Source organism: Enterobacter cloacae complex sp. 402C9 (assembly GCF_050030745.1).
Lineage (GTDB): Bacteria > Pseudomonadota > Gammaproteobacteria > Enterobacterales > Enterobacteriaceae > Enterobacter > Enterobacter intestinihominis.
Genome location: NZ_JBLGUW010000002.1, coordinates 338,716 through 394,371, shown reverse-complemented (window position 1 = coordinate 394,371; position 55,656 = coordinate 338,716). Strand labels below are relative to the sequence as shown.

At 59.1% G+C, this 55,656-nt stretch carries 58 protein-coding genes (1 of these 58 only partly in view); 34 read left to right on the top strand and 24 right to left on the bottom strand.

Annotated elements, in window-relative coordinates; all coding sequences use genetic code 11:
* Together ACQG1K_RS24660 and ACQG1K_RS24655 are read left to right on the top strand one after the other, a co-directional pair.
* Positions 1-973: the 3' portion of a PDDEXK nuclease domain-containing protein gene (locus ACQG1K_RS24660; RefSeq protein WP_004883035.1), read on the top strand. The gene continues 95 nt to the left of window position 1, outside the view; 973 of the gene's 1,068 nt are visible here — the last part of the coding sequence; its start codon lies beyond the left edge, outside the window; the stop codon is at positions 971-973.
* Between the two features lie 360 nt (positions 974-1,333).
* Positions 1,334-2,031 (top strand): IS1-like element IS1B family transposase gene (locus ACQG1K_RS24655; protein WP_095033700.1). Its coding sequence is split into 2 segments (ribosomal slippage): positions 1,334-1,583 and positions 1,583-2,031, totalling 699 coding nucleotides; the frame shifts between segments, so codons are not numbered across the junction.
* Here the strand turns inward: ACQG1K_RS24655 and ACQG1K_RS24650 are convergent.
* The 5 genes from ACQG1K_RS24650 to ACQG1K_RS24630 form a co-directional block, all read right to left on the bottom strand.
* Complete coding sequence (locus tag ACQG1K_RS24650) at positions 1,966-3,237, bottom strand: hypothetical protein (protein WP_259409761.1); 1,272 nt, start codon at positions 3,235-3,237, stop codon at positions 1,966-1,968. The two genes, ACQG1K_RS24655 and ACQG1K_RS24650, sit on opposite strands and share 66 nt — an antisense overlap.
* 288 nt (positions 3,238-3,525) lie before the next feature.
* Positions 3,526-5,325, bottom strand: a complete 1,800-nt coding sequence (locus ACQG1K_RS24645; protein ID WP_004883039.1) for a UvrD-helicase domain-containing protein — start codon at positions 5,323-5,325, stop codon at positions 3,526-3,528.
* 2 nt (positions 5,326-5,327) lie between these two features.
* Complete coding sequence (locus tag ACQG1K_RS24640; RefSeq protein WP_004883041.1) at positions 5,328-7,466, bottom strand: AAA family ATPase; 2,139 nt, start codon at positions 7,464-7,466, stop codon at positions 5,328-5,330.
* A 105-nt stretch (positions 7,467-7,571) separates the two neighbouring features.
* Positions 7,572-8,981 (bottom strand): Shedu immune nuclease family protein, encoded by a 1,410-nt coding sequence (locus ACQG1K_RS24635; protein ID WP_004883043.1) that lies wholly within the window; start codon positions 8,979-8,981, stop codon positions 7,572-7,574.
* A 61-nt stretch (positions 8,982-9,042) separates the two neighbouring features.
* Positions 9,043-9,234: a type II toxin-antitoxin system RelB/DinJ family antitoxin gene (locus ACQG1K_RS24630; RefSeq protein ID WP_004883046.1), complete on the bottom strand. Its 192-nt coding sequence runs from the start codon at positions 9,232-9,234 to the stop codon at positions 9,043-9,045.
* Between the two features lie 679 nt (positions 9,235-9,913).
* Between ACQG1K_RS24630 and ACQG1K_RS24625 the strand changes: the two genes are divergently transcribed.
* The 4 genes from ACQG1K_RS24625 (at position 9,914) to ACQG1K_RS24610 (ending at position 14,322) form a co-directional block, all read left to right on the top strand.
* Positions 9,914-10,744, top strand: a complete 831-nt coding sequence (locus ACQG1K_RS24625; RefSeq protein WP_004883049.1) for a DUF932 domain-containing protein — start codon at positions 9,914-9,916, stop codon at positions 10,742-10,744.
* An 80-nt stretch (positions 10,745-10,824) separates the two neighbouring features.
* Positions 10,825-12,891, top strand: a complete 2,067-nt coding sequence (locus ACQG1K_RS24620) for a ParB/RepB/Spo0J family partition protein (RefSeq protein ID WP_004883050.1) — start codon at positions 10,825-10,827, stop codon at positions 12,889-12,891.
* Positions 12,892-13,701: 810 nt separating this feature from the next.
* Positions 13,702-14,016, top strand: coding sequence for a DUF736 domain-containing protein (locus tag ACQG1K_RS24615; RefSeq protein WP_004883051.1), 315 nt, complete (start codon positions 13,702-13,704; stop codon positions 14,014-14,016).
* A 39-nt stretch (positions 14,017-14,055) separates the two neighbouring features.
* Positions 14,056-14,322: a hypothetical protein gene (locus ACQG1K_RS24610; RefSeq protein ID WP_034138236.1), complete on the top strand. Its 267-nt coding sequence runs from the start codon at positions 14,056-14,058 to the stop codon at positions 14,320-14,322.
* On the opposite strand, the gene ACQG1K_RS24605 is transcribed toward ACQG1K_RS24610, so the two are convergent.
* Positions 14,319-14,651, bottom strand: coding sequence for a helix-turn-helix domain-containing protein (locus ACQG1K_RS24605; RefSeq protein WP_004883052.1), 333 nt, complete (start codon positions 14,649-14,651; stop codon positions 14,319-14,321). The genes ACQG1K_RS24610 and ACQG1K_RS24605 overlap by 4 nt on opposite strands.
* A gap of 79 nt (positions 14,652-14,730) precedes the next feature.
* Here ACQG1K_RS24605 and ACQG1K_RS24600 point away from each other — a divergent pair, with 79 nt between their 5' ends.
* From ACQG1K_RS24600 to ACQG1K_RS24555, 10 genes are all read left to right on the top strand, one after another.
* Positions 14,731-15,282 carry a DUF2958 domain-containing protein gene (locus ACQG1K_RS24600; RefSeq protein ID WP_004883053.1) on the top strand — a complete coding sequence of 184 codons (552 nt, stop codon included), beginning with the start codon at positions 14,731-14,733 and terminating at the stop codon, positions 15,280-15,282.
* Between the two features lie 343 nt (positions 15,283-15,625).
* Positions 15,626-16,393, top strand: a complete 768-nt coding sequence (locus ACQG1K_RS24595) for a DUF2285 domain-containing protein (RefSeq protein WP_004883055.1) — start codon at positions 15,626-15,628, stop codon at positions 16,391-16,393.
* A 112-nt stretch (positions 16,394-16,505) separates the two neighbouring features.
* Positions 16,506-16,790 (top strand): helix-turn-helix transcriptional regulator, encoded by a 285-nt coding sequence (locus tag ACQG1K_RS24590; protein ID WP_004883058.1) that lies wholly within the window; start codon positions 16,506-16,508, stop codon positions 16,788-16,790.
* Positions 16,791-16,840: 50 nt separating this feature from the next.
* Positions 16,841-17,659: a replication initiator protein A gene (locus ACQG1K_RS24585; protein WP_425267602.1), complete on the top strand. Its 819-nt coding sequence runs from the start codon at positions 16,841-16,843 to the stop codon at positions 17,657-17,659.
* 265 nt (positions 17,660-17,924) lie between these two features.
* Positions 17,925-18,563, top strand: a complete 639-nt coding sequence (gene parA / locus ACQG1K_RS24580; RefSeq protein WP_004883061.1) for a ParA family partition ATPase — start codon at positions 17,925-17,927, stop codon at positions 18,561-18,563.
* The gene (locus ACQG1K_RS24575) at positions 18,560-18,835 is read left to right on the top strand and encodes a hypothetical protein (RefSeq protein ID WP_004883063.1); all 276 of its coding nucleotides are present in this window, start codon (positions 18,560-18,562) and stop codon (positions 18,833-18,835) included. The genes parA and ACQG1K_RS24575 overlap by 4 nt, the downstream gene beginning before the upstream one ends.
* Positions 18,832-19,377 (top strand): DUF2840 domain-containing protein, encoded by a 546-nt coding sequence (locus ACQG1K_RS24570; protein ID WP_004883064.1) that lies wholly within the window; start codon positions 18,832-18,834, stop codon positions 19,375-19,377. Before ACQG1K_RS24575 ends, ACQG1K_RS24570 begins: the two co-directional genes overlap by 4 nt.
* A complete protein-coding gene (locus ACQG1K_RS24565; protein ID WP_004883067.1) occupies positions 19,374-19,973 on the top strand; it encodes a S26 family signal peptidase in 600 nt (199 codons plus the stop codon). Before ACQG1K_RS24570 ends, ACQG1K_RS24565 begins: the two co-directional genes overlap by 4 nt.
* Entirely contained in the window at positions 19,952-20,413 is a 462-nt protein-coding gene (locus ACQG1K_RS24560; RefSeq protein WP_231622286.1) for a hypothetical protein, read from the top strand. Before ACQG1K_RS24565 ends, ACQG1K_RS24560 begins: the two co-directional genes overlap by 22 nt.
* On the top strand, positions 20,410-22,392 hold the full coding sequence (locus ACQG1K_RS24555) for a relaxase/mobilization nuclease domain-containing protein (RefSeq protein WP_004883068.1): 1,983 nt from the start codon (positions 20,410-20,412) through the stop codon (positions 22,390-22,392). Before ACQG1K_RS24560 ends, ACQG1K_RS24555 begins: the two co-directional genes overlap by 4 nt.
* Here the strand turns inward: ACQG1K_RS24555 and ACQG1K_RS24550 are convergent.
* The 6 genes from ACQG1K_RS24550 to ACQG1K_RS24525 all read right to left on the bottom strand — a co-directional run bounded on the left by ACQG1K_RS24550 (position 22,385) and on the right by ACQG1K_RS24525 (position 30,091).
* Complete coding sequence (locus ACQG1K_RS24550; protein ID WP_004883070.1) at positions 22,385-23,773, bottom strand: patatin-like phospholipase family protein; 1,389 nt, start codon at positions 23,771-23,773, stop codon at positions 22,385-22,387. The two genes, ACQG1K_RS24555 and ACQG1K_RS24550, sit on opposite strands and share 8 nt — an antisense overlap.
* 221 nt (positions 23,774-23,994) lie before the next feature.
* On the bottom strand, positions 23,995-24,612 hold the full coding sequence (locus ACQG1K_RS24545) for a DUF3313 family protein (RefSeq protein ID WP_004883071.1): 618 nt from the start codon (positions 24,610-24,612) through the stop codon (positions 23,995-23,997).
* A gap of 12 nt (positions 24,613-24,624) precedes the next feature.
* Positions 24,625-24,960 (bottom strand): DMT family transporter, encoded by a 336-nt coding sequence (locus ACQG1K_RS24540; protein ID WP_004883073.1) that lies wholly within the window; start codon positions 24,958-24,960, stop codon positions 24,625-24,627.
* Between the two features lie 190 nt (positions 24,961-25,150).
* Positions 25,151-28,267 carry an efflux RND transporter permease subunit gene (locus ACQG1K_RS24535; RefSeq protein ID WP_004883075.1) on the bottom strand — a complete coding sequence of 1,039 codons (3,117 nt, stop codon included), beginning with the start codon at positions 28,265-28,267 and terminating at the stop codon, positions 25,151-25,153.
* A gap of 22 nt (positions 28,268-28,289) precedes the next feature.
* Positions 28,290-29,405, bottom strand: a complete 1,116-nt coding sequence (locus ACQG1K_RS24530) for an efflux RND transporter periplasmic adaptor subunit (protein WP_044256783.1) — start codon at positions 29,403-29,405, stop codon at positions 28,290-28,292.
* A 50-nt stretch (positions 29,406-29,455) separates the two neighbouring features.
* Positions 29,456-30,091, bottom strand: coding sequence for a TetR/AcrR family transcriptional regulator (locus ACQG1K_RS24525; RefSeq protein ID WP_022652140.1), 636 nt, complete (start codon positions 30,089-30,091; stop codon positions 29,456-29,458).
* 266 nt (positions 30,092-30,357) lie between these two features.
* Here ACQG1K_RS24525 and ACQG1K_RS24520 point away from each other — a divergent pair, with 266 nt between their 5' ends.
* The 16 genes from ACQG1K_RS24520 to ACQG1K_RS24445 all read left to right on the top strand — a co-directional run bounded on the left by ACQG1K_RS24520 (position 30,358) and on the right by ACQG1K_RS24445 (position 45,522).
* Complete coding sequence (locus ACQG1K_RS24520) at positions 30,358-31,626, top strand: efflux transporter outer membrane subunit (protein ID WP_426760353.1); 1,269 nt, start codon at positions 30,358-30,360, stop codon at positions 31,624-31,626.
* A 74-nt stretch (positions 31,627-31,700) separates the two neighbouring features.
* Entirely contained in the window at positions 31,701-32,645 is a 945-nt protein-coding gene (locus ACQG1K_RS24515) for a LysR family transcriptional regulator (protein WP_004883081.1), read from the top strand.
* Positions 32,642-32,917, top strand: a complete 276-nt coding sequence (locus tag ACQG1K_RS24510; RefSeq protein WP_004883082.1) for an EexN family lipoprotein — start codon at positions 32,642-32,644, stop codon at positions 32,915-32,917. Before ACQG1K_RS24515 ends, ACQG1K_RS24510 begins: the two co-directional genes overlap by 4 nt.
* 274 nt (positions 32,918-33,191) lie before the next feature.
* Positions 33,192-35,207 (top strand): conjugal transfer protein TraG, encoded by a 2,016-nt coding sequence (locus ACQG1K_RS24505; protein ID WP_004883083.1) that lies wholly within the window; start codon positions 33,192-33,194, stop codon positions 35,205-35,207.
* Complete coding sequence (locus ACQG1K_RS24500) at positions 35,204-35,668, top strand: ribbon-helix-helix protein, CopG family (protein ID WP_004883086.1); 465 nt, start codon at positions 35,204-35,206, stop codon at positions 35,666-35,668. Before ACQG1K_RS24505 ends, ACQG1K_RS24500 begins: the two co-directional genes overlap by 4 nt.
* On the top strand, positions 35,665-36,732 hold the full coding sequence (trbB, locus tag ACQG1K_RS24495; RefSeq protein WP_004883088.1) for a P-type conjugative transfer ATPase TrbB: 1,068 nt from the start codon (positions 35,665-35,667) through the stop codon (positions 36,730-36,732). The genes ACQG1K_RS24500 and trbB overlap by 4 nt, the downstream gene beginning before the upstream one ends.
* Before the next feature lie 5 nt (positions 36,733-36,737).
* Positions 36,738-37,112: a TrbC/VirB2 family protein gene (locus tag ACQG1K_RS24490; RefSeq protein WP_425267603.1), complete on the top strand. Its 375-nt coding sequence runs from the start codon at positions 36,738-36,740 to the stop codon at positions 37,110-37,112.
* Positions 37,109-37,381: a VirB3 family type IV secretion system protein gene (locus ACQG1K_RS24485; RefSeq protein ID WP_004883097.1), complete on the top strand. Its 273-nt coding sequence runs from the start codon at positions 37,109-37,111 to the stop codon at positions 37,379-37,381. Before ACQG1K_RS24490 ends, ACQG1K_RS24485 begins: the two co-directional genes overlap by 4 nt.
* Before the next feature lie 11 nt (positions 37,382-37,392).
* Entirely contained in the window at positions 37,393-39,843 is a 2,451-nt protein-coding gene (gene trbE / locus ACQG1K_RS24480; protein ID WP_004883099.1) for a conjugal transfer protein TrbE, read from the top strand.
* Positions 39,840-40,577 carry a P-type conjugative transfer protein TrbJ gene (gene trbJ, locus ACQG1K_RS24475; protein ID WP_004883101.1) on the top strand — a complete coding sequence of 246 codons (738 nt, stop codon included), beginning with the start codon at positions 39,840-39,842 and terminating at the stop codon, positions 40,575-40,577. Before trbE ends, trbJ begins: the two co-directional genes overlap by 4 nt.
* A gap of 12 nt (positions 40,578-40,589) precedes the next feature.
* Complete coding sequence (locus tag ACQG1K_RS24470; protein ID WP_004883103.1) at positions 40,590-40,916, top strand: hypothetical protein; 327 nt, start codon at positions 40,590-40,592, stop codon at positions 40,914-40,916.
* Positions 40,913-42,277 carry a P-type conjugative transfer protein TrbL gene (gene trbL, locus ACQG1K_RS24465; RefSeq protein WP_004883106.1) on the top strand — a complete coding sequence of 455 codons (1,365 nt, stop codon included), beginning with the start codon at positions 40,913-40,915 and terminating at the stop codon, positions 42,275-42,277. The genes ACQG1K_RS24470 and trbL overlap by 4 nt, the downstream gene beginning before the upstream one ends.
* A 29-nt stretch (positions 42,278-42,306) precedes the next feature.
* The gene (trbF, locus tag ACQG1K_RS24460; RefSeq protein WP_004883108.1) at positions 42,307-43,011 is read left to right on the top strand and encodes a conjugal transfer protein TrbF; all 705 of its coding nucleotides are present in this window, start codon (positions 42,307-42,309) and stop codon (positions 43,009-43,011) included.
* Positions 43,008-44,000 carry a P-type conjugative transfer protein TrbG gene (gene trbG / locus ACQG1K_RS24455; RefSeq protein WP_004883112.1) on the top strand — a complete coding sequence of 331 codons (993 nt, stop codon included), beginning with the start codon at positions 43,008-43,010 and terminating at the stop codon, positions 43,998-44,000. The genes trbF and trbG overlap by 4 nt, the downstream gene beginning before the upstream one ends.
* A 2-nt stretch (positions 44,001-44,002) precedes the next feature.
* Positions 44,003-45,283, top strand: coding sequence for a TrbI/VirB10 family protein (locus ACQG1K_RS24450; RefSeq protein ID WP_004883119.1), 1,281 nt, complete (start codon positions 44,003-44,005; stop codon positions 45,281-45,283).
* Positions 45,280-45,522 carry a DUF2274 domain-containing protein gene (locus ACQG1K_RS24445; protein WP_004883121.1) on the top strand — a complete coding sequence of 81 codons (243 nt, stop codon included), beginning with the start codon at positions 45,280-45,282 and terminating at the stop codon, positions 45,520-45,522. Before ACQG1K_RS24450 ends, ACQG1K_RS24445 begins: the two co-directional genes overlap by 4 nt.
* 292 nt (positions 45,523-45,814) lie before the next feature.
* Here the strand turns inward: ACQG1K_RS24445 and ACQG1K_RS24440 are convergent, their stop codons facing one another.
* The 3 genes from ACQG1K_RS24440 to ACQG1K_RS24430 form a co-directional block, all read right to left on the bottom strand.
* The gene (locus ACQG1K_RS24440; protein WP_223203170.1) at positions 45,815-46,210 is read right to left on the bottom strand and encodes a DNA-binding protein; all 396 of its coding nucleotides are present in this window, start codon (positions 46,208-46,210) and stop codon (positions 45,815-45,817) included.
* Entirely contained in the window at positions 46,200-46,472 is a 273-nt protein-coding gene (locus tag ACQG1K_RS24435; RefSeq protein WP_022652138.1) for a hypothetical protein, read from the bottom strand. The genes ACQG1K_RS24440 and ACQG1K_RS24435 overlap by 11 nt, the downstream gene beginning before the upstream one ends.
* 313 nt (positions 46,473-46,785) lie before the next feature.
* Positions 46,786-47,112: a hypothetical protein gene (locus ACQG1K_RS24430; protein WP_015063087.1), complete on the bottom strand. Its 327-nt coding sequence runs from the start codon at positions 47,110-47,112 to the stop codon at positions 46,786-46,788.
* Positions 47,113-47,300: 188 nt separating this feature from the next.
* Between ACQG1K_RS24430 and ACQG1K_RS24425 the strand changes: the two genes are divergently transcribed.
* The gene (locus ACQG1K_RS24425; RefSeq protein WP_015063086.1) at positions 47,301-47,816 is read left to right on the top strand and encodes a hypothetical protein; all 516 of its coding nucleotides are present in this window, start codon (positions 47,301-47,303) and stop codon (positions 47,814-47,816) included.
* A 587-nt stretch (positions 47,817-48,403) separates the two neighbouring features.
* On the opposite strand, the gene ACQG1K_RS24420 is transcribed toward ACQG1K_RS24425, so the two are convergent.
* The 4 genes from ACQG1K_RS24420 to ACQG1K_RS24405 all read right to left on the bottom strand — a co-directional run bounded on the left by ACQG1K_RS24420 (position 48,404) and on the right by ACQG1K_RS24405 (position 52,303).
* Entirely contained in the window at positions 48,404-49,285 is an 882-nt protein-coding gene (locus ACQG1K_RS24420; RefSeq protein ID WP_015063085.1) for a RepB family plasmid replication initiator protein, read from the bottom strand.
* Between the two features lie 458 nt (positions 49,286-49,743).
* Complete coding sequence (locus ACQG1K_RS24415) at positions 49,744-50,721, bottom strand: Ig-like domain-containing protein (RefSeq protein WP_235845998.1); 978 nt, start codon at positions 50,719-50,721, stop codon at positions 49,744-49,746.
* Between the two features lie 184 nt (positions 50,722-50,905).
* Complete coding sequence (locus ACQG1K_RS24410; protein ID WP_000948429.1) at positions 50,906-52,105, bottom strand: IS91 family transposase; 1,200 nt, start codon at positions 52,103-52,105, stop codon at positions 50,906-50,908.
* Between the two features lie 9 nt (positions 52,106-52,114).
* Positions 52,115-52,303 carry a hypothetical protein gene (locus tag ACQG1K_RS24405; protein ID WP_000957857.1) on the bottom strand — a complete coding sequence of 63 codons (189 nt, stop codon included), beginning with the start codon at positions 52,301-52,303 and terminating at the stop codon, positions 52,115-52,117.
* A gap of 112 nt (positions 52,304-52,415) precedes the next feature.
* On the opposite strand from ACQG1K_RS24405, the gene ACQG1K_RS24400 reads away from it, so the two are divergent.
* Complete coding sequence (locus tag ACQG1K_RS24400) at positions 52,416-52,598, top strand: hypothetical protein (RefSeq protein ID WP_200442493.1); 183 nt, start codon at positions 52,416-52,418, stop codon at positions 52,596-52,598.
* A gap of 519 nt (positions 52,599-53,117) precedes the next feature.
* Here ACQG1K_RS24400 and ACQG1K_RS24395 read toward each other — a convergent pair.
* From ACQG1K_RS24395 to ACQG1K_RS24375, 5 genes are all read right to left on the bottom strand, one after another.
* On the bottom strand, positions 53,118-53,816 hold the full coding sequence (locus ACQG1K_RS24395) for a hypothetical protein (RefSeq protein WP_022652135.1): 699 nt from the start codon (positions 53,814-53,816) through the stop codon (positions 53,118-53,120).
* 84 nt (positions 53,817-53,900) lie between these two features.
* Positions 53,901-54,200, bottom strand: a complete 300-nt coding sequence (locus ACQG1K_RS24390; RefSeq protein WP_032610385.1) for a hypothetical protein — start codon at positions 54,198-54,200, stop codon at positions 53,901-53,903.
* Between the two features lie 35 nt (positions 54,201-54,235).
* Positions 54,236-54,490, bottom strand: a complete 255-nt coding sequence (locus ACQG1K_RS24385; protein ID WP_022652133.1) for a hypothetical protein — start codon at positions 54,488-54,490, stop codon at positions 54,236-54,238.
* A 51-nt stretch (positions 54,491-54,541) separates the two neighbouring features.
* Positions 54,542-54,805, bottom strand: a complete 264-nt coding sequence (locus tag ACQG1K_RS24380; RefSeq protein ID WP_022652132.1) for a hypothetical protein — start codon at positions 54,803-54,805, stop codon at positions 54,542-54,544.
* 100 nt (positions 54,806-54,905) lie between these two features.
* Positions 54,906-55,247 (bottom strand): hypothetical protein, encoded by a 342-nt coding sequence (locus tag ACQG1K_RS24375; RefSeq protein ID WP_032610383.1) that lies wholly within the window; start codon positions 55,245-55,247, stop codon positions 54,906-54,908.
* Positions 55,248-55,656: the final 409 nt, after the last annotated feature.

Here is a 55,656-nt window from a genome sequence, read left to right as displayed (position 1 = left end):
CGCCTCGGCGGTCAATGCCGAGCTGACATTGCTGTTCTGGCGCATTGGCCAGCGCATCCATACGGAAGTGCTTGCCGGGCAGCGGGCCGGGTACGGCGACGAAATCCTGCCGACCCTGGCGGCGCAGCTTGTCCGCGACTACGGACGTAGCTTCGCGGACAAGAACCTGCGCCGGATGGTGCAGTTCGCCGCCACCTTCTCGGACGAGCCAATTGTCGTGACGCTGTCACGACAATTGAGCTGGTCGCATTTCGTGGCGCTGCTGCCGCTAAAAGACCCGCTCCAGCGGGACTACTACGTGCAAATGGCCAGCGCCGAACGCTGGAGCGTGCGGACGCTACGCGAGCGCATCGACTCGATGCTATACGAGCGCACGGCGCTGTCCAAGAAGCCGGACGAGACGATCACGCAAGAGCTGGCGGCGATGCGCGATGCGCAGCGCATGTCGCCGGCGCTGGTCATGCGCGACCCGTACATCCTCGACTTCCTGGGCCTGCGCGATACCTGGCAGGAAGGCGACCTGGAAGCCGCGATCATCCGCGAAATGGAGTCTTTTTTGCTGGAGTTGGGCGCGGGCTTCTCTTTCCTAGCCCGGCAGAAACGCATCCAGATCGACGACGAGGATTTCCACCTGGACCTGCTGTTCTATAACCGCAAGCTGCGGCGGCTGGTGGCGGTGGAGTTGAAGATCGGCGAGTTCAAGGCAGCATACAAGGGGCAGATGGAGCTTTATTTGCGTTGGCTCGACAAGCACGAACGCGAACCGGAGGAAGCCTCGCCGCTGGGCATCATTCTTTGTACCGGCAAGAAGTCAGAGCAGATCGAGTTGCTGGAGCTGGACAAGTCGGGCATCCACGTAGCCGAATACCTGACGACCCTGCCGCCGCGTGCGGTGCTGGGGGAGCGGTTGCAGCAGGCGACCGAACGGGCGCGGTTGCAGATCGAGCAGCGGCAGCCTGGCGAGAAGTCCTGACAGCAGCATCTGTCCAACCGTACACCCAAACCACAGCACGAGCATGTGGCAACGGATCTCTTGCTCTATCGAGGCTCCATGCTAGTGTGGAATCGCCATAGGCCGATAAGGAACTGGCCTGCGGCTCAAGGATGCGCTGGGGCTAGTGGGCGCGAGCGCCCAATCACATGATTATCGCGGGCAGCAGCGCCATGTTCTATGCCGATCGCTGTTTTAATTAAATATCTCAAACTATAAAGTCAGTTAATTTTTTCAAAATATTCACGAATCAAGTCATCATTTTTTAAATACGAATCGAGAACCTGGGTGATGCTGCCAACTTACTGATTTAGTGTATGATGGTGTTTTTGAGGTGCTCCAGTGGCTTCTGTTTCTATCAGCTGTCCCTCCTGTTCAGCTACTGACGGGGTGGTGCGTAACGGCAAAAGCACTGCCGGACATCAGCGCTATCTCTGCTCTCACTGCCGTAAAACATGGCAACTGCAGTTCACTTACACCGCTTCTCAACCCGGTACGCACCAGAAAATCATTGATATGGCCATGAATGGCGTTGGATGCCGGGCAACCGCCCGCATTATGGGCGTTGGCCTCAACACGATTTTCCGCCATTTAAAAAACTCAGGCCGCAGTCGGTAACCTCGCGCATACAGCCGGGCAGTGACGTCATCGTCTGCGCGGAAATGGACGAACAGTGGGGATACGTCGGGGCTAAATCGCGCCAGCGCTGGCTGTTTTACGCGTATGACAGGCTCCGGAAGACGGTTGTTGCGCACGTATTCGGTGAACGCACGATGGCGACGCTGGGGCGTCTTATGAGCCTGCTGTCACCCTTTGACGTGGTGATATGGATGACGGATGGCTGGCCGCTGTATGAATCCCGCCTGAAGGGAAAGCTGCACGTAATCAGCAAGCGATATACGCAGCGAATTGAGCGGCATAACCTGAATCTGAGGCAGCACCTGGCACGGCTGGGACGGAAGTCGCTGTCGTTCTCAAAATCGGTGGAGCTGCATGACAAAGTCATCGGGCATTATCTGAACATAAAACACTATCAATAAGTTGGAGTCATTACCGAGAACCTGAAACAGAAAAAGATCCCCGCTAATATTTATATCAAACGGGATCATTGAGTTATCTATTTTGAATGTCTTTATTTTTCTATGCCCCTTGATGTTGGCATTGCTCAATCTTTCTTGATAGCTATCCAACGTATATACGATAAATTCGTGATCCAAGTGAGTTATAAAAAAATCATCGCCTTTTGAACTGTATTCAAGATGGATGACTTGCGTTACGACGTCGTCGCCTGCCACCTCAAAGTCCTCCATCAATTCTTCAAAAGTCAAACTTAGCTTCTCTGCGTCATGGTGAATCCATAGATTGTTCTCATATTTATCGGTGGAGTAGAACTTTGACAATCTAGGAAGGGAAGATATTTTCAATCGCAACGGAGCGCCAAACTCCATCTCCTCCATTGCAGGGACATAATCGGAGACGTAATCAATCCTGAATGCTATTTCGGACAGCATTCCTTTTTCAATGAGTTCCTCGATAGAGGTAAGCAGCTTCCTCGGAACTTTTATCCAGAAGTGTCGCCCTATGCGTTCATCGCGTATTGTCTGACTATCCTTGTCGTTGAATATCTGAATATTCTCGTTCAGGCTGACAAGACTATATTTAGAGAACTGAGCATCTTCCTTTCTTATGTCAATTCCAATTTTCTCGTACTCACGTTCAACTACCTTGGAATATTTTAGCTCCAGCATCTCAGCCCTCCCCATGATTGATTGGTGCTTGGAATAAAAAATGCAGCCAATGCGATAATTTGCGTAATTTTCTTTTATGTACGAAACACCATCTTCGTCATGGATATGCTTGTAGGAATTGTTGAGAATTTCTAGCGATCCCGGATACTCGTTGAGATAATTATTTAAGTAGTCCATTAAATGCTGGATTGTCTTTATAGCCAATCGCTTGTCCACTAGATCAAGCTGTGGCCCATAAAACTTGGCTGCGTTTGGATGGTCGCGTTTGGCTTCAAATTCTTTCAGAATGGCCGCCTTTTCATTCATGCAGCCCTCCGTATAAGCACGCATTACGTCTGCCTGAAAGCTCTCATTTGCCAGAGAGGTTTGGATGAGGGGAAGCAATTTCTTGACAAAGATCGGGTCTTTATTAAGAAAGACGTAGCAAAATTTCCCAAAGCTGAATAACGCGATTTTTTCCGAAGAAAATTCATTGATTTCTTCAAAGATATTTTTCATATTTTTTACTCAACTCGCCGTAGTCCAAATAGTAAGCGACGGAACCTTGAGCGTCTCCACTTTGTGGATCGCGCTGCTCCACGTTCGCTATTCGCTCATCCCTGACGGGACTGGCATTCGCCAGCCCTCCACGGCCCGACACTGTGATCCGGGCCTGCGCGCTCCGCTTGCATGTTGAGCTGGCGACAGCAGGGCATGCAGAGCGAGCCGCGCGCAGATGATTCAGCCAAACGCTAAACAAAGCTGTAGGGCATCCCATAGAGAGCGCGGTTGCGCTACTCGTGATTTCTATGGAATTTGATCGTATCCAAAACTGCATGAGGCAAGCTTGCGAGTTACTTGATACTCTTCGCCAGAATACTGGCGAACTCGACCTCGTTCCGAAACAAGGTGCAGGTTCTTCCTTGCCCGCGAACCAATGACATACAGCAATTTCATCGCGCTTTCTTGACCGTTCGGATCATTGAAATGCGGCACCATATCTTCTAATAATGCATAAGCGATCACTGCATCGAACTCGGCTCCCTTGACGCCGTGTATCGTCGAGATGGTGATTCCAGTCCTATGCTGAAATACCTTCCTGAATGTCTCAATATCGCCTATAAATTCGCTACCTTCACTCTTCAATCGATTTACCCGGGCTTGCGAACTATCGAAGAAGGCAACGTGATGCTCTTGAAGCAGCGTGAAAAGGCGAAAGTCGATTGCTAAGTTTGCAAACAGACGCTCGAAAAATGCGCTCAAGTAGGTAAGACCATCTGTTTCATCGATCTTAATTGCATTGCACTCCCTCAACAAGGACCTCCGCGTGAGCTTCGACACGCTAGCCCCGGCCGCCTCTAGGTCATTCAGAATCTCCCCGGCCCACCGCAGTCTGCGCACATACATTCCCGGCGATGCCTGAGTAAGTGCAATCTTAGAAAGCCTGTACCAGAAATTCTCTGTGTCCCGTGCAAAGGGAACCATACCGGGGCCATCGAATGAGTACTCCGGCATGCTGGCGACCAAACGACGTGTCATGCTTGCAAGATGCGTCCACTGTGGCGCGAGAATGCACACCTCGTGAGGTGAGATGCCCATAGTCTCAATGTTGAAACGGATGAGCCGGATGAGCTCAGCGTCCAGATCATTTTTGCTCACTGTGTCGTCGAATGAAATAAGGCTTGGGTACGCCTTGTCCTCGGATGCGGCTTCGATGCGTGTGTTGTGAACGTTGTAGTTTCCGAAGTACTCAATGATGCGCTCAGAAGAACGGTAGTTCCGCGACAGTTCGAGTTCGTCCAAATCGATATTGGCCATCGCCTTGAAATCCTCGAAGGCAATCGGATATCCGCCAAGCGATTGATAAATCGCCTGGTTAGGATCTCCGACAATAAAGGCCTTGGTCGCACCTTGACCAGCTTTCAGAATGGCGGTGATGATCGAATACTGAATTCGTTTGGTGTCCTGATACTCGTCGATCAGCACGAAAGAGAACAACTGTGCCAGAAGAGTGCTGATCGCAGGATGACGTGCGATCAGTTGGTACGCATAGTAAAGAATGAGCTCAAAGTCTAGCTGCCGACTTTCGTGCAGAATCTCAAAATACTTGCCCAATATGACGTGAAGACCCGAATGCTTCCAATCTTGTGGGCAGGAGAGCACATATCCAGTTTCGGTGTAATAAAACTCACAATCCCAGAATGTTATTTTTGGCTTCTGGTAAGGCTTGCACAATGCCTCCAGGATTTTCTCGCGCTCATGCTGATCGATCACACGGAAGCCTCGATCCAACGCTTCGTGATAGATGCCGTACGGTTTCAATATCCATTCAAGACAGAACGAATGTATCGTTCCTATCCATAATCGGGATGTATCCACCCCAAGGCTCTCAATGCGCTCGTGGATTTCGTCGGCGGCACGGTGCGTATAAGTGATGGCAACGACAAACTGCTTGTTCGATTTCAGCCTGGACAACTCATAGGCGATTTTGTAGGTGAGCGTGCGCGTTTTCCCGCTGCCCGGGCAAGCGATGAGAAAGACGCTCCCTGGCTTCAGAATGGCTGCTTCCTGCTCGGGATTCAGATCATCTTTGTTCCACATGAACATGATCAGAACACCGCGAGTACATCGTTGATGCGATCATCTGGGAACGTGGCAAGCATCTCGTTTCGGATGCCGACGAAGTCGATGTCTCCATTTCGGAAGGCCAGCAGCTTGGCCCTAAAGTCGTCGAATACGGCAGACGCAGTGAAGATATCTTCTGCATCGATGTAGTTCACGCGGTAGCTCAGCACGTTAAACCAGACTTCCTTAGTGACCACCGGATGCGCAAAAGCGATGGCGTCCAAGATGTACTTCGGAATGGCGGTCTGCGGATCGATCTTCTTTCCCAGCAAGATGGCAAACCATCCCTTGCCGTAGTTGTCCGCCATGGTCAATGCGCGCTGACCGAACAACGCGATGTCCGCTGATTCGAGCTCCGCCTTGGCCGTCGCGATGGTTGGTGCATCCTTGTAGACATCAGGAAGGATGCCGACCACCTTACGCGCATTGCCGGCGGCAATGAAGTCGACCTCGAAGGTATGGGGGGCAAAGAATGGAGAAACCCACCCGTTATCTTTGAAGGTGTCTTCCAATAACGCTTTCCTGGCGACCCCTTTTTCCTGGGATGCCTGATACTTGCCCTTGCGCCGGAGCAGCCCTTCGGAGTCTCCCGCCGCCGGCGTTGTGTCAATGATGGACTTGTCAAGGTCGGTGACGATGCTGCACCGCTTCCGGATTCGGGCATCATCGAAAAGAACCGCGACGTTCTGAAATCCAGTGCTGCGGATATTAATTAAACTGATGCCGAGTTCATCAAGGCTGACGCCTAGCACGTTCTTGATCAGGATCGGAACGAGAATTTCTTCTGCATCGCCCTCCACTAAGAGGACGCTCTTGGCAAACAACAAGTTGCTACGGACAGCATCCAGGTAGCGTTGAATGTTGCCGATCTCTTCTGGGTTTAGGCCAATTGCAGGCTGGTATGCCTCGCAACGATCACCTTCTCTGCCGAGGATGTTCACGTTCTGAACATTGCTGACCTCAGAGATGTGCGTCGAATGGGTCGAATAAATGATCTGTGTGTCGTCGTATTTGAGCTTGTCGAACAGTGTTTTCTGGATATGTGTGTGAATGTGAGCTTCCGGCTCTTCGATAAGCAGAAAGTTGGCGATCGACTGTTTAGCCTTTTGATACTTGAATTCAAGCAGTTTCAACGTGAGGAATATCAGGTTTGCTCCACCAAGGCTCAGCTCGTGGATCGGTCCTTCGTGGCTCTCCCCCGATTCGCCAACGAACAGCTTGAGCGACTGGAACAACTTGTCAGCTTCGTCTGGCAGATCCGACTTGATAGAAAGAGAAGACGGCGAATACGCCTCACCCGCCGCATCCTTGATGGTGTCTCTGATATCCGTCCGGACGACCTGCACGTCTGGCAACGCTTCGATGGAGTCATTCAATGCCTTTACCCCGTCGGTGATAGCCTGGAACGCCACGGGGTCGATATCGCCGCTCTTGCCCTTCAGAAGCGAAAAGAGCGGATTTGTCCGGTTGTTGTGAAATTCGGAGACGACGTCCCGTAGCGCCTGGACGAAAGTGAACGAAATTTCTTTGGAGACGGACAGCACGTTCGGAATCTTCGCGCCGATAACACGAAATTCAACCTCTTCATTGAATCGAACATTCGCGAAGTCGCCGACCACATCCTTATAGAAGGCCTCGTCGTTGAAGTCGGCTTCACTCCGACCTGTGAAAATCGTTTCATAGTCGTCGATGGTGACCGGGTTCAGGATAGCGTCGAGGCCTGCCTGATCACCATCGTTCAATTGAGAAAGTCGCAGCCTGATTTCCTTCTTCGGACGAAAGATCAGGTTGTAAGTGGCCTTGCCGTTCGCCTCTTCCTCAATTACGCCCGTCCCATGTCGGAAGAGCGCCTGCACTGATTCATCCGCAGAGATTTCCTCAAACTCAAGACTGATGATGATCCAATGTCCCTGCCAGCGCCCTAGGCCGCGATGAAAGTCGGTATGCTCCAGCCGGTAGGCAGAGCGAATCATGTTGTCATCAAGCAGCAATCTGATTGCGCGAAAGAGATTGGTTTTGCCAGATCCATTTTCGCCGATGACAGTGTTGATACCCTTCTGGAACAGCAGCTTCGTGTTGGGAAAGTTCCGGTAGTTGACCAGGCTGAGCTTGGATATATGCATTTGATTCAATCTTGTTGTTGAAATCCACATGCCGATCGGCCGATGGATTGGTTGAACACTGCAGCCATTGATCCCAACTACGGAATGGCCAACTGTCAGTTGGTTTTAGAACGGCACCGTGTCTAAGGTAGGAATCGGTTGGAGCGCATTTTTAATCTCGGTTAGCCTTGCAAGTAGTTCATCGAAAGTCACGATCACGATCTCTGCGAACGCATTTCGAACGAGCTCGAATGACTTTCTTTGCTGATGCTCTTGTGGCGTCATGCCAGCGACAACTATGCAGCGAACCGCATAGCTGTGGAGGTCGTATCGGTTCATGTTATTTTTTATGACGGGTAGTTCACTCTGCAATTTGAAACGCTGATCTAGAATTTGAGCAATCGCTCCACCCAATTCTGTCGATGGGCCAAAAACATCATCTCCACGATAGGGAGATTTTCCTAGCAGTTCGGTTTGCGGCTTTTTTATCTCAATGAGGCCAAGATTGCCCGTGGAAGCGGATGCGTATAGAAAATCTGAAAATTTTCCGCCGGACCCGTTAAGTCGCTTGCCACCTGCATAAGCTTGCCCCTGAACCAGCATGGCTGGAACGGCAAATGCAAGACTAAGTATGAAAGGATTTTCCAGAAAGAAGCTTTGCCACTTGCTTTCCGTCAGTCCTTTTCCAAGCATTTCCTGGTATCGCTCAATCAGTTGATTCAGTGTGATGAGCTCAATATCATTCTTTAATGCCAGCAGCGAGCGCGGCTCAGATTCCGCCAGTGCTTCTATATTGTCTTGAACCATGCGAACAGCGGCGCGCCGATCACGCTTGGAAAGCGTCACATGCTGCCGCCCACCATCGGTCATTTCCGTTAGTGCATCAGGTCTTACGCTCTTCTTTAGAGCGGGAAATTGTGCTGAATCGGCAGCATGTAATAAGGTCTGGTAGACATGAAATTGCTTGTCCTTGCGCGCGTCTCTCTGGTGGCGAGAGGCTATGCGATTTAATTCTTTTCTTAATTCATGAAATCTTCTTATTCCGAGAATAAAGAATGGCGAATCAATTTTCGCGTCATTTCCTTTGTGGACAATGAGTATGCTTACGTTTTCTAAGCTGGCGGCTGTTTCGCAAATTTGCCGATATTCCCACAGAAGCCCCAAACCGAATCGAAAATCTTTGGCAAACCCATCCGGCAACTGCTCAAGAAGCCCAACGACATCGTCAGTAGTCTCTGGCAGTATGTAGGGCTCGATAACAGGCCGAGCGACGACGATGCGTTCAAGGGTGCCGTATTTAGGTTGCAGGTAATCGTCGCGATCTTCTCGAATATTAAGAGGCCAAATGGTCAATCTGTCTGGACACACATTGAGCAGTCTCGCTATTGGCGAATCCGGCTTGCGCTCCGCTGCGGGAATATCAGTGAAGAAAACGTTAATGCCTTCCTCTTCCGGTTCGGCTGCTTCAATGACAAGGAAGGGGCCGCCGTCCAAACGCTCACGTTGATTGAATGCTGAAGGTCTGATAGATGCCATGAACTATTCTTGATCCCTACTGTTCAGAGAAACGATTTGCGGGCCTTGCCTCAGCGCAACCTTATGGTGCCTTCCGATCAGAATCGGACGACACACGATTGATGTCAAAGGGGAGTGCCTTATCTGCCGCGATTCGGGTCAGCAGCATCCGAATCGCATCCGAAATTGATAACCCCATTTCAGCCAGAACAACAGTTGCGGCTTCTTTAATCTGCCCGTCAATCCGGGCACGAACGACGTCGTTACTTGCCATTGTTGCGCTCACAATAGATGTAGCTACATTGTGGCTCATAAGTACTATTGCGTCACTTACATTTTGTTGTGAACAGTAGAGCATCCCGGCGTGCCGCCGTCGGGCTCGCGGGCGTTGCCCCGCGCCTCGTGCCGAGTCGCGGCCATGCGGCTTTGATCCCTGATGCCTCCGGCCGTCTCTTCGCTCCTGGCCTGCGCGCGGCGCTTGCCCTCCAGGGGATCGGCTGGACAGCCCATCCCCGCCGCGCCTTGCTTGGCGCCCCTCGCATGCACCGAACAGGTTGCACCTGATCGACCAACAGCCATCCAGCTAGGCGTGCCGCTGGCACGCAGGGGCGCTCGCCGCGCGGCGTTGGTTTCAGCGCACCCCCTGGCCCATTGGCCGCTGTTCGTCTTTCCCCAAGTTCATCGCTTTTTCCCGCGACCGTAGCCCGCGGTGCCTGGCCGTCAAGGCGCGCAGGGCCGAGTCCTCGCTGCGCTGCGGGCCGCACCAACCCTGCGCTTCTCCCTTGACGGCCAGTCCCTCGCTGGCCCGGTTTTTCGCGGGCGATGAACTCAGGAAAGACGGCGGCAAACAGGACCGGCCCAGGTCTCTGCGCCGAACCAACCGAAGCCACAACGGGCTCCGAATCTTGGAATCCGGTCAGCTTTGAAACCACAGCAACTCATTGGAGAAAACCATGCAACTCGCATCTCGATTCGCTTCCCATTCCCCGACGCTGCGCAGTGACTACCCGCTGTCCGACGACCAAATCCGCCGCGTAGCCCCGTCCATCTTCGCGGAGGCCCCGCACGATAGCCGCTCCGAACGGTACGCCTACATTCCCACCGCCGCCGTGCTGGCGGAACTGCGCAAGGAAGGGTTTGAACCCTTCATGGCAGCGCAAACCCGCGTGCGGCACGACGACCGCCGCGACTACACCAAACACATGATTCGCCTGCGCCATGCCAGTCAGATCAACGGCGCGGAAGCCAATGAAATCGTGCTGCTGAACTCGCACGACGGCACCAGCAGCTATCAGATGCTGGCCGGAATGTTCCGGTTCGTTTGCAGCAATGGCCTTGTGTGCGGCGATACCGTGGCCGATGTGCGCGTGCCGCACAAGGGCGACGTGGCCGGTTCTGTCATCGAAGGCGCTTTCGAGGTGTTGAGCGGCTTCGAACGCGTGAAGGAATCCCGCGACCTGATGCGCGCTATCACGCTGGACGAAGGCGAAGCCGAAGTGTTCGCCCGTTCCGCGCTGGCCCTCAAGTACGACCCCACCGATAACAAGCCCGCGCCCATCACGGAAAGCCAAATCCTGATGCCGCGCCGGTTCGACGACCGCCGCCCGGACTTGTGGAGCGTGTTCAACCGCACCCAAGAAAACCTGACCAAAGGCGGATTGCATGGCCGCAGCGCCAACGGACGCCGCCAGCAGACCCGCCCCGTGCAGGGCATTGATTCCGATGTGCGCCTCAATCGCGCCCTCTGGATGTTGGCCGATGGCCTGCGCCAGTTGAAGGCCTGATTCCCCACGCGGCAGGGGCAGGCAGCAGCCCTTGCCGCTTTCTTCGCTGCTGCATCCCTGAACCGATAGGAGTTATCACCATGAACGCCATTACCCAAACCGAAGCCCGCGCCCTCAACACCGCCGCCGCTATCCCGCTGGAAGCCGCCGACCCGACCAAGAACCTGATTTTGGTTCCGCTGTCGCGGCTGGTGTCGCGTCCTGCTGGCCGCAACGTGCGCAAGACCCCGCGCATGTCCATTCCCGAACTCGCCGCGAGCATTCAGCGTGTCGGCCTGCTGCAAAACCTCATCGTCATTGCCGCCGCCGATGGCGAGCATTACGAAGTCGTGGCCGGTGGCCGCAGGCTGGCCGCGTTGAAGCTGCTGGCGAAGAAGCGCCGCATCAGCAAGGAATGGGAAGTGCCTTGCCTGTTGGTGGCCGATGGCACCGCCCGCACGGCCAGCCTCACCGAGAACGTGCAGCGCGAAGCCATGCACCCCGCCGACCAGTTCGAGGCATTCGCCGCGCTGGTGGCCGAAGGCCGACCCATCGAGGACATAGCCGCCGATTTCAGCGTCACGCCGCTGGTGGTGCAGCGCCGCTTGAAGCTGGCGAACGTCTCGCCCCGGCTGCTGGCCGACTACCGCGCCGAAGCCGTGACGCTCGATCAGTTGATGGCCCTTGCCATCACCGACGACCACGCCGCGCAGGAAACCGCGTTCTACGACGCGCCGACGTGGCAGCGCAACCCTTCCCAATTGCGCGACCGCCTCACCGAGCGCGAGATTGACGCATACCGGCATCCGCTGGTGCGTTTCGTGGGGCTGGATACCTACGGAGCCGCAGGCGGTGGTGTGCGCCGTGACCTGTTCGCGGAAGGTGACGCGGGCGTGTATCTGACCGATGCCGCGCTGCTGGAACGGCTGGCGCAAGACAAGCTGGCAGGTATCGCCGCCGAGGTGAAGGACGAAGGCTGGGCGTGGGTGGATGCCACCCCCGCCGTGACCCATGCCGACCTGCACGCCTTCCAGCGTGCGCCGAGGGAGCGCCGCGAACCGAACAAGCGCGAAGCGCAGCGCATCGAGAAGCTGCAAACCAAGATGCACGAACTGGCCGCCGCCGTGGATGACGCGCTTGATACCGAAGACGAGGAAAAGGCCGATGCCTTGCAGGAAGAAGGCGAAGCCGTGGGCGAGCAGTTGCAGGCGCTGGAAGATGGCTTGCAGGACTACGGCACGACCGTGAAGGCCGCAGCCGGTGCCATCGTCACCATCGACCGCAACGGGCAGGCAGTGATTCATCGCGGGTTGATGCGCGAGGCCGAGGCCAAGGCGCTGCGCACACTGGAACGCCTGCGCCAAGGTTTCGGCAGCGAAAGCGAAGCCGGGAACGACGACGAAGGCGAGGACGACGAGCAGCCCAAGACCGCCGCCATGTCCGACAAGCTGGCGCAGCGGTTGAGCGCCCACCGCACCGCCGCGCTGCAAATCGAAGTCGCCCGGCATCCGCAAGTGGCGCTGGCCGCGCTGGTGCATGGCATGGTGCAGACCGTCTTGCAGGGCAGCCACTACGGCCACGACTTGCCGCTGGGCGTGAGCCTGAAAGCGCAAGACCGGCTGGAAGGCATCGCCCCGGATATACCGGATTCGCCCGCCGCCGTGGCGCTGCGCGAGTTGCAGCAGGTAGCAGGCGAAGGCTTGCCGGAGGACAGCGCCGAACTGTTCGCCGTGCTGCTAGCGAAGTCGCAAGATGAACTGGTGCGGCTGCTGGCGATATCCGTGGCCGTCACGGTGGACGTGGTGACACCCCGCGCCACGCCGCAGCAACCGGGCGCGGAACTGGCGCAGGCTGTCGGCTTGGACATGGCCGCATGGTGGAAGCCCACCAATGAGGGTTATTTCCGGCATGTGCCGAAGGCCGCGATTCTGGAAGCCGTGGAGCAGTACGCCCCGGCGCACGTCACCCGGCTGGCGAAGTTGAAGAAGGCCGACATTGCCAGCGAAGCCGAGCGGCTGGCCGATGGCACCGGCTGGATGCCTGCCATCTTCAAGGCCGAAGGCACCGACGACACCACGGCGCAGGATGCGCCGCAGGCGGTGACGAACGACGAGCCGGAAGCCATCGACAACGACGACGAGCAGCAGGCCCACGCACTCGCCGCCTGACCTTCACCACCACCGAGCGCCCCGGTTTCGGCCGGGGCGCTTCGCTGTTCCATCAGCATCGGCCCCAGGCCGTTCCGCCCTGGTGCCGATGGTCAAAAATCCGGGCGCGGCGGTGGCCGCGCCCGGTTTCCAAGCCCAAAGCCAGAACGCCCCTTCGCCGCCTTCGGGCGGACGGCGAAGGGGCGGCGCACAAGTGACCTTGTGCGCGGGAAACCCTCGAAGCCCATAAGTGCGTCGGCGCACAGCGCCGACGACATTCCGAACGCGCCCCACCGCAATGGACGGGCGTGTGGGGCTACGCCCCGGCTTGCTGCCGCAGGTTGCACGAAAGCGTGCCGTCCTCGACGCTGGCGGTTCGTCGCCTGTACGTCACGAAGGACGGTTCACCGACACGCCGCCCGGCCTTGCAATGGAGCTTCCACGCCACGCCTCACGCAAAGGGCCGCAAGCAGCAGTAGGGACGCTTTCACCTTGTCGCTGGGCATTGTCCTTGCCCGTGTCAGGGCGCAGGCCGGTGAAGCCGTCGCGCGGGGATGCCGAGTCGGCCATGCCTCCATTCGGGAGCGGGCGGCCAGTACGTCCTTGTGTTGTTGTGAATCCTGGCGGTGGCTGGGCTTCATGGCCGCAACCTTCCAGCGAAAACAATTCCCCCTGCGCTGCGCGCATTCCTCGCGGGACAAATTCTTTTCGCTTCCAGGTTCTCCACGGTGTTGCGACCGCTGCGCGGTGCGGCCAGCCCATCCCCCGCCGGACGGATCACAACAAGGACGCACTGGCGCGACCTTGTTCAACCCGAAAGGAGAAATCATCATGGCTAACATCGGCACCTTCACCGCAGAGAAAGACGGCTTCACCGGCCAGCTCCGCACCCTGACCCTCAACTTCAAGGTCAAGCTGGTTCCCAACGACAAGGGCGAGAACGAAAGCGCCCCGGACTTCCGCCTGCAAGCGGCCGGCCACGACTTCGGCGCGGCGTGGAAGAAAACCAGCGAGGCCGGGCGGGATTACCTGTCGGTGGCCATCGACGATCCTTCATTCCCGGCGACGGTCTATGCCCGCCTGATCGAAGGCGAGAATGACACGCACGACCTCATCTGGTCGCGCAGCAAGCCCAAGGCGGCCTGACGGCCGCCCACCGCGCCCCGCCCATTGCGGCGGGGCGCGGTGCTGCTGATCGCAGCATCGCACGCACAGGGTTTCGGCAGTTGCCCCATGTCCCGCATGTCCAAGGCCAGCATTGCATTGGTGATGGTCGAATGGCTCGAAGCCCGTGGCAGTAGGAACAGCATGGCGTGTCGGCGCATTGCGCCGCCGGGCTTTCGGGCTGCGCCCCATGCCGCCAATGGCGTCATGTCCATTCGGCTTCAATCCCTCACGCCTTCGCGCCTGGCGGCGCTGCGCGCTCCGCTTGCGGGCATTCAGACGCGCTAGGGCGCGTCGCGCTCTTTCAGCACGGCCTCGAACTCCTGGCGCACCCGCGCCAGCAGTTCGTCGGCCTTGTGCGTGTCGTCGCCGGCGTAGGCCAGCGTCAACAGCGTCAGCGGATGCACTTCCATGACCTCGCACAGCTCGGTCAGCTTGTGCAGGGTCGGACTTTTCAAGTCGCGCTCCAGCGTACTCATATAGGTGCGGCTGGACACGTCGGAGAACGCTTCCTGGCTCAAGCCTCGCGCCTTCCTGACTGTCCGTATTGCCGTTGCCAATGAGTGTTTCGCTGTCACTAACTTGGTTTCCCCATAAAAACCAAGATGACAGCCCATTGCGCCCTATAGGGCTACAATCTATAGTGTTCATTCATGGCTGAAAGGCCCGCTTTCGTGCTTTTACGGAAATCCGCAGATGCGGATTCCGACAGAACCGGGGAATCGCATCCGTGTCTTTCCGGCTTCCGACAATTCCGCTTCGGCGCTTCTGTTCTTCTACGGATGCGATGGCTTGCACATCGGTGCTTCCACACGAATGCACGGATGCGTTTCGGCAGTTCTGCGCTTCGGCACCAAAGCGCATTCGCGCATCGTCGGTTTCGTGGAGAAGCTGCCCATGACCCTGCCGCTTGTCACCGCTGATGAACGCGCCCGGCTGCTGGCCCACGGCGCGGCGCTCGCCGCTGGTCAGCGGCTCGACCCGCTGCCCGTGGTGCGCTTGTTCACCCCGGACGCGCATGTGACCTGGCTGCTGGTGTCGCTCGACCCGGCGGATGGCGACACGGCCTACGGCCTGATCGACCTCGGTATCGGTATGCCTGAGCTCGGGATGGTCAAGCTGTCCGACCTGGCGGGCATCGTCGGGCCGCGCAAGCTGCCGGTGCGGCGGGATCGGTATTTCCAGGCGGTGCGCCCGTTATCGGAGTACGTCCGGCTGGCGCAGGAGAACGGCGCGATCACGGACTGATGAAAACCAGCGCGGCCTAGCCAGCCGGGGCGCATCGTGACTATTTCAATCTTGATCAAGACCGTGCAGGTCTGAATCCGCATTCTTGCACCGAAGTGGTGCGATCCTGTTGAAAACAGTCCTGATCTTGGGCGCGGGCTGCGGCACGGTGTTCGGTGCTGCGCGTCATTTTCCTGAAGGCGTAGCCGTCGCATTCAGACGATTTCCGCAACACGCAGAGCCAAATGGTCTTGACACCGACAGTTACAGCCTAACCAATTTTGATGACGACCTGATGGCATTTCGATAGTTCCCGCATCGCGGAAATCGTGGCGACGCATCCCAAACAGAGGGAGGTTTCGCCATGACTGATCGCAGCGCCGAACACTGGTATCCGACAGCGGCCTATCTCTACGTTCTGCACCTTGACGGCCCTGCGCTGGCGTGGGAATACCTGCGCCGAAATCCCGACTACCGCCGCGACTGGCTGCGCCGCCGCCGCCGGCCGGACACGGCGCAGGCGTGGGGCCTGCGCCTGCTGGAAGACCCAGCCCTGGATGCGCGCGACGCGCATCCGGCCTGGTTTCCCGATCACGATGCCGTCGTGCAGGTTTACCCGGACGATGACCCGCCACCCGAAGCCCATGCCTTCGAGTTCTGGCGCGTCCCTGGCCGCAAGCAACTGATCCACGACGGCAAGCGCCTGGTGCTGGTGTCGCATTGGCCCGGCTGCTGCCTGCGGCTCGCGCTCGCGCCGGGCCTGGAAGACGGCATGGCCTACCTCTACGCCACCCGCGCCTGCGCCACGCCCTGCGCGCGCTATCGCACGCTCGCGTCCGAGCTGGACGCATTGGCCGTGGCCACGGTTGCCACGCCTGCGGCGGCGGCCCGTTCCAGGCCCACGACGGCCGCGGTGCTGGAACTGCACACCTTGCAGACGCTCGACGCGACCCTGGCGGGCGCGTCATTGCGCGAAGTGGCCGAAGGGCTGTTCGGCGCCGATGCCGTCGCCGCCGACTGGCACAAGGACAGCGCCTTACGTGCCCGCGTGCGGCGGCTGGTACGTCGTGGCGATGCGCTGATGCGTGGCGGCTATCGCCGCCTGGCACAGCTTCCGCCGCCGTTGCAGTAGGGGGGGACGTTTCGCGTCCCCCGTAGATCGTCCCTTAGCAAGCAGCCTCGCTTTCTTGAAAGTGCCTCTAACCGGCCGCGTGGTGTGGCCGGGCTTGATGGAGGTACATCCCATGCGACCCGCTCCCTTGCGGCCTGCCGCCGCTGCTGTCGCTGCGCCTGCGCAGCCCCAACGCTACCTGACCAACGACGAAGCCGCCGAGTACCTGCGCCTGTCGCCACGCACGCTGGAGAAACAGCGCGTGATCGGCGGCGGCCCGAAGTTCCGCAAGTTCGGCCGCCGCGTCATGTACGCGGTGTCCGACCTCGATGCCTGGGCCGACCAGCGCAGCTACGAGGCGACTTCCGACCCGGAATATGCCGAACGCCACGCGGGCGATTACCGTGATGGCCGCTGATCGCTGGCGCGTGGGTGGCCGTCGCCATGTCCAGCCCGCCAGGGCAAGCCTTGCAGCGCGAACAGCTCGACCTGTTCCGCGCGCTGCCGGGCGACATGGCACCCCGCGACAGCCAGGACTTGATGGCCTTTCCGTTCTTCTCGCTGGCGAAGTCGCGGCGTACCGCGCCGATCGACTTCCGCGCCGGCGGCATCACCATCCGCGTGGAGGGTACGCAGGAGCACGGCATCGCAACGATATGGGATGCCGACCTGCTGATTTGGGCCGCCTCGCAGATCGTGGAGGCGCGCGACGCGGGCTTGCGCCCGTCGCGCTGGATACGCGCCACTCCCTACGAGATCCTGCGCTTCATCGGGCGCGGCACGTCTCTCAACGACTACCTGCGCCTGAAAGCCGCGCTCGACCGGCTGCAATCGACCACGGTGGCCACGTCCATCCGCGAAACCACGGGAAGGCGATTGCATCGCTTCTCGTGGATCAACGAGTGGAAGGAACTGGCCGATGCCAGCGGCGTGCCGCTGGGCATCGAACTGATCCTGCCGGACTGGTTCTATGCGGGCGTGCTCGATGCCGCCTTGGTGCTGACCATCGACCCAGCCTATTTCCGCTTGAAGGGCGGGATCGAGCGCTGGCTGTACCGCCTGGTGCGCAAGCACGGCGGCAAGCAGCCGGGCGGCTGGCAATTCGACTTCCGGCACCTGCACCGCAAGTCGGGCAGCGCTGCGCGCTTCTCCGACTTCGCTTACGACCTGCGCGTCCTGGTGGCGCGGCAGTCGCTGCCCGGCTACGTCCTGGGCATCGAGCGAATGCCGGACGACGGACAAGAACTGCTGACCTTCCGGCCCGTGCTGCACACGGCACGGGGATAACTCGTGGAAAAGGTGTGGACGGCCTCGTGCTATCAGGAGTACCGGGTATCGTGCTATCGGGAGTACGCCTATCGTGCTATCAGGAGTACGAAAACGCCGGAAAGCCAATAACGGCGCGGGTTTGCGGCCCCTCTAACTTCCCTAACAAGAAATACATAACTTTTAGTAGAAGCGCGCCGTTTCGGTGGACAACCGAGAAACGGCACGGCGAACAGCGTTTTGCACGGCAGGTAAAGCCCGGCTTTCCAGCAGGGAGGGCCGCGCCATGATCCTCGCTCTGCTCAACCAGAAAGGCGGTGTCGGCAAGACCACGCTCGCCACGCACATCGCGGGCGAACTGGCGATGCGCGGCCAGCATGTCGTCCTGCTCGATGCCGACCCGCAGGGTTCATCCCTGGACTGGACGCAGCGCAGAAGCCAGCAAGGCTTGCCACGGCTGTTCAGCGCCGTGGGCCTCGCACGCGAAACGCTGCATCAGGAAGCGCCAGAACTCGCCAGGCGGGCCGATCACGTCATCATCGACGGGCCGCCGCGCATCGCCGCCTTGGCGCGCTCCGCGCTGCTGGCGGCCGAGCGCGTGCTGATCCCGGTGCAGCCCAGCCCCTACGACCTCTGGGCCAGCTCGGAAATGGTTTCGCTGATCCGCGAGGCGCAGGTGTTCCGGCCGCTGCTCCGCGCGGCCTTCGTCATCAACCGGCGCGTCAGCACCACCATCATCGGGCGCGAGGCGCGGCAATCGCTCGCCGAACAGCCGCTGCCCGCGCTGCGCTCGGAGGTGCATCAGCGCATCGTCTTCGCCGACAGCGTGGCCGCTGGCCGGCTCGCACGCGAGACAGCGCCCGACAGTGCCGCCGCCCGCGAAATCACCGCCCTGGTGGACGAACTGCTGCGGTGGCCGACATGACAGCGCAGCAGCCACCCAACAGCAAACGCACGGGCAAGCGCGTCGGCATCGGCGCACGTCCGCCCGCGAATCCGCACGCCGAGGCGTGGATTCGTCAGGGCGATGCCGACGCGCTGGGCAAAGGCGACCTCTACACGGCCCGCCTCACGCTCGACATCACGCCCGCCATGCGGGCGCGCATCAAGGTGTCGGCCTTCACGCAAGGCGTGACCGTGGCCGACCTGCTGCGCGGCCTGCTGGAGCGGGAGTTTCCGCCGGAGAACACACCATGAACGCATTCGCTTGGCCTGCCGCGAACGCGGCACCGGCTGCGCCGCTGCCTGCGCTTTCGGCACTCGCCGGACAGGCCGGCAATGTGCCGCTGACGCGCGTTTCGCTGGCCTACCTCGAACATCGCTTCAAGCTCTACCTGCGCTTCGGCGAACCGGCGCGCACGCTTCAGCTCGACCGCTGGCGGCGCTGCGCGGTGTTCCTGCCGGGCGCGATGCTCTGCCGCATCCGCTGGCAGGCCAACGACTACGGCACGATCCGCTGGCAACTCATGGTGATGCAGGCTTGCACACCGCTGGACGCGGCGCAGCGCATCCCCGGTGTTCAGCCGGGCGCGCGCTTGCTCCTACACACCGAAGGCGATGCCAACGTGCGCGCCGTGCTGGAGCGCATCGACGGCATCGAGGCGCTGGGCATCGCTGCCATCGACGTGTCGCCGGCGTACTGGCGCACGCTGGGCAACCGTCTTGCGGCTCGCCTTGCGCTGCCCGAATACACCACCGAGCGGCATACCGCCTGGCTGGCCGGGAAGGTGCTGCCATGACCGCCCCGACCACCACACCCAACGCGCCCGACGTGGCGCCGCGTCCTCGCTCACGCCTGCGCGCTCGCATCGTGCTGGCGACACTGGCCGCCATCGGCTTCGCTGCGCTGGCCTGGGCGGCTTTCGTGTCGCCGCTGCCGCGTCTGACCTACAACCCGTCCGACAGCGTGGCGGTCGGCTGGTATCGCATTGACCCGTTCGACCCGCGCACCGCCTCGCTGCCACGTCCGTTGTCCGTGGACAGCATCGTGCTGGTGCCGCTTCCGGCCACGGCTGCCGCGCTCGCTGCGCAGCGCGGCTACCTGCCGACGCGCGTTCCGCTGCTCAAACGTGTGGGCGCGGTCGCGCCGCAACACGTCTGCATCGTCGCCGGTCAGGTACGCATCGACGGCGTGCCTTCGGCCGCCGTACTGCCCGCCGACCGGCTGGGCCGGGCGCTGCCGTCCTTGCAGCTTTGCCGCCGCCTTGAACCGGGCGAACTGCTCCTGTTGAGCGTGACGAATCCAGCATCGTTCGACAGCCGCTATTTCGGCCCGGTCAGCGCATCCGCCGTGATCGGCGTTGCGCATCCGGTGTGGCCGGAGATACGCCCATGATGGCCGCCGATTCGCTGCGCTCTGACGTGCCATCGGGCATGTCGTTCTGCTGGCTGCTTCAGTGTCGCTGCGCCTGTCGTGCCGGTGCATTCGCACCGCACGTCGCGCAGCATCCGGCGCAGCCGTCCAACGTTCAGGCGTCTTGCCTCGAACGCGCCCGGCCTGCGGCCATTGGCGCTTTCGCCGGCGCGCTGTCTGTTCACGCAGCAGCGCCGCCGGGCCGCCGTTGCCTGGAGCGACAGCGAAGGGCAAAGGCGGAAGGCAAGACAAAAGGACGCGGCACCTGGCCGCGTCGAAAGCCAGTCAGCACATGGGGGGAACGCGGCACGGAGCGGCTTCGCCACCGTGCCGCGTTTGGCGCGAGGGTCGCGCCAATGCTGGCATGTCCGCGTGCTTCGCACGACAGGACACGCCCAAGCTTGCGGGGAGCGCAGCCATGACCGACAGCCGCGACGACGACTTTCGCGTGCGCCCCAGCGCCCCGAAGAACCGGGGCAAGGGCCAGGGGCAGAGCTTCGTTTCCAAGGTGCTCAAGCAGGCCGGCAAAGCCAGCAGCGGCAAGTCGGCAGTACGCCGTCCTGGCGCGGCTGGCACCGGCCAGCGGCCCGGCTCTCGGCTCGGACGTGGCCACACGGCGGCGCGCTTCGCCGGGGCGAAGCTAATGCCCATGTCGCGGCGCGTGACCATCAAGACCTTGCTGGTCAATCACCAGCGGGCCAGCCCGCAATCGCTCGCCAAGCACCTGCGCTACATCGAGCGCGACGGCGCGGGTCGCGATGGCGAACCGGGCCGGGGCTACGGGCCACAGGCCGACGAAGCCGATCTGGACGCCTTCAAGGAACGCTGCGCCGACGACCGGCACCATTTCCGCTTCATCGTCTCGCCCGAGGACGGGGCCGAGCTGGACGACCTGCGCACCTACACCCGGCATCTGGTGAGCCGCATGGAAGCCGACCTGGGCACGCGGCTGGATTGGGTGGCGGTGGATCACTGGAACACCGACAACCCGCACACCCACCTGATCGTGCGCGGGCGCGACGACACCGGCAAAGACCTCATCATCGCGGGTGACTACATCGCCCACGGCTTCCGCCATCGCGCCGCCGAGCTGGCGACCGAGTGGCTGGGGCCGCGCACCGAACTGGAGATTCAGCAGACCTTGAGGCGCGAGGTGGAACAGGAGCGGTGGACGAGCCTGGATCGCACCTTGCAGCGCGAGACCGGCGAGGATGGCCGGGTGCATGTCGAACGGCTCAACGAGCCGAGGTTGCAACGCCAGCGCCTGCTGCTGATCGGCCGCCTGCAACGCTTGCAGCGCCTGGGCCTAGCCGACGAGGTGCAGCCCGGCACCTGGGCCATTCATGCCGATGCCGAGAAGACCTTGCGTGCCCTGGGTGAGCGTGGCGACATCATCCGAACGATGCAGCGGGCCATGAGCGGCCAGCCGCGTGAGCTGGCGGTGTTCGAGCCGGGCGACGATGGTCGCAGCCTCATCGGCCGCGTGGCCGCGAAGGGGCTTGCCGATGAGTTGCACGACCGAGGCTATCTGATCATCGACGGCACGGACGGTAAGGCCCACTACGTTGCACTGAACGCCCGCGACGAACTGGCGAACTATCCCACGGGCGCTGTGGTAGAGGTGAAGGGTTCGACTGAGGTGCGCACGGCCGACAAGAACATCGCCTCGCTGGCGAGCGATGGCCTGTACCGCACCGATCATCACCTGGTAATCGAGCAGGGCCGGGCTACGCCCGGACGCGACCCGCAGGAAGTCGTCGCCGCTCATGTCCGGCGGCTGGAAGCCCTGCGCCGGGCTTGCATCGTGGAGCGCGTGGCCGAAGGGCTATGGAAGGTACCGGACGACCTGGCCGAGCGTGGCCGCCAATACGACGCGCAACGGCTGGGCGATGTAGCCGTAGAGCTGAAATCACACCTTCCTATTGAACGGCAGGCCCGCGTCATCGGCGCGACTTGGCTTGACCAGCAACTGATCGGCGGTGGCCGTGGGCTGGGCAACTTGGGCTTTGGCGGTGATACCAAGCAGGCCATACAGCAGCGAGCCGATTTCCTCGAAGAACAGGGGCTGGCACAGCGCCGCGGGCAGCGCGTCATCCTCGCGCGCAACCTGCTGGGCACGCTACGCAATCGGGAACTAGTGCAGGCCGCGAAAGACATTGCGGCGGAAACCGGCCTAGAGCATCGCCCGGTGGCCGACGGGCAGCGCGTAGCCGGTATCTACCGGCGTTCCATTATGCTCGCCAGCGGGCGCTACGCGATGCTCGATGACGGCATGGGGTTCAGCCTTGTGCCGTGGCGGCCGGTAATTGAGCCGCGACTGGGACAACAGCTTGCCGCAAAGGTTATCGGCGGAAGTGCCTCTTGGGAACTTGGACGAAAGCCCAGTATCGGTATCAGTTAGATATCAAGGGAAGCTGAGTACCAGGCGCAGTCTGCTTGGCTGCTGTGATTCTTCTTAGAGATTCAATCAATGCCATAAACTCCTTGGATTGCCTCAGTGCTTCGCCTCCCGCAGTTTGCAGGTCCAAGACATCCGTAGCCTCGATCGTGAAGGCTGTGGGCACGCGCAGCAGCGAATGCCGGATCTTGTCGTCCGGCACGTCGTTCAGACTTACGCTTACTACGTAGATTTCTGCGTCGGCCGCAAAGGGGCTGTCCGCTTGGCCACGGGTGCGGACAATCTCGGAACGCCAGTGTTGCAGGTCGTCGTTAAGCATGGCCAGCGTCACCTGGGTCTCGCGAGCGCCGGCACCGAAGATCAGCGACTCAAGTACTTGCGTCGTGCTGGGAACTCGGTCGCTACTGTCCACTCTCTCGCTCAGTCCTCGTTCGGAGTTCACCGTCACCAACACGAGTCGGCGCAAGCTTCCGGGCTTGACCTCCGAGAAATTGGCGCTCATTGAGCCCGAAGCTACTAGCCGGTCTAGCATCAGACGTACGCCGAGGTTGTCGGAGACACCACCGTCCACGAGGTGGATATAGGGCCGATCGTGCGCATTGAGGTAGCTGTCTATGCCGCTTTGCAGGATGCGTGATCTGTAATTTTGCCCTCTGACAGGCAAAGATCGGAGAGGCGGCGGACAGGTATTGGCGTTGTTTCGCACCGTTACGGGCGACAGCACCAGCGGTACTGCCGACGAGGCCGCCACCGCGAAAGACAGCGGCGTTGCATCGAGGTCGGAACAGATTAGCCGGAATTGCTCGGTGGTGAAATCGAAAGGGGCACCGGTCGTGAGGTCGGTTGCCGTGATCATCAGTTCGGGCGCGCCCGGTCGTCGGCGCACGTCACCAAAGGTGCGGCCTTCAAAAAGTTCGTCCAAGCGTTGAGCCAGGATCTGGCTGCGCCCAAACCAAGGTGAAGTTAGTCTATAAAGACGCTCAGGCCACAGAGCTTCACGTATGAGTCGCCCCTCAAAAGGCACAAGCAGAAAATCCGGCTCGAAACGAGTCAGCGTGGCATCGCCGAAGGCCGCGAAGTGCGCGGCAAGGATGCTGCCCCCCGACACTCCGCTGACCAGGAACACCTGATCCAACAGAGTGGTCTCCTGGCCCTCTAGCGCGAAGCGTGTGGCCTTGAGTTCGCGCAGCACGCCCAGGCCGAAGGCCGCCGCCCGAGCGCCCCCGCCTGACAGTGTCACCGCTACAACCACCGGTTGGTTGACCTCCGACGGCCTGATGCGTTGGTCGTTCTCGGCGAGAGACATTAAGGCGGCGTCGGAAAGTGTCGGGTTGATCCAAGGACGGTAAGTGGAACACCCTGTCAGAACTACCGTTGCCAGCACACCGGCCAAACTCCATCGTGTGAATTTACACACCTCCAGGCGCTTTACCTCTGCAAGCAGCACCACGCAGCGTTTCGAATAGACAAGAACGAGAAACGCCGGCAATTTTGCGACGAAGCAGAGCCACTCCAGAATGCTGCAGACGTTACAAGAACGGCACCCTACGAATCCCCTTGATGAGGCTCCTCGCGATCCGCGCGAAGTTATGGAATAGCAGCTATTCACGAGCCAGCACTTCTCCAAGCGCTATTGATCCGTTCAAGGCAGGTGGTGATTGCAGACTTTGCATGCCCGAGCAGTGTGTAGGAGCCTTTGAAATCCGCGAGAGCGTTGCCGTGCTCGAAGCAGCTAGCAGCAGCCACCCGACGATCTGTTTGTTCATCTACTGCCTCAAACTCCAAACTAGCTCCCCCAGTTGTCACTGGTCCAACAAGCAACGTCGTTAGGGTGTTGACTGCTCTATTGGGCGTCTCAATGGTCGTAATTGCCACACGCACACGTATGCGGCCTGACGATGCGGGAGCTTCGGACTTAGTTTGGAGATGTCGCAGTTCACTGTTGACGTGATCGAGAAGCTCTCGCACTTGCTCAGCTTCAAGCCCACCTATGCGTCCAGTTGCCGTCACTACCTGAGCATCCTCGACTAATATTTCCCGGTAACGACTGGGTTCAAAGCCTGGCGCCTTGAAGAGCAGAACATTTTCGTACTTCGTTTTTCCCAATACATCGTAATCACCAAGAAACCCTGATCGAGTCATTCCGTTTGAAGCACAGCCAGATAAGGTTGCCGTGAGGCCTGCCAGCAGCACAAAATGGATTAATGAAATAGGGCGTTTCATATATATTTTCATTTATCCCATTTTCAGACAGACGATGCCAGCAACAACCAGCGCAATTCCAACCCAACGTATCAAGGAGGCGGTATCGCCGAACACATACACGCCCACGAAAAACGCGCCCAGCGAACCGATGCCGGTCCAGACCGCATAAGCTGTTCCTATGGGGATCTGTTTAAGAGATAACCATAGGAAAAAGCCGCTGGCTGCCATACAGGCAACTGCAATCGCCGGCCCCACGTAGCGCATCGCTGCATTGGCCGCACCCATCTTGAGGCCTAGTGGCCAACCGATTTCGAACAGGCCGGCAATCAGTAGAACCAACCATGGATTCCATGACAACGGGTTCATATATTTCTCCAAATCTATTCAGTGAAAATTGATTATCAAAGCATCAAAGCATCAAAGAATAGGCAGTAGGCGGTCAATTCGCTCTGCTTCTGATTTCTTCTTAAACTCTCTGATGGCGAGAATCTGTCTCCCCGATCTCTCCGGCCACGAGAGAGATCGGGGGAAGCGTGTGGACAGTTACGCTGAGGGATCAGACCGGTTGCACTGGTTGTTGTACCGCCTCGTGACTCCGTTTGCTGCCCGGCCACTTCATTCCGAACAGCACCTCGTAGAGCAACGGAATCAGGCCAAGCGTCACGAGCGTGCCAAGTGCGAGACCACCGATCATGCCGATGGCCATGCCCTTCCACAGCGGCCCCGCAAACAACATCAGGGGCACGAGACCCGCGATACAGGTCACCTTGGTCATCACGATTGGACGCAGCCGCTGCATCGCAGCTCCCACCAGGGCTTCATGTCGGGCGAGACCTTCCGAGAGGCCGTGTTCAATTTGTTCGAGCAGAAGAACGGCGTTGTTGACGATGATTCCGAACAGCGCAAGCACCCCGAATGTCGCCATGAAGCTGAAAGGAGTGCCTGTTGCCTTCAGTGCAATCACGACCCCAATCAACGTGAAGGGAATCGTTGCGAGAATCACGATCAGCTTGCGGAAGGAGTTGAACTGCCAGATGAATAGCAGCAACATCGCCAGAAGAGCGAACGGCATGTAGTGCGTGAGCGATGCATTCGATTCAGCCGATTCCTCAATTTCTCCACCAAGCTCTATGGCATAGCCTGCAGGTAGTTCAATTGCGGCGATCCGAGGTGCGAGGTGATCCACGATCTCTTGCGCGGTGTATGCGGTGTTCTGCCCCTGAACTGTGACTGTACGAATGAGATTGCGGCGCTGGATCACAGACGGCTCGCTAGCGAGCGTGACATCGGCCACTTGCGCCAGGGAAACCGGCTGGCCACCCGACGCTGGATAGATGGTCGTCGAACCAACGTCCGCAGTGCTGCGCCGATCATTGGACGTCCCGCGCATCACGATTGGCACGCTGGTATCGCCATCTCGGATCACAGAGATCGACTGGCCGATGTAGCGGGTGCCAAGCCAGGCAGCTATGTCGTCGGTGGTGACGCCAGCACGTCGCGCACGATCTTGATCGACCCGAACATCGAGACGGCCGACACGGGTATCCCAGTTGTTCTTGATGTTGGCCGTACCTGGCAGCTCCCGTAGCGCGGACTCAATTTTCGCCGCCGCATTCATCAGCACCTCATGATCCGGCCCACTGACCCGGTAGACGGCTGTGCCGGCTTCGGTAGTGCCTAGCGAGAACCGCTGAGGCTCTGCGCGTACATCTCCATGATGCTGCGCGAAGTAAGCCCGAGTTCGGGCAATCACGACGTCAATGTTGGTGCCTGCCTTGACCGTCACGACAAAGTACGCGATGTTCGATGCTGGCAATGGGGGATTGAGCCCAAGGATGAAGCGCGGCCCACCGTCAGCGACGTAGCCAATGTGATCCGTGATTTCGGGGTTGATTTCTTGATCACCGAGCCAGCCGCTCACTTCCTTCACTTTGGCAAGAGTGAGCCGTGAATCCGTTCCAGGGGCGAGCTGCACCGGTATTTGGAATTGAACTCGGTCGGACTTCGGCAAGAAGTCGTATGGCAGTGTCGTGAATCCGTACAGAGCTACGGCCAATGCACCCGTCATCACACCAACGTAGATCGCCTTGTGGTCAAGCACCCACTCAAGCAACTTGCGATAGCCGCGATAGAAGCGTGTGTTGTAGGTTTGCGCGTCATTCGCCGGTTGATGATGCACTTTGGTGAAGTGGTAGCACAGCAGTGGAGTGACGGTCAGACACAACAGCCAAGATCCGAGTAACGTGAGCGCGAGGACAATGACGAGAGAGCGCAGATACTCACTCGTCGCACTCTGGCCGAAGAAGAACGGGGAGAAGGCGATGACGATAACCAATGAGGACGTCAGCAGCGGCAGTGCGAGGGTACGACCCGCTTCGAGACAAGCCTGTTTGCGGTCTTCACCGGCTGCCAAGCGCCGTTCAATGTCTTCGGCAATCACGATGCCGTTGTCTACCAAGAGCCCCAAAGCGATGATGATGGCTGCCATCGAAACACTTTGCAGCTCGATGTTCAGCGCGCGCATCACGATCAGTGCCCCCAGAATGGTAAGCGGCACGATCATCCCGACGATGAATCCTGTGCGCCATCCCAGGAAAAGGACGACGACGCCGAGCACGATGACAATCGTTTCGATCATCACCTGGTTCATCTTGCCCATTTCACGTTTGACGACGTCTGCCTGGAATGTCACATAGGAGAGCTCGAAACCTGCGGGCAGAAGTTTCTCAAGCTCGGCCACACGGGATTTGAGGGCTACGCCGAATTGCTCCACGTTCTGGCCCGAGGTCATGGACACTGCCATCACTACGGCAGGCTGGCCCTTATAGACTGCAGCAGACTCGGGAGGATCTGCAGGTTGTACCTGCACGCGCGCAAGCTCTCCCAGTGAGATTGAAGGAGCAGGCGAAGCACCGCGCGCACCCTGAGCTTGCGCCATCATGATCGGCAACGCGCGCAGCGAAGCGGCGTCGCGAACCTCTCCACTAACAGCCAGCGAAGCGTTGATGCCACCGATGGCGATTTGCCCGCCTGAAAGCACGACGTTTTGTTTAACGAGTTGATCGATCACCCCTTGTGGGGTCAATCCAAGCTGGGCTAGTTTTGGTCGATCAAATTCGAGATAGACGCGCTCTTCCTGCAAGCCGTAGAAGCTGATGCGATCAACGCCGGGAAGCGCGTATAGGCGATCGCGCATCTCTTTCAACGACACACGCATTTCGCCCATGGAGTAGCCCGGCGCGGTCACCGCAATGGAGGCCACGGCAACACGGCCGAAGTCGTCGTTGACAAATGGCCCCAACGTACCCTGTGGAAGCAGAGGCTGAGCATCGGCAACCTTCGCGCGAACGCGCTGCCATATGGGGGCTAGGTCGGTGTACCGCTCCCAGATCGTGACCTGTATGACGGCCCCGCCCGCGCGAACGGTTGTGGTTACACGCTTGACCTCGGCCAGCTCCCGCAAACGCTCCTCGATCGGACGCGCGATCAACTGCTCAACACGTTCGGCTGGCATGCCAGGGTTCAGAACGGCAACAACCGCATCTCGAATCGTGACCGATGGCTCTTCCTGCGAAGGGAAATTGAGAAACGTGGCAATGCCGGCAACAAGAATGATGACCGCGGCAAGGTAGGTGAGTCTGCTGGCGCGCAGCGCCATTTCTGTGATCTTCATAGCGAAGTCTTCCTGTAGCGGGTCAGCGTCCGGCCAATTGGGTCGTGGCCTTGAGTGGGGTGACTTGTTGCTCGTTCGTCAGCCAACTCGCGCCAGCCGCGACTACCATCTCGCCGCGCTTCAGGCCGCCCACAACGCGAACGTTGTCGCCGCCTGGCTCGCTCTGGAATTGCACTTCCCGGCGGTGCACCTTCTTTCCGGTCACGTCATATACAAACACTGCGGCTTGTCCTGCTTTCTCACTGAGCACCAGTGCCGAATAGGGAAGCATCAGACGATCTGGTGAGGCATCCTTCGCTTCCGGTGCCTTCAGCAATACTTGAACGGCAGACCCGGGTCGAAGACTGCGCGCAAGAGTAGCATCTTGAGGAACGAGCACGACAGGTAAAAGTGAGCCATTTTCAGCACGCAAGCCGATGCGTTGTACCGAAGCACGAACGGGACTTGCTGACTCGCTCAGGCGCAGTTCGGCGACCTGCCCAATTTTGATATTTGCCGCCTGGGTCGTCGATGCAGTCGCAAGGACTTCTACGCCGCTGCGTAGTCCATCCACTTGAAGCACCGGCGCTCCGGCTGCAATATCTGTGAACGGCAGAGCGAGTTTCTCCGCGACGACGCCGTCGAATGGCGCATGAATGGCGGCCCCCCTTCGCGCACGCTCGGCAAGGCCGAATGCGGCCTTTGCATTGCGCACCTGGCCTTCAGCTGCAACCAACTGTGCTTTCACACTCTCGAATGCAGCCGGGGAGATTACGTTGCCCTCAAGCAGCCCCCTTTGCTGCGTTGTCTGCACGATTCTGTCTGCCAATGCGGCTTCCGCAGCAGCGAGTGTCGCCCGAGCCTGTTCTAGGCGGAGTTGCTCGGGCTGAACATCCAACTCAGCCAGAAGCTGTCCGCGAGAGAAGCGATCTCCCACGTCCACATGAAGCTTGCTGATACGCCCGCCAGTCTCGAACCCCAAGGTACTCCGCTCACTGGAGCGAGCTAGACCACTCAATTCAATGCGATTGGCCACAGAACCTACATCCCCCACCGTGAGCAGCTTGACCGCTCGCGGTGGATCGGAAGCAGGCTCCTTCTGACTATCACAGCCGGCAAGCGATGCGAGCAGAACAAACGCGAGGCCGACTTTCTGCATTTGCCAGGACTGGGATTTAAAGGGAGTGCAAGACACGGGAAGGCCTTTCATCAGCGTTTATCAATAGGGGTGAGTTCCAGTTCGCCGCGGGCGAGCGCCTGGAGGGTGTGCATGAGTCGAGAAAGGTCTTCGGCAGCAAACGTCGGAAAACCCATCATTTCGGCGAGGAAGACTCCGTCCAAGGCAAATAGAACGATTCCGGCGATATCGGTGCCGCGTGGAGATTTGCTCGCGTTCTCGTACTGCCTGCGGTACCAGCCGCGCACAGGCTCAAGCAGCGTGGGGTCTTCAGCCACGGCCGCCAGCAATGCAGCGCTCATCTTTTGCATCCCGCCGTCAGGCATAGCCGAGACCTGGCTGGATAGCCAAGGGTCTGGATCGCCGACGAATGGCAGCTCTCGCTCTTCCTGCCCGCCATCAAACGCCGAGACCTGGTCATCAATCATCGTGAGGAGCAGATCGCGCTTGGTCTTGAAGTGGTACAGGAACGCACCTTTGCTCATTCCTGCCCGTGCAACGACCGCGTCAAGCGTTAGGTGCCCGGCACCTCCCTCCATGACTACGTCACGCGCAGCTTGAAGGATGCGCTCCCGTGTTTGTTGCGCTTTCTTAGAGATGGAGGGGGCTTCAGCGCCGTTGTCCGCCGAATGCGACTCCTCTGGGCTTGATTTCATACGAGTTGCCATGGTGAAACTCCAAAGATGCTTGATTTTTGAATCGTCTGGACGGTATAGTACACGCCATGAACTATGCCCGTCAAGACGGCCTCCTCAATTCACAACCTAGTGGCTCAACATGTCCGATCCCTACGCCCGCCGCGGCCTTACTGCTGTTGCATTCCTATCGATCACGCTTCTCGCCGCGTGCAGCCACTCGCCTCACAGGGTGGAGACATCACGCGTTGAGGTTCCGGCCAAATTCATGAACGAAGCGGGTCTGGCTGTGCAAGCAGGTGCCAGCACAAGCACTCCCGGCCGAGTGGTGGACGGCGTACGGTGATCCGCTGATTGACGCGCTGGTGCGCAACGCGCTGGAGCACAACACCGATCTCGCTATTGCAAGAGCGCGGATTGATGAAGCTGTGGCGATCACCCGACGTACACGCGCTTCAATGTTCCCTAGCTTGGCGCTCACGCCCCAAGCAACGCGCGCGCGCGACTTTTCTTTGGCACCGACCATCAGCAGCGATGCCAGGCTTCCGCTGTCGGCTTCATGGGAAGTTGATCTAGCGGGCCGCCTCTCGCATGCCGCTGATGGCGCACGGATGGACGCAGTTGCTGTCGAACAGAACTGGTTCGCGACACGTTGGCAGATCGCCTTTGAGACAGTGTCCGCTGCACTGCAGCAGCGGCAGGCGGCAGAGCTGGAAGATCTGGCAAAAGAGCGACTTCAAGTCGCCGAGCGCCTTGAGCGTCTGACAGAGCAGAAGTTCAAGGCAGGTCAAGCTACGGGCTTTGACATTGAACGCACGCGTTCCGAGGTCATCGCCCTCCGGGTGGAGCAAGAGCAGTTGCGACGCGTACGCGGCGAAGCAACGCATGCCTTGGATGTGCTCGTTGGCCGGATTCCGGGGGCGCTTGGCAGCGGTCCTGCGCTTGCCTCTCTCACCATGCCCGATTGGACTCCCAGAAGCGTGCCAGGCGAATTGCTGCAGCAGCGCCCCGACGTCAGAGCCGCGCAGGCGCGTCTTGCAGCGGCGACGGCGCGATGGAACGCAGCAGAAGGCGAGCGGCTCCCCAAACTTGTGCTCGATTTGAGTGGTGGGCGCCAACGCTTCGAGAACAACGGAACACGTGTGGCAGGGAACATTTTCTCTCTGGGCTTGGGTGTGACGCTTCCGATCTTTGACGGTGGAGCAATACAAGCGGGAATCGACGAGGGCTCAGCACGCAGTCGCGGCGCACAGGCTGACCTGGAACGCACGGTTTTGCTTGCGCTTCAGGATGTGGAGAACGCTTATCTGGGCTGGCAGACCCAGCGGACTTCTCTGCAGTATCAGGTCGATGGTCTTGTCGTCGCTGATCGACTCCTTGACCGCAGTCGACGCCTCTTTGAGGCGGGACAGGTGGATGCGACCGTTGTTGCAGAAGCGGAGCGTGGCACCTTGTCCCAGCGAGCGGCTCTGGTCCGTGCTCGCGCCGACGCAGCCGTGCAATGGGGTGTTCTCGCTAAAGCGCTTTCTGGTTCGCCAGAGCATGTGAATCTGCAATCTTCACCCTGAGTCCTTGAGTTGGAAGAACGCAGCATGGCAGCGAGTTTTAAATACTGAATAGATCGACGATTAGTAGGGGACGCATGGAAATTCGACATCTACGTTGTTTTATGGCGCTCGCCGAGGAACTTCACTTCGCTCGCGCCGCTGCGAAACTGCATATTGAGCAGTCCCCACTGTCTCGCACGATCAAAGAACTCGAAGAGGAGTTAGGAGCACAGCTCTTTATTCGGAACACGAGAAGCACGCGTTTGACACGAGCTGGGTTGATGCTCATGGAGCACGCACCTCGGGTGTTCGCATCCTTGCAACAGGCGCGGGACTGCGTGAAGGCAGCAAAAAATGGCTTTCATGGACAACTCCGCGTCGCCTTGTCAGACGGCGCAACACTACTGTGCTTACCAGCCCTATTGGCGTTGTGTCGCGAGGAGGAGCCCGAGGTTGAGATTCGCTTTTTTGAGGTGCCACTATCCCAACAAATCAAAGGATTGCACGACGACCTGTATGACGTCGGCTTTGCACAGTCCGACGACGTAGGTGATGGAATCGTCGCACTTCCCGCGTGGACTGACACGCTTATGGTGGCGCTGCCAGCTCGGCATCCGTTGCTGGCTCTTAAGCGAATTCCATTGGATGAACTGCTGCGCTACCCGCTAGTGCTATCTGATCCTCAAGTGTGCGAGGGCCACGCCAAGCACATTGAGCGAGTACTTAGCCGGGCTGAAATGCAGCCTCTAGTTGCCGAGCGGGTTACCACTTTCGACCTGATGATGGCGTTGGTATCTGCCGGTTTTGCACTCGGACTTACAGGGGCTGCACACATTGCAGCCTCCCGAGAGCCAGGAGTCGTGGCGAGGCCGCTTTCGACACGCGTACCACCTTTGACGACCTATCTACTCAGACTTGAAGGCGATCCGTTTGACGAGCTTGCGCGCTTCATTCAGCGAGTACAGGCCATCGAATTGCCAGAGTTTCTCAGGTCAACAAAAAGCCGAAATCCCGATCTTCCGGAGGAATTGATGCCATGAGACTCGCCATCACGCTCGTCGCTGCAATGCTAGTCGCATGCGGTCAATCTGATAAACCGCACAAAGCCACTAGTGCAGAAAAGAAAACCCCGACAGTAGAAGAGCTGGTGGCAGACCCGGAACAGCTCAAGAAGTTGCGCCAGCAATGCAAGACGGATCGGCCTACTTTGGGCGAACTGCTTTGCAACCGGGTAGCGGAGGCAACACGTAAGCGGTTCTACGGTGACGGAAAAACGCCATACACACCGCCCAAAGAATCCCCCAAATTCTGAAATTCAGCAATTCAGCAATTCAGCAATTCAGCAATTCAGCAATTCAGCAATTCGCTAGTCTGCCTGAATCTTCTGTTCGGCACGCTGATATTCGCCGGCGCTTACGGAGTCACTCCCTGGCTAGACACAGCGCGAATTCATTCTTTCTTATCGACCTTTCTGCCCCAAACGGTCTTTGACCGGCACTAAGCCAGCACCGATCCTGACGCCTGCGGCACATTTCTAAGCCGCGTTTCCCAAGGGAATCAGCGTAGGAGAGATTGGAGGCGGGGCTATGCAAGGTACGAATGTGCTGTTCGGTCAGATAGCCGTGGTATTCGGCATCGTGATCGCGGGTGTGTGGGGCGCCACACAATGGACGGCAGCAGCCCTTGGCTATCAGGTACGCCTTGGCTCCCCCTGGTTTGATTTCCTCGGCACACCGATCTACCTCCCGTGGAAGCTGTTTGAGTGGTGGTTCTTCTTCGATGCCTACGCGCCACGCGTTTTCGACACGGGCGGTGCCATAGCGGGTGGCAGTGGCTTGCTGGCGGTGGTGGTCGCAGTCTGCATGTCGATCTGGCGCTCTCGTCAATCACGCCTAGTCACGACCTATGGCTCGGCACGCTGGGCAAGTACGGAGGACATTCGCAAAGCCGGCCTTACGCAGCCGATCGGCGTGTTCCTCGGTCAGCACGATGGCAAGTACCTTCGGCATGAAGGCCCGGAACACATCCTCACTTTCGCGCCCACGCGCTCAGGCAAAGGCGTCGGCCTTGTGGTGCCGACGCTGCTTTCTTGGCCTGCATCCGCCGTAGTCCACGACATCAAGGGCGAGAATTGGCAGATCACCGCAGGTTGGCGCTCACGCTACTCACACTGCCTGCTGTTCAATCCGACCGATGCGAAGTCGGCGGCCTACAACCCGCTGCTAGAAGTTCGGCGCGGCGCACATGAAGTGCGTGACGTACAGAACATAGCCGACATTCTGGTCGATCCAGAAGGCGCGCTTGAGAAGCGCAACCATTGGGAGAAGACTTCGCACGCGCTGCTGGTCGGGGCCATCCTGCATGTGCTCTACGCGGGCGAGGACAAGACGCTGCGCGGCGTCGCCAATTTCCTCTCCGATCCGGCCAGCCCCTTCGAGCTGACCTTGCACCGGATGATGACCACACAGCACCTCGTGAACGTGGAAGGTGGTGGCCCGCATCCAGTCGTCGCTTCGGCGGCGCGCGAAGTGCTCAACAAGTCGGACAACGAGCGTTCCGGCGTGTTGAGCACCGCCATGTCGTTCCTGGGCCTCTACCGCGACCCCACGGTGGCCGAAGTCACCTCGCGCTGCGACTGGCGTATCGCCGACCTGATCGCGTCCGAGCATCCGGTGTCGCTTTATCTGGTAGTGCCACCTTCGGATATTTCGCGGACGAAACCGCTCATTCGCCTGATCCTCAACCAGATCGGCCGACGGCTCACCGAATCGCTCGACGGCAGCGACGGCATCGAACGCCGCCACAAGCTGCTGCTGATGCTCGATGAGTTCCCGGCGCTGGGCCGCCTGGACTTCTTCGAGACGGCGCTTGCCTTCATGGCGGGCTACGGAATCCGCAGTTTTCTTATCGCCCAATCGCTCAACCAGATCGACAAAGCCTACGGCCAGAACCATTCGATTCTGGATAACTGCCATGTCCGCGTGACGTTCGCCACCAACGATGAACGCACTGCGAAACGGATCTCCGAAACGCTTGGCACCGCTACCGAACTGCGCGCGCAGCGCAACTATGCCGGGCACAGATTGGCACCGTGGCTGGGGCACCTCATGGTGTCGCGGCAGGAGACGGCCCGCCCGCTACTGACGCCCGGTGAAGTGATGCAGCTTCCGACTGAGGAAGCTGTGGTGATGGTGTCCAGCGTGGCACCGATCAAGGCCAAGAAGCTGCGCTACTACGCCGACGCGAATTTCAAGAACCGCGTTTTACCGCCGCCTGTGCTCGCGGCCGGGCAATACGCGGACGCGCCACCGGCCCGGCCCGACGACTGGAGCGGCCTATCGATCCCAGCCGTGTCAACGGTCCGGGCTGCGGGCCTGTCCGGCGATGGCACAGGCACCGCCGATGACGGCGGCCCACGCCGACAGCCGGAGCTATCCGAAGTCAGCGAATACAGCCCCGAACCGCTGCTCGCCGGCCATGACCTGACTCTGCTCGATGACGACGACGACCTGCCGCTGCCGCTTCCCGGCCAGCTCGACCCGGCCATGCAGCGCACGGCCCGGCTGGCTTCCCTCGACCCCAACGACGGAATCGACTTATGAGCCAATACCGCCTCAATCTGTTCATTCAGCCCGAGCACGCCAAGCGTCTCGAAGAACTGGCCGCCAAGAAAGGCGTGTCCAAGTCGTCCATTGTCGCGGCGGCGCTCGCGTCGTGGCTATCGCCCGATGCTGGCGACCAGCGCGAGGCGGCCATCGCCAAGCGGCTCGATCGCCTGTCGCGGCAGGCCGAGCGCATGGAGCGCGACCAGAACATCCAGATCGAAACACTGGCGCTGTTCATCCGCTACTTCCTGACCGTCAGCACCCCGATTCCCGAAGCCCATCAGGACGCAGCTCGCGCCCAAGGCAAAGCGCGTTTCGAGCAATTCGTGGAGCGGCTCGGCCGCCACCTGCTGCGTGGCCGCAGCCTGGTGCGCGACGTTGTGGAAGAACTGCACCCAGACCCGGCGCGAATGGATGACGCGGAGGCACTGGCTGAAGCGCAGGAGCGTGCCTCATGAGCGCCATTCCGCAAACCCCGCCCGAACTCTCATCCGCCGCAACCTCTCTGGATCGCCGTATCCAGATGCTGCGCACGGCAATGGGGCCAGTCATCGCCGCTGCGCTGGCCGACCCCGACGTGGTGGAAATCATGCTCAACCCCGACCGCACCCTATGGGTGGATCGGTTGTCATCGGGCCGCATGCCGCTGGGCGTGGAGCTGTCCCAAGACGATGGCGAACGCATCATCCGGCTGGTGGCTGCGCACGTCGGCGCAGAGGTGCATCGCGGGCGGCCGCTGCTGACCGCCGAGCTGCCCGAAACCGGCGAGCGGTTCGAGGGCATCTTGCCGCCCGCAGCGCCCGGCCCAGCCTTCGCGCTGCGCAAGCGCGCCGTGAGCATCATCGGGCTGGATCGCTATGTGGCCGACGGCATCTTGACCACAGGCCAGGCCGAGTTCCTGCGCCGCGCCGTGCGTGAGCGCCAGAACATCCTGATCGCCGGGGCGACGAGCAGCGGCAAAACCACACTCGCCAATGCCTTGCTTGCGGAGATCGCCGCCACGGGCGACCGCGTGCTTGTGCTCGAAGACACCATCGAGCTGCAATGCGCAGCCCGCGACCATGTGCCGCTGCGCACCCGCGCTGGCGTCGTGTCTATGACCGAGCTGGTGCGGGCCACGATGCGCCTGCGCCCCGACCGCGTGATCGTCGGCGAGGTACGCGGCGGCGAAGCCCTGGACTTGGTTAAGGTGTGGGGCACCGGCCACCCCGGCGGCATCGCCACCATCCACGCCGGTTCCGCGCTGGGCGCGCTGCTGCGCCTCGAACAGTTGATTCTTGAAGTGGCGGTGAACCCACCGCGTGCGCTGATCGCCGAGGCGGTCAACGTCGTGATCCACATCGCCGGGCGTGGCCGCAAGCGCCGCGTCGAAAGCATCGCCCGTGTCGTCGGTTTCGACGGCACCGGCTATCGCCTGGCGGACGCGCTGGAAACACCGTTTCCCGAGCTGATGCCGGTTCCTCTCGCAGCCGATGCCGCTGCGCCTTCCTCGTCCCTTGACCTACCTGGAGAACTGCCATGACGCAGATGCACGTTCACGCTTTCCGTAATTCCGTAAATCCGGTTTCAACCATCGCACGCCTGCGGCGGCTGGCCGGCCCCGCGCACCACGGCCTGCTGCTGGCCGCAGTCATGCTGATGACGGCGGGCACGGCGAAGGCATCCGGCTCCTCGATGCCGTGGGAAGGCCCGCTGCAATCCATTCTGGAGTCGATTCAGGGGCCGGTGGCACGCATCGTCGCGGTCATCATCATCATCGCCACGGGCCTCGCGCTCGCCTTCGGCGACACGTCGGGCGGCTTTCGCAAGCTGATCCAGATCGTGTTCGGTTTGAGCATCGCGTTCGCCGCGTCCTCGTTCTTCCTGTCGTTCTTCAGCTTCTCCGGCGGGGCTGTCGTATGAGTGGCCCGGATAGCTTCGCGGCCGGCTTCGAGGTGCCGCTACATCGCTCGCTGACCGAGCCGCTCTTGATGGGCGGCGCACCGCGCACGGTGGCGATTGCCAACGGCACGCTAGCCGCTGCCGTCGGGCTGGGCCTGCAACTCTGGATTCCTGGCGTAGTGCTCTGGATCGTCGGTCACTCGCTGGCCGTGTGGGGCGCGAGGGTCGATCCGCAGTTCATGCAGGTCTTCGCCCGGCACATCAAGCACAAGCCGCTGCTGGACGTGTAGGAGACGCCGCCATGCTTAACCTTGCCGAATACCGCCAGCGGCCCGCCTTGCTGGCCGACTGGCTTCCCTGGGCTGGGCTGATCGCGCCGGGCGTGGTGCTGAACAAGGATGGCTCGTTTCAGCGCACGGCGCGCTTTCGCGGGCCTGATCTGGACAGCGCCACGCAGGGCGAATTGATCGCCACGACGGCACGGCTAAACAACGCGTTGCGCCGGCTGGGTTCGGGCTGGGCGCTGTTCGTGGAAGCCGAGCGCCAGTCGGCCGCGGACTATCCGCATTCCGACTTTCCCGAACCGCTGTCCTGGCTGGTGGACGAAGAACGCCGCGCTGCCTTTGAGGAATCGGGGAACCACTACGAAAGCAGCTATCACCTGACGCTAGCCTATCTGCCGCCGGAGGAATCCCGCGCTCGTGCAGCCAAGCTGCTCTACGAGCACGCGCCGGGCGATGGTGTGGACTGGCGCGGTCGGCTTGACGCCTTCCTGGCAGAAACGGATCGGGTTTTCGACCTGCTCGATGGCGTGATGCCAGAAATCGTCTGGTTGGACGATGCCGCGACGCTGACTTATCTTCACGCCACGGTGTCCACGCGGCGCTACCGGCTGGCCGTGCCCGAGGTGCCTTTCCACCTCGACGCACTGCTGGCCGATTCCGCCCTAGTCGGCGGCCTTGCGCCCATGCTGGGTGACCAGCATCTGCGCGTGGTGTCGGTGCGGGGCTTTCCGACCTCGACCTGGCCGGGCCTGCTGGACGACCTCAATCGCCTGGGCTTTGCCTATCGCTGGAGTACCCGGTTTCTCTGCCTCGATAAAGCCGAGGCGGAAAAGGAGCTGGGCCGCCTGCGTCGCCAGTGGTTTGCGAAACGGAAGAATGTCATTGCGCTACTGCGCGAAACCATCTTCCAGCAGGAATCGCCGCTGGTGGACACGGATGCCAGCAACAAGGCGGCCGACGCGGATGCCGCCTTGCAAGAGCTTGGCAGCGATCAAGTCGCCTTCGGCTACCTCACCGCCACGGTGACGGTGTTCGATGACGACCCTGCCGTAGCCGACGAAAAGCTGCGCATGGTGGAACGTGTCATCCAAGGACGTGGCTTCGTCACCATCCCCGAAACCTTAAATGCAGTCGATGCGTGGCTGTCGTCCATACCAGGCAATGCCTATGCCAACGTGCGCCAGCCCATCGTCTCGACGCTGAATCTGGCGCACATGATGCCGGTGTCCGCCGTGTGGGCTGGGCCGGAGAAAAACGCCCATCTCGACGGCCCGCCGCTGATCGTCACGCGCACGGATGGCGCGACGCCGTTCCGGCTGGTGACGCACATCGGCGACGTGGGGCATACGCTGGTCGCGGGGCCGACGGGCATGGGAAAATCTGTCCTGCTGGCGATGCTCGCCTTGCAGTTCCGCCGCTATGGCGGCTCGCGCATCTTCGCCTTCGACATGGGGCGATCCATGCGGGCGACGGTGCTGGGCCTGGGCGGCGAACACTACGACCTCGGCGCGGACGGCGCCATTGCCTTTCAGCCCTTGGCCCGTATCGACAGCGAAGGCTATCGCACCTGGGCCGCCGAGTGGATCGAAGGCCGCCTGCTGCATGAAGGCGTGACCGTCGGCCCCGACGAGAAAGCCGCCATTTGGTCGGCGCTCGGCAGCCTCGCTGGTGCGCCGGTGGAGCAGCGCACGATGACCGGGCTTTCGGTGCTGCTGCAATCGAACGCGCTGCGGCAGGCATTGTCGCCGTATGTGCTGGGCGGCGCGCACGGCAAGCTACTGGATGCCGACCGCGACCGGCTCGGCAGCGGCGACGTGCAGGGCTTTGAGATGGAAGAGCTAATGCACAGCCCCGCCGCCGTGCAAGCGGTGCTGCGCTACTTGTTCGCCCGCTTCGATGCACGTTTCGACGGTGCTCCCACGCTGCTGATTCTCGATGAAGCCTGGCTATTCCTTGATGAACCGTCCTTCGCGGCACGCATCCGGCAATGGTTGAAAACTCTGCGCAAGAAAAACGTGTCGGTGATCTTCGCCACGCAGTCGCTTGCCGACATCAAGGATTCGACCATCGCGCCCGCGATCATCGAAAGCTGCGCGAGCCGGATTTTCTTGCCCAACCCGCAGGCGACCGAGCCGCAGATTCGCACGGTCTACGAGGGCTTTGGCCTCAACAGTCGGCAAATCGAAATCGTCGCCACCGCGCAGCCCAAGCGCGACTACTACTACCAATCGCGCCTGGGCAATCGTCTGTTCGACCTCGACCTGGGGCCAGCCGCGCTCGCCTTCTCGGGCGCATCCACACCGCAAGACCAACGCGACATTGACCGAGTGCTGACGCAGGCCGGCGCTCCCGGCTTCGCCGGTGCGTGGCTACGCCATCGCGGCCTCGATTGGGCCGCCGACCTGCTGCCGTCCTCGCCGTCGGCGGCTTCTTTCCTCGCTACTCAACCCCTGGAGATTTCGCCATGAAGACCCGTGTACTTTCCGTTTCGCTCGCCGCCGCGCTGGCCGGCTCGCTGATGCTCGCTCAGCCAGCGGCGGCGCTCACTTTCGTTGATCCCGTCAACTTGGTGCAGAACACGCTGACTGCCATCCGCACGCTGGAGCAGATCAACAACCAGATCAACCAGCTCCAGAACGAAGCGCAGATGTTGATGAACCAGGCGCGCAACCTGGCGAATCTCGACTTCAACATCGTCAACCGGCTGCGCTCGACGCTCGCCACGACTGAACGCCTGATTGCCGAGGCGCAAGGGCTGGCCTACGACGTGCAGAGCATGGATGCCACGTTCTCGCGCCTGTACCCGGAGCAGTACGCCGCCACCATCAGCGGCGACCGCATGGCACAGGACGCACGCGAACGCTGGAAGAACACGCTCGACGGCCTGCACACCGCGATGCGGATGCAGGCGCAGGTGTCGCAGAACCTGACGCAAGACGAAAGCGCGCTGGCCGACCTCGTGAGCCAAAGCCAATCGGCCACGGGTGCGCTGCAAGCGATGCAGGCAACGAACCAGCTTCTCGCCTTGCAGGCCAAGCAGTCCATCCAGGCCCAGCAGCTCCAGATCACACAAGACAGGGCGGCCTCGCTGGAGCTGGCGCGGCAGGCAGCGGCCACCGAGCGCGCCCGCGAAGTGCGGCGGCGCTTCCTGGGCACCGGCACGCCGTACACACCGCAGTCCGTCAACTTCTACAACAACTGACGGGAGGCGGCCATGCGATGCGTTCCTGTCCTGCTGGCCGTGCTGCTGACCGCATGCGGCCAGCAGCCGGCTGAAGACCTGACCGCCACCTTGGCCGCCGATCCCGTGCGGCTCAAGGCGCTGCGCGCCCAATGCGCAGCCGACCGGCAAACCGCAGGCGAAGACACCTGTCGCGCCGCTGCCGAAGCCTTCCGGCGGCGCTTCTTCACCGGCCAGACTGGGCCGGACGAATACCGGACGCTGGCAGAACTGCCGCCGATTCCGGCGAGTTTCGACACGCCAACCGACGACGCGCCGGAAGGTGATGCGTCGCTCGCCGCTGCGGAGGACACGCCATGAACGACGTAACGATCATCGACAGATTCCTCGATACCTTCTCGCGCTACATCGACTCCGGTTTCGGTCTGCTGCAAGGCGAAGTCGCGTTCCTGACGGCCACTCTCATTGTCATCGACATGACCATTGCCGGTCTGTATTGGGCCATGAGCCATGCGACCGGCCAGGGCGAGGACGTGATCGCCAAGCTGCTGCGCAAGGTGCTTTACGTCGGTGCCTTCGCCTACATCATCGGTAACTTCAATTGGCTGTCGAGCATCGTGTTCCGCTCGTTCGCCGGGCTAGGCATCACCGCCACTGGCTCGGCCATAACGATGGAGAACTTCTTGCAGCCGGGTCGGCTTGCCAAGACCGGCATCGACGCCGCTGCGCCGATCCTCGACCAGATCGGTGACATGGCCGGCTTCCCCGAAGTGTTCGTGAACCTCGACCCCATCGTGGTGCTGTTCATCGCTTGGCTGGTGGTGATCCTCTGTTTCTTCGTGCTCGCGGTTCAGCTTTTCATCACGTTGATCGAGTTCAAGCTGACCACGCTTGCCGGCTTCGTCTTGATCCCGTTTGCGCTCTGGAACAAAACCTCGTTCCTCGCGGAAAAGGTGCTCGGCAATGTGGTTTCGTCAGGCATCAAGGTCTTGGTGCTGGCGGTAATCGTCGGCATCGGCTCGGGCCTGTTCGCGGAGTTCCAGGTTCATCCCGACGAGCCTTCCATCGACCATGCGCTTGTCGTGATGCTGGCTTCGCTTGCCTTGCTGGCGCTGGGCATCTTCGGCCCCGGCATCGCCACGGGCCTTGTGTCCGGTGCGCCGCAGCTCGGCGCGGGTGCGATGGCGGGCGCTGCCGTCGGCGCGGTAGGCACGGGTGTTGCCATCGGTGCCGCCGCGACCGGCGTGGGCGGTGCCGTCATGGCGGGCGCACGCATGGCCCCGGCCGCCGCAAAGCTGGCCGGGAGCGGCGCACGCGCCGCCACGTCGGCGGCCAGCAGCGCCAAGTCCGCATTCCAGGCCGGTTCCGCCGCTGCGGGCGGCGGGGCTAAAGGCGCGGCTGCGGGCCTCGGCAATGTCGCCAAGACCGGCGCGCAAGCGGCAGGCCGCCGAGCTGCATCGGGCGCTTCCGCTGCCGGTCAGAAGGTGGCCGACTCCTTCCGGGCAGGATGGAACGGTGCGGATGTCGGCGCTGCCGGTTCCGGCCAGGCCGCCGCAGGCGAAGGCGCAGCCAGCGCGCCGAAGCAAGAGCAACCCGCCTGGGCAAAGCGGATGCACCGCCGCCAGCAGATCACCCATGCCGCAACCACCGCAGCCCACACGCTGCGCAGTGGCGACGGCGGCGGCTCAGGGCAAGGCCCAAGCCTGCGCCCCGATGCGTGACCCGATACCTGACCACCAAGGAGAACCCTATGCGATTCAAACGCCCGCAGGTGCGCTATGCCGACACGCCGCAGCCTGCCACCCCGTACCAATCCGCCGCGCAGGTGTGGGACGAGCGCATCGGCTCGGCCCGCGTCCAGGCCAAGAACTGGCGTTTTATGGCCTTCGGCTGCCTCACGCTTGCGCTGCTGATGGCCGGTGGCCTGGTGTGGCGCTCGGCGCAGTCCATCGTCACCCCTTACGTCATCGAGGTCGATCAGTCGGGGCAGGTGCGCGCCGTCGGCGAAGCCGCCACGCCGTACCGGCCCGCCGATGCGCAGATCGCGCACCACCTGGCGCGCTTCGTGACGCTGGTGCGCTCGCTGTCTATCGATCCCATCGTGGTGCGGCAAAACTGGCTGGACGCCTACGACTACACCACCGACAAAGGCGCGGCGGTGCTCAACGACTACGCCAGCAAGAACGATCCTTTCGCCCGTGTTGGCCGCGAGTCGGTGACGGTGCAGATCACCAGCGTGGTACGCGCCAGCGATGCCTCGTTCAACGTCCGTTGGACGGAGCAACGGTTCATCAACGGTGCCCCCGCCGGGACCGAGCGATGGAACGCGGTGCTTTCCACCGTCCTGCAAACCCCGCGCACCGAACAGCGCCTGCGCAAGAACCCGCTGGGTATCTACGTCAACGGCCTGTCGTGGAGCCGCGAACTGGATTCTTCTGAAGGAGCCAAGCCATGAACCTGTCTTTCCGCTTATACGCTTTCGCGCTGACCGTGGTGGCCCTGTCGGGCTGCGCTTCGCAGGGCAAGCCGCCTCCGTCCATTTCGCTCGATGAGCCGGTGCAGGCACAGCCGCTGCCGGAGCCGCCTGCTCCAGTGGAAGTCGTCGCCATGCCCGAGCCGCTGGCGCTGCCAGCGCAGTTGAAGCCGCTGCACGAGTTGGACGCGGCCCCGGCTAAGCCGGAGCCGGCCGATGAGAAGGTGCGCGTTTCCCGTGCCAATGCCGAGGCGCGCATCGCGCCCACGCGCGAGGGCTACGTCAATGCGATTCAGGTGTGGCCCTTCACCGATGGTGCGCTCTACCAAGTCTATGCCGCGCCGGGACGCGTGACCGTGGTTTCCTTGCAGCCGGGCGAGGAACTAGTGACGGTCGCAGCCGGCGATACCGTGCGCTGGATCGTCGGTGACACGTCCAGCGGCAGCGGCGACGCGATGCGCATCAATGTGCTGGTCAAGCCCATCCGCTCAGGCCTCAAGACGAATTTGGTCATCACCACCAGTCGCAGAACATACCTGCTGGAACTGACCTCGACGGAAAAGGCATGGATGGCGTCGGTGTCCTGGGACTACCCAAAAGACCGGATGTTGGCCTTGCAGCGCCAGTCGCAGGCGGCTAGCGCCGCCGCACCGGTCGATACCGGACTGTCGCTGGAGAAGATCCGCTTCCGATATTCCGTCTCAGGCAGCAATCCGCCGTGGAAGCCGCTGCGCGCCTTCGACGATGGCGAGAAGGTCTATATCCAGTTCCCGCCGGGAATCGCCCAAGGCGAGCTGCCACCGCTGTTCGTCATCGGCGCGCAGGGCGACGGACAACTGGTGAATTACCGTTTTCGCTCGCCTTACTACATCGTGGATCGGCTGTTCGGCGCGGCCGAACTGCGCCTGGGCGGCGACAAGGGTGACGTGGTGCGTATCGAACGCACGGATGGCTTGGCGCGGAGGAACTGACCATGAGCCAGGACGACACTCCCGACCTCGCCACGCCGCATGCGGGCAAGGTGGCACCCGAGGCAGTTGCGCTGCGCGCCCAACCGCGCCCGGTCACGCGCCTGAACCGGCGCACGCTGGCCATCCTCGTCGGCGGTCTCTCGGTCGCTGTGCTCGGCGCGCTGATGTGGTCGCTGCAACCGCAGCGGCGCGGTGCAGGCGAGCAGACCGAGCTTTACAACGTCGATCGCGTCTCGAAGTCCGAAGGGTTGGACGCGCTGCCGGCGGACTACTCGAAGCTGCCGCCCCCCTTGGCGGCATCCGTGCCGGAGTTGGGGCCGCCGCTGCCAGGCGATCTTGGCCCGGCCATTGTGAAGTCGCAGCAGCCGGTGACGGCCGCCTACGCGGCCCCCGGCAACGACCCCAACGACGCGTTGCGCAAGGAAGCCGAAGCAGCAGCGGCATCGGCGGTGTTCTTCCGCTCTGGTTCGCAGAAGGCCGCGCCGGTGGCGCAGACACAGGTAGCCGCTGCGCCGGGCTTCACCGCCAATGCGGCCTTCGACCCGCTGGCGGCCGGGCCTGCGTCGACGGCGGCCCAGCCCGCCGACCCGACCGCCGTGCAGAACCGGCAAGACCAGAAAGAGGCATTCCAGAAAGCCGGAACCACGGAAGCCCGTGATTCCGGCAACCTGACGCTGCCGGCGTCGCCGTATCAGGTCATGGCCGGAACGGTGGTCGCCGGGGCGCTGGTGACGGGCATCAAGTCGGACTTGCCGGGCGATGTGATCGCCACAGTGACGGAGCCGGTCTATGACACGGCTACCGGCAAGTTCCTGCTGATCCCGCAGGGGTCACGCATCCTGGGCAAATACAACAGCCAGGTCAGCTACGGGCAGAGCCGCGTGCAAGTGGTGTGGAACCGGATCATCCTGCCCGACACGTCTTCGCTCAAGCTCGACAACTTGGCCGGCACCGATCCGGCCGGCTACGCCGGCTTGGAAGATGATGTGGATTGGCATTGGGATCGCGTCTTTGCCGGTGCGGCACTGACGACGCTACTGGGCATCGGTGCCGAACTGGCTGCGCCGGAGAACCGGCAGGACGGTGATCGCGTCATCATCGCCGGCCGCGATAGCGCCCAGGACAGCATCAATCAGGTCGGTCAGGAGATGACCCGGCGCAACCTCAACATCCAGCCCACCTTGACGGAGCGCCCCGGCTTGCCGGTTCGCATCATCGTCAACCGCGATCTGGTGCTGCGGCCGTACCAGCCACTTTTCTTCAACAGGGGGACTTCGCGATGACGACGCGCAAGCTACGGCTCGGGCCGCTGCCGAAAACGGAATCCACGAAGCTGACTTTTGCTTGCCCGGCCAGCCTGAAAGCCGACCTCGACCGCTACGCTACGCTGCACGCGCAGACCTACGGCGAGGCGGTCGATGCCACGGTGCTAATTCCGCACATGCTAGAAGCCTTCATGGTCGGAGATCGGGGATTCAGGAAGGGAGGCGCGGGCAAGGCCGCGCCGCCGAAGCCAAGCTGATGATGCCGGTTTCCGCTGGCGGCCATCCCTCAAACGCGCAGCCCAAGGCTGCGCGTTCTTCATTCTGGAGGACGGCGACCGATTGGGCTATGAAGACCAAACGCGGCTACCGCCTGCAGGCAACCGCCCCCGATGCAGCACGCTCGGGCTTTCTACCGCGAAGCTCCTATGTGGCTCCCAGCCCACAACGCCACAGCCCCGCAAGGCGGCCCGAAGTAGAGCCAAACCCGCACCCCATATAGACTTCCGGCCATCAGGCTGATTTCAACAATCGCTTGACTGCGGACATTTTTTATTGCTGCGCTGCGCTCCAGGCGTCCAGTTCTTCCTTCGTTTCGAACGACACAACTACTACAGCATCATGATCAGGGCGTTGCGGCTGTCGCACCATCTGAAAAGGCGGCTCAAAGGTCATATAGTAAATAGGCTGTTCCCGGCGTGCCACCCACTCAGCTTGTTTCCGTTCTGCCAGTTCACAGGCCTCATCATACGTGTCAGCCTGAGCCAGCCATGTCGGCCTATCCCACGCCCCGCCGTTCAGACAGTACACGTGAAATTTCTCGTTATGGGTGACGCAGTAAGGATGATCCCACCAGGCATCGAGCTGGGCCTTGCTGCGCTTCTCGTTAGGCGTAATGTCGAAATTCTTCGGAAGTGTAGGGTTGTTCGGGATCTGGTTAGGCATCATGCGCCTCCTGTTCATACACGCCACGGGGAAGCGCCCGCATGTCATCAGTAATGACAAAAAGCGATTCTGAAATCGTGTTGCCTGTTGGGCGCCCGTCCCCGCAAATTACCACGGCATCATTGCCTGGGTAGCGAGCCGACTCAATGACGGCGAATTCTATGCCATCTGCACGGCGAAACCAGTACAGGCTTTCACCTTCCGGTGATGTTTCAATAGTCTTGCGGAAAAACGTTCCTTCCAGTGTTTCGGGGATGTAAGGCATAAACACTCCTTGTGTACGAAAAAGACCACAAGTTGTTACCCCTGCGGCCTGATCGGGCGAATGCTGCCATTAAGACGGTTAATCGCCCTTGTAAGGTGAGGCAACAAAATGGATTCTAACGCTGTAGCTAACATTCCAGTAGGAATAATTATCCCCGCGAACGCGGATCTAAAACTGATCATCTTTGACTTTCCCAGCATCCGTCCGCTGGGCCAGCAGCAGCAAACACGGGTTCAGCAAGGCGATACACTGTACCGGGTACTGTAAACCCCTGTCCTGCCTATGTCGGTCAGCAGGACTGGAGGCGTGAAGTTCACGTGCTGTGGCCATATACAGACTGGTCTTCCCATGACTCACTGTCATGTTCAAGGGGGCCGGTGATCCATTGTGCGGTGCGTGAAGCTCGGGAGCGAAAAGCCCATGTTTCGTCAGGGCCGATAGTGACGTTTTCCTCCGTCAATGAGGCGTTTTCTGGCATTACAGGTAACTTGCGGGTATCACGATCACCGCTTCCCAGCCAGTGTTCTACTTGCGCCTGGGTCTGAAACAAAAAAGCATGCATATGGCAGGCTGTACCGTCATTGATACCGTACATCCGAAGTCCATCATCAAACTCAGCTATAAAAATATTGTGTGACATACATTAACCTCATGGAATTCGCTTTTTCAGGGGCGAATCCTGGTGCCTTAATTAAAGGGTAAAAAGGTAAACGCTCACCAATGGTACAATATAAAAAACCAATAACGTCATCCACGAACCTTTTTTGAGGCCGTAGATGATTTTAAACGTAGTATCTCTAAACTCGTACAAAATGGAGCATCAAAATAATGAAAATAAACATGGGTAGTCTGAAAAGCGCTGCACCGCTCTTTGTTCTTATTGGCTTGATGATCGCGTTTTCGGCCTATGTGAAATCATGGGCATTGTTATACACGTTGCTGGCGTCATCAGTCATGCTCACAGTCATGATATCGTTGCCATTTCTTGTCTCGCCTTTACAGCATTCAAAATTCATAGTCCTGCGAATTTTACGTTTACTGGTTATTACGCTCTGGGCGGTTGGCCTTGTCGGCGTACTCTTTTCAGTTGTGGAACGCCTTGTATGGGTTAATGCTGACAGCTATCCGTCATGGCTGGCGAAGGAACTGGATTCCCCGACCATCACGGATGGTGAAACTTTTATTAAAGCTACAGAGTCTTTTGAGAAGACCTGCGGTAAAAATAAAGGTTCTCTCAGCGTTGTCGCAAGGCATAACGGCATGTTTATGCGCTGCGATGATAGCGTCTCTTTCGACACCTGGTGGAAGGGGGTTTACCAACTTAAAACACCTGAGACTCGATGATGCATTTCTTTAGTGCAGCAACAGAATGGCCGTATTGTGGTTAAGACATTTTCGACGATATCAGCTACTCCACTGTGGCGGGAAAAGATTCCCCTCTCAGCCACCGGGTACGCAATCTTAGTGGCTCCACTATACCGGGTACAGTTTCCACTTCAGCCTCATCGTGCTATCAGGGCCGTTCACCCTTCACGAACCACTTTATCGGGTATATCTTCCTTCCCGTGACATCACGCCATCCGGGGCGGAGGCAGTAACGGGCTCCACTATACCGGGTAAAACTTGCCAACCAGTGCCGCCACATTTCCGGTGCCTGGTTCGCAAGGGGCCTTATCCACTATACCGGGTATGGATCACATTTTCGTGGCTCCACTGTACCGGGTATAGTTCACATTTTGGTTGAAAAACACACAGAATCGTCAGGGTAAGGCTGAAGAGAAAGGGCTGCATCGGAGTTTTAGGGCTGACATTACCCGGTGTAGTGGAGATCCACTGTACCGGGTAAAAACAGAGCGGAAAGGAGAAGAATATCCACTATTCCGGGTAATGCAGCCACCCACGCGGCAGGCAGCTGCATTATCCGGCATCTATCATGGCTTCATGTTTCTTTTCAGAATATTCAGTACATAATCGCCGTTTTCTTTGTCTATGGAGTATTCCAGAAAACCGATCTCTTTAAGCTGGCCCAGCGCCTTTTTAACTGTGGCATTCTGGTTGCCAAGATGTGAGGACAGTTGCAGGCGTTCACGCAGCCGGTCAAATCCGATACGGTAAAAGGTGCTCGGTAACTCAGCCAGATACAGATACAGGGCCTGTGCGGACTCCTTACGGGCCAGTTTCTGCAACGTCTTCAGGTAGAGTCGGGTTTTACCGTCGACGCGATACAGCGTATTGAGCTTCGAATTTGGCTTGATGACGATTTTCCCGGTGGAACTGTCGTAGTACGTGGATTCCACGAGGTGCATGTTTATCGTTATCTGATCGTCTGTACCGGGTATTTTCTTAATGAACGAGATACTGGTTCGGGCAATACGCGTCAATGAAGCATCAAAACGCTCTTTCAATTGCCTATCAATGCGCTTAGTGTCAAAACCGCAGAACTTAGCAAACTCCGGGAAATTCAGCTCCAGCTGACCTTCCGAGTCGAGCGGACGGTTAGACAATGCATAAACGATCCCACACCATGATTTGAAGTCAGAGTCCATGTCGAGGCGCGGGCCATAAATTTGGATCTGGCTGTAGCCTTCACCCTCGACAATGGATAGTCTCGAAAGGGGTTCGGTGGCATCGATGCGGTGACTCTTCCGGCCACCCTTATCCGTGGATTTCAGTGTTGGCACAAACACACCCAGACGGAGTAAAACTTTCGGCTGAATGGTCTGTCTTAGCGTGGGAAGCAGTTGGATAACTTCCCCGGAATCTTTTAGGGACTCTTCAATGACAAGAGATAACTTGTTGTTATTACTAGACATATAGAAAGATCCGTTTTGTGCATAAGATCTACATCCTACCCGGTATAGTGTATCGAATCCACCCGGTATAGTGGATTATGCACCCTGTATAGTGGATGGATTACCCGACATAGTGTATTTCGCCCCCTGTACAGTGGATGGCGATCCGCTGAGAGCCCCGATATTACTGGCCTGCGAGGATCGTTATTCCTTTTTGATCTGCTATTGATCCTATATTGATCTTTATTATTATTCTATCCTGTTGATAACTATGCACAGAGACGTCATGAAGCATTACGATCGAAATGTGAGTAAATTCCGATCCGTTCTAAGAACCGCACTAGCACACTTCTTCCCTTGTAGAAAAAGTTACTTTTTTGACGCAAGCGGCTACAGAGTTATGAGGAGAGAGAGCGGAGAAAATGCAGGAAATGGCGTCACGAAAAAAAGCCGCCAGAGTGACTGACGGCTTTTTATGGTTACTTCAGCTCATCAATTTGGATCATAAACTCAGCGGCTCCGGTCTTGCCGTTCTCTGATGGATAAACCGGCATGAGAAGATTATCACCCATACCCATGTCGATATTAACATTTACAGACTCCCCAGGAGCTGCCTCCGCTCCATTAAACACTATCCCGAAGTTGGCATCCTTACGTACTGAGAGGGTCGCGTTCTGTAAGCCTTTGGCTATTTCACCGTTAGTCTTGCGGAGCATGTTTGTAGACAGATAGGCAAGTGGCACGTTATCAGAGGTTTTGAGCGCCGACTTTACTGCAAGGGTTCGAAGGTTATGCAGCTGTACCAAGTTATTCGGGAGATAACTGAACTTCTGTGTGTAAGTTTTTGTGTTGGACTGGCTGTCCGACACTGTCACACTGAGAGCATAGTTTTCAGAGGGCTCGAAATTCGGGAATATGCGCGGATATTCCGGCGAGTATATGTCTTTACCAGCAGGTGACCAACTGAGTTCAACATTGTCTGATGTCGGTCCGCCAGTTAGCTGGAGACGAGTAATGCGAGGTGTGGTCAGGTTATCGCTCAGTGCAATGCGCAGATTTTCCAGACCATAGACGACGGTGTCATCCTTTACCGGCTTCCCTTCGAAGGTAATAGCAACCGTTGGGGGTGTGGCATCGAGAGCTATCACGCCATAGGTTTTGTTTGTCTGGTTACCGAAACGATCCTGAATATTCACTTCAACGTTGTATTGCCCTTCAGACTGCCGGGAAAGGTCATACTCAATCGTGTAGTTACCCGCGTTTCTGGACTTTTCGACTCCCACAGGCGTCATGCGCTGTTTGGAGTTCTTATCGGTAAGATAGAATCCGAGGAGTCTGAATCCGTCGAACCAATCATTATCTCTGTTGAGATGAGCTTCAACAGTCAGTATCTTAGATGTCGGGCTGTAGGTGATCTCACCAATTTCTGGGACGATTTGATTGTTCCAGCGTGTCATAACCCACTGCTCGACGTATAGGAAATTGAAAAACCAGTCGATACCATTGTCCACGCCTTATGCCACGTGAGCCTTTCTGCTTTTCCCACCACTCCGGTGGTTTCCCTCTCTGTATGGTCGATTTTTATACCGTAACAGGCTGTTTTTTATACTTTCACCGATTCCCGGGCACACTTAGCCTGTGTCAGGCCGGCATATACCTCAGTAGACTGATATCCCGCGCGTTTTTCTTCAGCCCTGATACATTCAGCCCCGCAATGGCCCGGCGGTATACCATCCGGCAGCCACACAGCACGCATTCGAACGGGTCACGACTCAGGAACTGTTTCACCATTTGTGCATAGCACACTTTCGCCACTGGTTCCGGTTTATCCATCCCCAGTGCACGGTACACCTGCGGCAGCTTCTCTCCACACACACGGTTGGCAAGGAACCCGAAGTACCTCACCATCTTAAAAAACTTCTCCGGGATGTGCTGTTTCAGCCTCGCGACCAGCTCACGCTGTGTCAGCGTTTCCGTCGCCGTTTCTCCCGTTTTGTGGTCCAGGTAACGGAAGCTCAGGCTTGCCCCTCCGTTGTAATGAGCCAGTCGGGAAGCCGCTATTGGTGGCTTCTTCAGATAACGACCCAGGTAGCGTGCCGTATTCCGCCCTCCGGCTGTCTTCTTCGACATGTACACATGCCAGTATTTTCCGCCGGATTTCAGCACCAGGCTTCTCCACTGTGATTCCGTCGTGATATGTGACAACGACTCCGGCATTGCCATCCCCTCTGACCACGCTTTCAGAAGCAGCTGCCGCATATTCCACATCCACCGTGAACGCATCGCGTCTTTCAGGAAGCTCAGCTTTTTCCACTGACCATGCTTATTCAGACCTCCACAGGTTACAGACACATGTACATGCGGATGCCAGTTGAGACGACGGCCATACGTGTGGATGGCGCAGAAGATACCGGGTTCCAGCCCCCGTTTTCGGGCGGCATACAGCAGATTCTCCACCGCCAGACGGCACACGTCATTCAGCAGCCAGCGGTTGCTTTCGAACACCGGCCACAGCGTGTCCGGCAGGGTGAAGACCAGATGTACCCAGTCGCAGTCAGGAAGACGATTCAGCTGTGTTGCTGTCCACAGGTCTGTGGCCTTCTTTCCGCAGGACGGGCAGGCACGGCTGCCGCATGAGTTGGTCAGGTACTTTACGTGCTGACAGTCCGGGTTATCACACCCGAACTCTTTTACACCCAGTATCCGTGTGCCGCAGGCCAGCATTTTGGTGACGGCTTCAACCTCGATATCGCGCAGACCGCCCGCATCCAGGAAGGACGTCCAGCACTGGTTGGCTGTGAACAGACGTTTCAGAGGGCGGGGAGTAAAACCGGACAACATGAGGATGGATTAAACCCCGGTATCCTGTAGCAGGGTAAGGGCTGCTGTATCGCCACGGCGCTTCAGGATGGAGGTCGTCACCATCGCAGGTGGTGGGTCCATGGGTTTGAGCATTTTCATCCAGTCCCATTCTCGTTGTGAGAGCTTCTCAGCACCAACAGAGAGCAGAACTGTATCGATACTTTTGCGGGTCAACATAAGGGGATGAGTCCTTAATAAAACAGGTCCTCAGAGCATACATATTCTGCGGGGCGTGCGGCAACAACAGGACGAACCGGGGCGGTTTTCAATTTGCAGCCGCCAGGCTGCCGTGGTTCGTAAAGATGCGGCCTTTGCGGTCAGTATGAATGGGGCGACTGTCATTCCCGGAGATTCGAAAGACATCACAATAGACTTCGGTCAAGGGGATGGCATCCTGATCCCGATCTTCCCGGCCACCAGCGGCAAAGTTGGCGAATCCCGCTTCATGATCGAGCTGCCGCAAATCCAATAAACACCACAGAACCGGCCCCGTCATACGGGGCCTTTTCATGGTGTCTTAACGTAGCCAGAAAGAAACGGAACAGGCTGATTTAGTCGAATGTCAGAGATTGCTGAGAAAACGTTTATCACGCATTTCGCTCCACTGGAGAGAATTTGCTATCGCGCTCCCCGGGTGCAGGGTCTCACGCCCGATCGCCATCAAATTCAAATGCAGCTCCAATTTTTGCGTCTTGGCGTCACCTGGTTACCACCCGCACTCGCCATGGCAGAACTGGAACACCTTCTTAAGGGGTATGACGCCGACCACTGTCGGCTACTGGAAAACGTCCTGGATACAGCCCACCGGCATTACCTGGAGTCCTGTGGACCGCTAAAGAGAGAAGGGGGCCGCGTCGGGAACCGCATATCAGGCACCCGCCACGACGAAGCACATTTGTGTGTACGGTTTATGTCAACACGCTATGAATTGGCCACTGAGCTTTGTGCCGCTTATGTGTGCAGCAGGTATGCTTATGGGTGATCGTACCGGTTACTTCTTGTCTTCCAACGAGGCCAAGCGGCTAATTTCTTTCATACCGAGACGAGCGGCCACGCCCATGGCGGAGGCTTCGAGTTCGGCCTTGCCGTGTGAGACGATTTTGTCCATGGATTCCTGCATCAACTGGGTGCTGAAGGCCAGATTAACCGGCAGGTTGGCGATTGCGCCGGACAGAGACTGATATACTTCTTCAAGCTCGCGCTTTCCTGCCTTGCCTTTTGCCACCAGCAAAGCCAGTGCTTTCAGCTTTTCATTCACTTTCGCCATCTCGCGCTCAGAGGCTTCCCGGATCTGACGCTCATAACGTTCGCGTGTCGACTCAATATAGCCAATCTCCGGCTGGCGCTCATAGTCGCCGCGAATCAAACTGTTAATGGTACACGGCACGCCGTCACTCATTCCGAACGATGTGATCATTGAGGCCCACTGAGCCGGAGACAGACTGACTTTCAGAAGTGGGGAACGGCGTCTGCCTTCCGCCAGCCGATGACGGATCACTCCATCGCGCTCAACCTGCTCTGATTCACTGAAGGTCAGCGTAATCACCTCTTTATGAATGAGGTCGGAGGCATACAAGCGCTGCCCCGTCGTTGTCGTGCGGCTTACCGATACCTGCCCGTATGCCGTGTGACGGGTGATCACCTCTTCCATCTCGTTTTCTGTTACCGTCGGTATTACTGTGTTTTCCATTGTCATGCCCTGAATCGAATTAATGTTGACAGCGTCTGGCGTAATACCGATGTGAGACCGGACTGCCTGGGAACTTTACCCGTATCACTCGCTAAATTGGACGCCCGCTGACCGGAGTAACTCTCTGACATCGTCTGCCAGGAAATACGTTTCTGTTGTGTTGCCCGGGCCATCAAAGAAACAGGTCTCGGGCAACTGAATTGCCTGCGACTGCTGCTGTATCTGTTCCCGGGACTCGTTACTTTCGACGATAGCATCGGCAATGACTTCTGTTGCCCAATCGCGATCAAAGCCAGGCATCGTATGGAGTGATGCCACCATGTCGCTGGGTAAGGCATCGATATAGTCCAGAGCCGCCTGAGCTACCGAAATCAGTTCTTTCATGGTTGTCACCTTACTGTTGTGCTCATTCACCGCGCTTAACTCGCGTGAGCCGATTCTTTACGTTTATTGATAAGAAACTCTTCACCGCACGTTCCGCATTTCAAAATGTATTCTGCGTGCCTGAGTTGCTTTAAGGACATTGCTTTGCAAACGGGGCAGGCAAGGTGTTCTGAAAGCCGACGCATCAGTTGATTAATTTCAGAGCATTGTTCTGGCGTTAACTTGTGGCGGGTTTCCCACTTATAGGTCGCTTCCCGCACGACACGAGCCACGATATTTTTACCCTTCATCACTCTTGTCCTCCGGTGCAGCCAGCCATCTTACTCACTTCCGTGCGCATGTCAGCGAATAATGACCAGGTCAGGACCAAAACTGAATCCATCGCCCATCCGGTCGGAATGCTTCGATACATACGATTTCCCGTACTTCTCCAGGTCTTGCAGGCTTGATTTTGCCAGATTCCATGAATACTCATGCCCCCAGATTTCCCCATCCCGATCAGCAAATCTTGCGGGTTTATAGTTGTCCTTGAGCAGAGCATAGACACGTTCGAGAGTTGGTAATTCTGGACTGGTCTTAACGTTAGATGCGTCAGCGTTCGTCATTATTATGTACTCATTCGAGTTGATGGATAGGGAAGGTTGCACGCGAACTGTGGCGCTCCCCGTTTTACTGATAACCTGTCGGTGCTCATGCACTACGAAATTAGAATGATTGAAGGCACGTCACGCTTCCCGAAAACCTTTTCCCGTTCCGGCGTTTAGGAAGCGAGTATTCGCCGTCAAACCGGTAGATGCCGACCTTAGAGCAGGGTCCTCCGTCTTTAACCAATTCCCAGATGAAATCGGCACGGTCACTGAAATAGCCAGGACCTTCGTCAAAGGATGAAAATTCACTATGCACAACACACAGATCGCCGTGCTGACCGTTGATAAAAACGAAGTGACCTTTATGCTTTTCGCCTGGCTTCGCATCGAGGTGTCCAAACGTTTGATACATTACGGAGGCTTGATGTTCTGCCCCTGTCTTTCCAAGTAATTCACGCATCTCACTCCCCCTTTGCAGTTGCGACCATTGCACGGTAAACATCTGCAAGACGCTGGCTCATTAATCGAGACATTTTTCCAGTGGCCGAAGTTATCTGCTTCCGGCCTGCAATTAGCTGTTCCATCGTGGGAACTACCGGGACGCGGGTCATACCTTCCACTTCTCCTGCGCCAGTAGTGGTAACTTGATCAACATACTGCTCAACCTGATGCTGCTCTTCGTCGGTCCTCCATTATGATTTCTTCAATCAGACGTCTTACAACCCAGTTACTTAGGTTGCTTTGTGACGGAAGGCGCTTATACCTTCCGCCTCGGCCATTTCGTTGCCCGCGCTGAGCATTCCAGCGTCGAAGTACGCCATCGTTAATTTTCGGTGGTAGTGTGGCAACATCGCCCATCTGCCTGACTC

Coding starts and splice junctions, on each gene's coding strand:
- trbF (WP_004883108.1), top strand. CDS start 42,307: ATGCGATTCAAACGCCCGCAGGTGCGCTATGCCGACACGCCGCAGCCT.
- ACQG1K_RS24540 (WP_004883073.1), bottom strand. CDS start 24,960: ATGAACCCGTTGTCATGGAATCCATGGTTGGTTCTACTGATTGCCGGC.
- ACQG1K_RS24515 (WP_004883081.1), top strand. CDS start 31,701: ATGGAAATTCGACATCTACGTTGTTTTATGGCGCTCGCCGAGGAACTT.
- trbG (WP_004883112.1), top strand. CDS start 43,008: ATGAACCTGTCTTTCCGCTTATACGCTTTCGCGCTGACCGTGGTGGCC.
- ACQG1K_RS24485 (WP_004883097.1), top strand. CDS start 37,109: ATGAGTGGCCCGGATAGCTTCGCGGCCGGCTTCGAGGTGCCGCTACAT.
- ACQG1K_RS24430 (WP_015063087.1), bottom strand. CDS start 47,112: ATGTCACACAATATTTTTATAGCTGAGTTTGATGATGGACTTCGGATG.
- ACQG1K_RS24385 (WP_022652133.1), bottom strand. CDS start 54,490: ATGAAGGGTAAAAATATCGTGGCTCGTGTCGTGCGGGAAGCGACCTAT.
- trbB (WP_004883088.1), top strand. CDS start 35,665: ATGAGCGCCATTCCGCAAACCCCGCCCGAACTCTCATCCGCCGCAACC.
- ACQG1K_RS24570 (WP_004883064.1), top strand. CDS start 18,832: ATGAACGCATTCGCTTGGCCTGCCGCGAACGCGGCACCGGCTGCGCCG.
- ACQG1K_RS24530 (WP_044256783.1), bottom strand. CDS start 29,405: ATGCAGAAAGTCGGCCTCGCGTTTGTTCTGCTCGCATCGCTTGCCGGC.
- ACQG1K_RS24600 (WP_004883053.1), top strand. CDS start 14,731: ATGCGGATTCCGACAGAACCGGGGAATCGCATCCGTGTCTTTCCGGCT.
- ACQG1K_RS24390 (WP_032610385.1), bottom strand. CDS start 54,200: ATGAAAGAACTGATTTCGGTAGCTCAGGCGGCTCTGGACTATATCGAT.
- ACQG1K_RS24635 (WP_004883043.1), bottom strand. CDS start 8,981: ATGGCATCTATCAGACCTTCAGCATTCAATCAACGTGAGCGTTTGGAC.
- ACQG1K_RS24590 (WP_004883058.1), top strand. CDS start 16,506: ATGCGACCCGCTCCCTTGCGGCCTGCCGCCGCTGCTGTCGCTGCGCCT.
- ACQG1K_RS24435 (WP_022652138.1), bottom strand. CDS start 46,472: ATGCCTTACATCCCCGAAACACTGGAAGGAACGTTTTTCCGCAAGACT.
- ACQG1K_RS24410 (WP_000948429.1), bottom strand. CDS start 52,105: ATGTTGTCCGGTTTTACTCCCCGCCCTCTGAAACGTCTGTTCACAGCC.
- ACQG1K_RS24545 (WP_004883071.1), bottom strand. CDS start 24,612: ATGAAACGCCCTATTTCATTAATCCATTTTGTGCTGCTGGCAGGCCTC.
- ACQG1K_RS24630 (WP_004883046.1), bottom strand. CDS start 9,234: ATGGCAAGTAACGACGTCGTTCGTGCCCGGATTGACGGGCAGATTAAA.
- ACQG1K_RS24415 (WP_235845998.1), bottom strand. CDS start 50,721: ATGACACGCTGGAACAATCAAATCGTCCCAGAAATTGGTGAGATCACC.
- ACQG1K_RS24595 (WP_004883055.1), top strand. CDS start 15,626: ATGACTGATCGCAGCGCCGAACACTGGTATCCGACAGCGGCCTATCTC.
- ACQG1K_RS24645 (WP_004883039.1), bottom strand. CDS start 5,325: ATGTTCATGTGGAACAAAGATGATCTGAATCCCGAGCAGGAAGCAGCC.
- ACQG1K_RS24500 (WP_004883086.1), top strand. CDS start 35,204: ATGAGCCAATACCGCCTCAATCTGTTCATTCAGCCCGAGCACGCCAAG.
- ACQG1K_RS24490 (WP_425267603.1), top strand. CDS start 36,738: ATGCACGTTCACGCTTTCCGTAATTCCGTAAATCCGGTTTCAACCATC.
- ACQG1K_RS24625 (WP_004883049.1), top strand. CDS start 9,914: ATGCAACTCGCATCTCGATTCGCTTCCCATTCCCCGACGCTGCGCAGT.
- ACQG1K_RS24525 (WP_022652140.1), bottom strand. CDS start 30,091: ATGGCAACTCGTATGAAATCAAGCCCAGAGGAGTCGCATTCGGCGGAC.
- ACQG1K_RS24510 (WP_004883082.1), top strand. CDS start 32,642: ATGAGACTCGCCATCACGCTCGTCGCTGCAATGCTAGTCGCATGCGGT.
- ACQG1K_RS24440 (WP_223203170.1), bottom strand. CDS start 46,210: ATGATGCCTAACCAGATCCCGAACAACCCTACACTTCCGAAGAATTTC.
- ACQG1K_RS24615 (WP_004883051.1), top strand. CDS start 13,702: ATGGCTAACATCGGCACCTTCACCGCAGAGAAAGACGGCTTCACCGGC.
- ACQG1K_RS24505 (WP_004883083.1), top strand. CDS start 33,192: ATGCAAGGTACGAATGTGCTGTTCGGTCAGATAGCCGTGGTATTCGGC.
- ACQG1K_RS24375 (WP_032610383.1), bottom strand. CDS start 55,247: ATGCGTGAATTACTTGGAAAGACAGGGGCAGAACATCAAGCCTCCGTA.
- ACQG1K_RS24575 (WP_004883063.1), top strand. CDS start 18,560: ATGACAGCGCAGCAGCCACCCAACAGCAAACGCACGGGCAAGCGCGTC.
- ACQG1K_RS24425 (WP_015063086.1), top strand. CDS start 47,301: ATGAAAATAAACATGGGTAGTCTGAAAAGCGCTGCACCGCTCTTTGTT.
- ACQG1K_RS24405 (WP_000957857.1), bottom strand. CDS start 52,303: ATGTTGACCCGCAAAAGTATCGATACAGTTCTGCTCTCTGTTGGTGCT.
- ACQG1K_RS24380 (WP_022652132.1), bottom strand. CDS start 54,805: ATGACGAACGCTGACGCATCTAACGTTAAGACCAGTCCAGAATTACCA.
- ACQG1K_RS24620 (WP_004883050.1), top strand. CDS start 10,825: ATGAACGCCATTACCCAAACCGAAGCCCGCGCCCTCAACACCGCCGCC.
- ACQG1K_RS24565 (WP_004883067.1), top strand. CDS start 19,374: ATGACCGCCCCGACCACCACACCCAACGCGCCCGACGTGGCGCCGCGT.
- trbE (WP_004883099.1), top strand. CDS start 37,393: ATGCTTAACCTTGCCGAATACCGCCAGCGGCCCGCCTTGCTGGCCGAC.
- ACQG1K_RS24445 (WP_004883121.1), top strand. CDS start 45,280: ATGACGACGCGCAAGCTACGGCTCGGGCCGCTGCCGAAAACGGAATCC.
- parA (WP_004883061.1), top strand. CDS start 17,925: ATGATCCTCGCTCTGCTCAACCAGAAAGGCGGTGTCGGCAAGACCACG.
- ACQG1K_RS24420 (WP_015063085.1), bottom strand. CDS start 49,285: ATGTCTAGTAATAACAACAAGTTATCTCTTGTCATTGAAGAGTCCCTA.
- ACQG1K_RS24450 (WP_004883119.1), top strand. CDS start 44,003: ATGAGCCAGGACGACACTCCCGACCTCGCCACGCCGCATGCGGGCAAG.
- trbL (WP_004883106.1), top strand. CDS start 40,913: ATGAACGACGTAACGATCATCGACAGATTCCTCGATACCTTCTCGCGC.
- ACQG1K_RS24640 (WP_004883041.1), bottom strand. CDS start 7,466: ATGCATATATCCAAGCTCAGCCTGGTCAACTACCGGAACTTTCCCAAC.
- ACQG1K_RS24470 (WP_004883103.1), top strand. CDS start 40,590: ATGCGATGCGTTCCTGTCCTGCTGGCCGTGCTGCTGACCGCATGCGGC.
- ACQG1K_RS24395 (WP_022652135.1), bottom strand. CDS start 53,816: ATGGAAAACACAGTAATACCGACGGTAACAGAAAACGAGATGGAAGAG.
- ACQG1K_RS24605 (WP_004883052.1), bottom strand. CDS start 14,651: ATGGGCTGTCATCTTGGTTTTTATGGGGAAACCAAGTTAGTGACAGCG.
- ACQG1K_RS24555 (WP_004883068.1), top strand. CDS start 20,410: ATGACCGACAGCCGCGACGACGACTTTCGCGTGCGCCCCAGCGCCCCG.
- trbJ (WP_004883101.1), top strand. CDS start 39,840: ATGAAGACCCGTGTACTTTCCGTTTCGCTCGCCGCCGCGCTGGCCGGC.
- ACQG1K_RS24535 (WP_004883075.1), bottom strand. CDS start 28,267: ATGAAGATCACAGAAATGGCGCTGCGCGCCAGCAGACTCACCTACCTT.
- ACQG1K_RS24650 (WP_259409761.1), bottom strand. CDS start 3,237: ATGAAAAATATCTTTGAAGAAATCAATGAATTTTCTTCGGAAAAAATC.